Origin of the sequence: Mesorhizobium sp. M6A.T.Cr.TU.017.01.1.1, assembly GCF_004023115.1 — a bacterium.
GTDB lineage: Bacteria > Pseudomonadota > Alphaproteobacteria > Rhizobiales > Rhizobiaceae > Mesorhizobium > Mesorhizobium mediterraneum.
In genome coordinates, this window is record NZ_RZTA01000035.1 from 1 (window position 1) to 56,018 (window position 56,018).

General features: G+C 60.7%; 57 protein-coding genes. 29 read left to right on the forward strand and 28 right to left on the reverse strand.

The genetic code is table 11. The features are described 5' to 3' along the window. The coding region (locus EOB36_RS13670) for a substrate-binding domain-containing protein (protein WP_128285037.1) at window positions 1–899 on the reverse strand (899 nt) is incomplete at its 3' end. 210 nt (window positions 900–1,109) lie between these two features. Between EOB36_RS13670 and EOB36_RS13675 the strand changes: the two genes are divergently transcribed. The 7 genes from EOB36_RS13675 (at window position 1,110) to EOB36_RS13705 (ending at window position 8,689) form a co-directional block, all read left to right on the forward strand. Further along, window positions 1,110–2,099 (forward strand): autoinducer 2 ABC transporter substrate-binding protein, encoded by a 990-nt coding sequence (locus EOB36_RS13675; RefSeq protein WP_095486357.1) that lies wholly within the window; start codon window positions 1,110–1,112, stop codon window positions 2,097–2,099. 87 nt (window positions 2,100–2,186) lie between these two features. After that, window positions 2,187–3,701 (forward strand): sugar ABC transporter ATP-binding protein, encoded by a 1,515-nt coding sequence (locus tag EOB36_RS13680; protein WP_095486358.1) that lies wholly within the window; start codon window positions 2,187–2,189, stop codon window positions 3,699–3,701. Then, entirely contained in the window at window positions 3,694–4,695 is a 1,002-nt protein-coding gene (locus tag EOB36_RS13685) for an ABC transporter permease (protein ID WP_095486359.1), read from the forward strand. Before EOB36_RS13680 ends, EOB36_RS13685 begins: the two co-directional genes overlap by 8 nt. Next, window positions 4,692–5,687 (forward strand): ABC transporter permease, encoded by a 996-nt coding sequence (locus EOB36_RS13690; RefSeq protein ID WP_095486360.1) that lies wholly within the window; start codon window positions 4,692–4,694, stop codon window positions 5,685–5,687. The genes EOB36_RS13685 and EOB36_RS13690 overlap by 4 nt, the downstream gene beginning before the upstream one ends. A 5-nt stretch (window positions 5,688–5,692) precedes the next feature. Continuing rightward, on the forward strand, window positions 5,693–6,541 hold the full coding sequence (locus EOB36_RS13695; protein WP_127203999.1) for a sugar phosphate isomerase/epimerase family protein: 849 nt from the start codon (window positions 5,693–5,695) through the stop codon (window positions 6,539–6,541). A 4-nt stretch (window positions 6,542–6,545) separates the two neighbouring features. Continuing rightward, window positions 6,546–8,000, forward strand: a complete 1,455-nt coding sequence (locus EOB36_RS13700; protein ID WP_128285038.1) for an FGGY family carbohydrate kinase — start codon at window positions 6,546–6,548, stop codon at window positions 7,998–8,000. After that, a complete protein-coding gene (locus EOB36_RS13705; protein WP_128285039.1) occupies window positions 7,997–8,689 on the forward strand; it encodes a class II aldolase/adducin family protein in 693 nt (230 codons plus the stop codon). The genes EOB36_RS13700 and EOB36_RS13705 overlap by 4 nt, the downstream gene beginning before the upstream one ends. Before the next feature lie 161 nt (window positions 8,690–8,850). Here the strand turns inward: EOB36_RS13705 and EOB36_RS13710 are convergent, their stop codons facing one another. Continuing rightward, the gene (locus EOB36_RS13710) at window positions 8,851–9,324 is read right to left on the reverse strand and encodes a phosphatidylglycerophosphatase A (RefSeq protein WP_164897519.1); all 474 of its coding nucleotides are present in this window, start codon (window positions 9,322–9,324) and stop codon (window positions 8,851–8,853) included. A gap of 348 nt (window positions 9,325–9,672) precedes the next feature. Here EOB36_RS13710 and EOB36_RS13715 point away from each other — a divergent pair, with 348 nt between their 5' ends. Beyond that, window positions 9,673–10,299: a CDP-alcohol phosphatidyltransferase family protein gene (locus EOB36_RS13715; RefSeq protein WP_126103056.1), complete on the forward strand. Its 627-nt coding sequence runs from the start codon at window positions 9,673–9,675 to the stop codon at window positions 10,297–10,299. 235 nt (window positions 10,300–10,534) lie between these two features. On the opposite strand, the gene EOB36_RS13720 is transcribed toward EOB36_RS13715, so the two are convergent. Both EOB36_RS13720 and EOB36_RS13725 read right to left on the reverse strand, forming a co-directional pair. Continuing rightward, complete coding sequence (locus tag EOB36_RS13720; RefSeq protein WP_127288903.1) at window positions 10,535–11,209, reverse strand: protein-L-isoaspartate(D-aspartate) O-methyltransferase; 675 nt, start codon at window positions 11,207–11,209, stop codon at window positions 10,535–10,537. Between the two features lie 381 nt (window positions 11,210–11,590). Then, window positions 11,591–12,604, reverse strand: coding sequence for an alpha/beta hydrolase (locus EOB36_RS13725; RefSeq protein ID WP_128285040.1), 1,014 nt, complete (start codon window positions 12,602–12,604; stop codon window positions 11,591–11,593). A gap of 214 nt (window positions 12,605–12,818) precedes the next feature. Here EOB36_RS13725 and EOB36_RS13730 point away from each other — a divergent pair, with 214 nt between their 5' ends. From EOB36_RS13730 to EOB36_RS13760, 7 genes are all read left to right on the forward strand, one after another. Further along, a complete protein-coding gene (locus EOB36_RS13730) occupies window positions 12,819–13,112 on the forward strand; it encodes a hypothetical protein (RefSeq protein WP_128285041.1) in 294 nt (97 codons plus the stop codon). Window positions 13,113–13,371: 259 nt separating this feature from the next. Then, window positions 13,372–14,721 (forward strand): SGNH/GDSL hydrolase family protein, encoded by a 1,350-nt coding sequence (locus EOB36_RS13735; protein WP_245467790.1) that lies wholly within the window; start codon window positions 13,372–13,374, stop codon window positions 14,719–14,721. Window positions 14,722–14,963: 242 nt separating this feature from the next. Continuing rightward, complete coding sequence (locus tag EOB36_RS13740) at window positions 14,964–16,355, forward strand: family 16 glycosylhydrolase (protein ID WP_128285042.1); 1,392 nt, start codon at window positions 14,964–14,966, stop codon at window positions 16,353–16,355. 105 nt (window positions 16,356–16,460) lie between these two features. After that, on the forward strand, window positions 16,461–18,206 hold the full coding sequence (locus EOB36_RS13745; protein ID WP_128285043.1) for a type I secretion system permease/ATPase: 1,746 nt from the start codon (window positions 16,461–16,463) through the stop codon (window positions 18,204–18,206). Then, window positions 18,206–19,516 (forward strand): HlyD family type I secretion periplasmic adaptor subunit, encoded by a 1,311-nt coding sequence (locus EOB36_RS13750; protein WP_128285044.1) that lies wholly within the window; start codon window positions 18,206–18,208, stop codon window positions 19,514–19,516. Before EOB36_RS13745 ends, EOB36_RS13750 begins: the two co-directional genes overlap by 1 nt. An 86-nt stretch (window positions 19,517–19,602) precedes the next feature. After that, a complete protein-coding gene (locus EOB36_RS13755) occupies window positions 19,603–19,899 on the forward strand; it encodes a hypothetical protein (RefSeq protein WP_128285045.1) in 297 nt (98 codons plus the stop codon). A gap of 92 nt (window positions 19,900–19,991) precedes the next feature. Continuing rightward, entirely contained in the window at window positions 19,992–22,538 is a 2,547-nt protein-coding gene (locus EOB36_RS13760) for an NAD-dependent epimerase/dehydratase family protein (protein WP_128285046.1), read from the forward strand. A gap of 64 nt (window positions 22,539–22,602) precedes the next feature. Here the strand turns inward: EOB36_RS13760 and EOB36_RS13765 are convergent, their stop codons facing one another. After that, complete coding sequence (locus EOB36_RS13765; RefSeq protein WP_245467792.1) at window positions 22,603–22,905, reverse strand: hypothetical protein; 303 nt, start codon at window positions 22,903–22,905, stop codon at window positions 22,603–22,605. A 288-nt stretch (window positions 22,906–23,193) separates the two neighbouring features. Between EOB36_RS13765 and EOB36_RS13770 the strand changes: the two genes are divergently transcribed. Continuing rightward, on the forward strand, window positions 23,194–23,505 hold the full coding sequence (locus tag EOB36_RS13770) for a hypothetical protein (RefSeq protein WP_128285048.1): 312 nt from the start codon (window positions 23,194–23,196) through the stop codon (window positions 23,503–23,505). Between the two features lie 10 nt (window positions 23,506–23,515). Here EOB36_RS13770 and EOB36_RS13775 read toward each other — a convergent pair whose 3' ends face one another. Continuing rightward, window positions 23,516–23,770 (reverse strand): DUF982 domain-containing protein, encoded by a 255-nt coding sequence (locus tag EOB36_RS13775; protein WP_128285049.1) that lies wholly within the window; start codon window positions 23,768–23,770, stop codon window positions 23,516–23,518. Window positions 23,771–24,021: 251 nt separating this feature from the next. Between EOB36_RS13775 and EOB36_RS13780 the strand changes: the two genes are divergently transcribed. Together EOB36_RS13780 and EOB36_RS13785 are read left to right on the forward strand one after the other, a co-directional pair. Beyond that, window positions 24,022–24,465 (forward strand): hypothetical protein, encoded by a 444-nt coding sequence (locus EOB36_RS13780; RefSeq protein WP_128285050.1) that lies wholly within the window; start codon window positions 24,022–24,024, stop codon window positions 24,463–24,465. 69 nt (window positions 24,466–24,534) lie between these two features. After that, entirely contained in the window at window positions 24,535–25,059 is a 525-nt protein-coding gene (locus tag EOB36_RS13785; protein ID WP_128285051.1) for a metallophosphoesterase, read from the forward strand. Window positions 25,060–25,087: 28 nt separating this feature from the next. Here the strand turns inward: EOB36_RS13785 and EOB36_RS13790 are convergent, their stop codons facing one another. After that, window positions 25,088–26,113: an MBL fold metallo-hydrolase gene (locus EOB36_RS13790; protein ID WP_206637166.1), complete on the reverse strand. Its 1,026-nt coding sequence runs from the start codon at window positions 26,111–26,113 to the stop codon at window positions 25,088–25,090. Between the two features lie 254 nt (window positions 26,114–26,367). On the opposite strand from EOB36_RS13790, the gene EOB36_RS13795 reads away from it, so the two are divergent. The 6 genes from EOB36_RS13795 to EOB36_RS13820 all read left to right on the forward strand — a co-directional run bounded on the left by EOB36_RS13795 (window position 26,368) and on the right by EOB36_RS13820 (window position 30,308). Then, window positions 26,368–27,522 (forward strand): DUF3182 family protein, encoded by a 1,155-nt coding sequence (locus EOB36_RS13795; protein ID WP_281035487.1) that lies wholly within the window; start codon window positions 26,368–26,370, stop codon window positions 27,520–27,522. A gap of 98 nt (window positions 27,523–27,620) precedes the next feature. Beyond that, on the forward strand, window positions 27,621–27,992 hold the full coding sequence (locus EOB36_RS13800) for an STAS/SEC14 domain-containing protein (protein ID WP_164897521.1): 372 nt from the start codon (window positions 27,621–27,623) through the stop codon (window positions 27,990–27,992). Between the two features lie 40 nt (window positions 27,993–28,032). Further along, window positions 28,033–28,254, forward strand: coding sequence for a hypothetical protein (locus EOB36_RS13805; protein ID WP_095486377.1), 222 nt, complete (start codon window positions 28,033–28,035; stop codon window positions 28,252–28,254). A gap of 315 nt (window positions 28,255–28,569) precedes the next feature. Then, window positions 28,570–28,788 (forward strand): hypothetical protein, encoded by a 219-nt coding sequence (locus EOB36_RS13810; RefSeq protein ID WP_095486378.1) that lies wholly within the window; start codon window positions 28,570–28,572, stop codon window positions 28,786–28,788. 195 nt (window positions 28,789–28,983) lie between these two features. Continuing rightward, window positions 28,984–29,511: a ferritin-like domain-containing protein gene (locus EOB36_RS13815; protein ID WP_095486379.1), complete on the forward strand. Its 528-nt coding sequence runs from the start codon at window positions 28,984–28,986 to the stop codon at window positions 29,509–29,511. 206 nt (window positions 29,512–29,717) lie between these two features. Beyond that, window positions 29,718–30,308, forward strand: a complete 591-nt coding sequence (locus EOB36_RS13820; RefSeq protein ID WP_128285064.1) for a LysE family translocator — start codon at window positions 29,718–29,720, stop codon at window positions 30,306–30,308. Between the two features lie 84 nt (window positions 30,309–30,392). Here the strand turns inward: EOB36_RS13820 and EOB36_RS13825 are convergent, their stop codons facing one another. Continuing rightward, window positions 30,393–30,707: a hypothetical protein gene (locus tag EOB36_RS13825; RefSeq protein ID WP_095486380.1), complete on the reverse strand. Its 315-nt coding sequence runs from the start codon at window positions 30,705–30,707 to the stop codon at window positions 30,393–30,395. 327 nt (window positions 30,708–31,034) lie between these two features. On the opposite strand from EOB36_RS13825, the gene EOB36_RS13830 reads away from it, so the two are divergent. The 4 genes from EOB36_RS13830 (at window position 31,035) to EOB36_RS13845 (ending at window position 34,185) form a co-directional block, all read left to right on the forward strand. Next, complete coding sequence (locus EOB36_RS13830) at window positions 31,035–32,333, forward strand: Nramp family divalent metal transporter (RefSeq protein WP_128285055.1); 1,299 nt, start codon at window positions 31,035–31,037, stop codon at window positions 32,331–32,333. A 159-nt stretch (window positions 32,334–32,492) separates the two neighbouring features. Then, window positions 32,493–33,101 carry a gamma carbonic anhydrase family protein gene (locus EOB36_RS13835; RefSeq protein ID WP_128285056.1) on the forward strand — a complete coding sequence of 203 codons (609 nt, stop codon included), beginning with the start codon at window positions 32,493–32,495 and terminating at the stop codon, window positions 33,099–33,101. 283 nt (window positions 33,102–33,384) lie between these two features. Beyond that, window positions 33,385–33,660 carry a hypothetical protein gene (locus EOB36_RS34670; protein ID WP_206437525.1) on the forward strand — a complete coding sequence of 92 codons (276 nt, stop codon included), beginning with the start codon at window positions 33,385–33,387 and terminating at the stop codon, window positions 33,658–33,660. A gap of 27 nt (window positions 33,661–33,687) precedes the next feature. After that, a complete protein-coding gene (locus EOB36_RS13845) occupies window positions 33,688–34,185 on the forward strand; it encodes a hypothetical protein (RefSeq protein WP_128285057.1) in 498 nt (165 codons plus the stop codon). 88 nt (window positions 34,186–34,273) lie between these two features. Here EOB36_RS13845 and EOB36_RS13850 read toward each other — a convergent pair whose 3' ends face one another. Beyond that, window positions 34,274–36,385, reverse strand: a complete 2,112-nt coding sequence (locus EOB36_RS13850; RefSeq protein WP_128285058.1) for a catalase — start codon at window positions 36,383–36,385, stop codon at window positions 34,274–34,276. A gap of 352 nt (window positions 36,386–36,737) precedes the next feature. Between EOB36_RS13850 and EOB36_RS13855 the strand changes: the two genes are divergently transcribed. Beyond that, window positions 36,738–37,301 carry a sigma-70 family RNA polymerase sigma factor gene (locus tag EOB36_RS13855; protein WP_126103038.1) on the forward strand — a complete coding sequence of 188 codons (564 nt, stop codon included), beginning with the start codon at window positions 36,738–36,740 and terminating at the stop codon, window positions 37,299–37,301. A 682-nt stretch (window positions 37,302–37,983) separates the two neighbouring features. Here the strand turns inward: EOB36_RS13855 and EOB36_RS13865 are convergent. The 19 genes from EOB36_RS13865 to EOB36_RS13955 all read right to left on the reverse strand — a co-directional run. Continuing rightward, on the reverse strand, window positions 37,984–38,940 hold the full coding sequence (locus EOB36_RS13865; RefSeq protein ID WP_126103036.1) for a class I SAM-dependent methyltransferase: 957 nt from the start codon (window positions 38,938–38,940) through the stop codon (window positions 37,984–37,986). Continuing rightward, the gene (locus EOB36_RS13870; protein ID WP_126103035.1) at window positions 38,937–39,926 is read right to left on the reverse strand and encodes a GNAT family N-acetyltransferase; all 990 of its coding nucleotides are present in this window, start codon (window positions 39,924–39,926) and stop codon (window positions 38,937–38,939) included. Before EOB36_RS13870 ends, EOB36_RS13865 begins: the two co-directional genes overlap by 4 nt. A 9-nt stretch (window positions 39,927–39,935) precedes the next feature. After that, the gene (locus EOB36_RS13875) at window positions 39,936–41,000 is read right to left on the reverse strand and encodes a glycosyltransferase family 4 protein (protein WP_126103034.1); all 1,065 of its coding nucleotides are present in this window, start codon (window positions 40,998–41,000) and stop codon (window positions 39,936–39,938) included. Further along, the gene (locus tag EOB36_RS13880) at window positions 40,997–41,851 is read right to left on the reverse strand and encodes a PIG-L family deacetylase (RefSeq protein ID WP_164897522.1); all 855 of its coding nucleotides are present in this window, start codon (window positions 41,849–41,851) and stop codon (window positions 40,997–40,999) included. The genes EOB36_RS13875 and EOB36_RS13880 overlap by 4 nt, the downstream gene beginning before the upstream one ends. A 7-nt stretch (window positions 41,852–41,858) precedes the next feature. Next, on the reverse strand, window positions 41,859–42,791 hold the full coding sequence (locus EOB36_RS13885; RefSeq protein WP_126103032.1) for a beta-xylosidase: 933 nt from the start codon (window positions 42,789–42,791) through the stop codon (window positions 41,859–41,861). Next, complete coding sequence (locus EOB36_RS13890) at window positions 42,784–43,545, reverse strand: TIGR04290 family methyltransferase (RefSeq protein WP_095486389.1); 762 nt, start codon at window positions 43,543–43,545, stop codon at window positions 42,784–42,786. Before EOB36_RS13890 ends, EOB36_RS13885 begins: the two co-directional genes overlap by 8 nt. A 2-nt stretch (window positions 43,546–43,547) precedes the next feature. Then, entirely contained in the window at window positions 43,548–44,354 is an 807-nt protein-coding gene (locus tag EOB36_RS13895; RefSeq protein WP_126103031.1) for a sugar phosphate nucleotidyltransferase, read from the reverse strand. Beyond that, window positions 44,354–45,451, reverse strand: coding sequence for a glycosyltransferase (locus EOB36_RS13900; protein ID WP_128285060.1), 1,098 nt, complete (start codon window positions 45,449–45,451; stop codon window positions 44,354–44,356). Before EOB36_RS13900 ends, EOB36_RS13895 begins: the two co-directional genes overlap by 1 nt. 13 nt (window positions 45,452–45,464) lie before the next feature. After that, window positions 45,465–46,061, reverse strand: coding sequence for a histidine phosphatase family protein (locus EOB36_RS13905; protein WP_126103029.1), 597 nt, complete (start codon window positions 46,059–46,061; stop codon window positions 45,465–45,467). Then, on the reverse strand, window positions 46,058–47,161 hold the full coding sequence (locus EOB36_RS13910) for an inositol-3-phosphate synthase (RefSeq protein ID WP_126107195.1): 1,104 nt from the start codon (window positions 47,159–47,161) through the stop codon (window positions 46,058–46,060). Before EOB36_RS13910 ends, EOB36_RS13905 begins: the two co-directional genes overlap by 4 nt. A 160-nt stretch (window positions 47,162–47,321) precedes the next feature. After that, window positions 47,322–47,540, reverse strand: a complete 219-nt coding sequence (locus EOB36_RS13915) for a hypothetical protein (RefSeq protein WP_164759012.1) — start codon at window positions 47,538–47,540, stop codon at window positions 47,322–47,324. A 100-nt stretch (window positions 47,541–47,640) separates the two neighbouring features. Then, window positions 47,641–48,687 carry a UDP-glucuronic acid decarboxylase family protein gene (locus EOB36_RS13920; protein ID WP_095486606.1) on the reverse strand — a complete coding sequence of 349 codons (1,047 nt, stop codon included), beginning with the start codon at window positions 48,685–48,687 and terminating at the stop codon, window positions 47,641–47,643. 23 nt (window positions 48,688–48,710) lie between these two features. Continuing rightward, complete coding sequence (locus EOB36_RS13925; RefSeq protein ID WP_126103028.1) at window positions 48,711–49,820, reverse strand: glycosyltransferase; 1,110 nt, start codon at window positions 49,818–49,820, stop codon at window positions 48,711–48,713. Next, a complete protein-coding gene (locus EOB36_RS13930) occupies window positions 49,817–50,911 on the reverse strand; it encodes a glycosyltransferase (protein WP_128285061.1) in 1,095 nt (364 codons plus the stop codon). The genes EOB36_RS13925 and EOB36_RS13930 overlap by 4 nt, the downstream gene beginning before the upstream one ends. Continuing rightward, window positions 50,908–52,038 carry a glycosyltransferase gene (locus tag EOB36_RS13935; RefSeq protein WP_128285065.1) on the reverse strand — a complete coding sequence of 377 codons (1,131 nt, stop codon included), beginning with the start codon at window positions 52,036–52,038 and terminating at the stop codon, window positions 50,908–50,910. Before EOB36_RS13935 ends, EOB36_RS13930 begins: the two co-directional genes overlap by 4 nt. A 2-nt stretch (window positions 52,039–52,040) precedes the next feature. Then, window positions 52,041–53,102 carry a glycosyltransferase family 4 protein gene (locus EOB36_RS13940; protein WP_164547009.1) on the reverse strand — a complete coding sequence of 354 codons (1,062 nt, stop codon included), beginning with the start codon at window positions 53,100–53,102 and terminating at the stop codon, window positions 52,041–52,043. Window positions 53,103–53,125: 23 nt separating this feature from the next. Continuing rightward, window positions 53,126–54,418 carry a TIGR04295 family B12-binding domain-containing radical SAM protein gene (locus EOB36_RS13945; protein ID WP_095486396.1) on the reverse strand — a complete coding sequence of 431 codons (1,293 nt, stop codon included), beginning with the start codon at window positions 54,416–54,418 and terminating at the stop codon, window positions 53,126–53,128. Beyond that, window positions 54,415–55,482, reverse strand: a complete 1,068-nt coding sequence (locus EOB36_RS13950) for an NAD-dependent epimerase/dehydratase family protein (protein ID WP_095486397.1) — start codon at window positions 55,480–55,482, stop codon at window positions 54,415–54,417. The genes EOB36_RS13945 and EOB36_RS13950 overlap by 4 nt, the downstream gene beginning before the upstream one ends. Continuing rightward, on the reverse strand, window positions 55,479–56,018 hold a 540-nt coding region (locus EOB36_RS13955), incomplete at its 5' end, for an NAD-dependent epimerase/dehydratase family protein (RefSeq protein WP_128285062.1). The genes EOB36_RS13950 and EOB36_RS13955, both read right to left, overlap by 4 nt.

Genomic DNA, 56,018 nt, shown 5'->3' on the forward strand with positions numbered 1-56,018 from the left:
ACAGGGAAGGGCAGGAATGAGCCGAATGGGTCATAGTCGTAGCAACCGACGACGAGCTCGCTAAACATTTCCGCTGGCCGGCCCGCCATGAAACGCAGCAGACCTTCCATATTAATCGACGAATTGATGAATAGCGCGCGCGGCAGCTTGCCATGGCGTTGGTAAAACGTCTCGAAGGCGCGCAAAGTTATATCAGGCGAATACCCGGAGGACTGCACACCGTCTTCAGGGTCGGCGCCCAGCAGTGCCTTCTTGGTCGCATGGAATGCGGCGATGCGTTCGCGGCTGGCGTGGTCGTTGCGGCCGCCAAACAGAAACAGCTCGTCCGGCCGTAGGGGAGCGTCATTGCCGAAGTGGCGGATGATTGCTTCCGTCAGCATCCGCGCGCCCTCATAATTGTCGCTGATCACCGAGTGCGCCTTCGCTCCCGGCAGGTCGATGTTGATATGCTTCAGCCCCGCCGGTTCGCAGACCTCATGCACGCCGTCCGGATCGGTGGCGCCGACGATGAAGAGTTGGTCGATTGAATAAGAGATCAGCGTCTCCGCGGTCCGCCGTTCCTCTTCCGGGTCGCGACTGGCGCTGACCACCACCGGGCATTGACCGCGGCTACGCACATGCCCCTCAAACGTCTGCGCCATGGAGGAGAAGTAGCGATTGTCGTGGACGGGCAGCATAAGGCCGACCAGGCCCGATCGCGAGCGTCGCAAACCCCGCGCCTGCAGATTGGTGGTGTACTGGTGGCGTTCGGCGAGGCCGAGAATTGTTTCCGCCGTACTTTCCTTGATACGGCGCTTGCGCCAAGTGCCGTTCAGCACGGCACTCACGGTCGACGGCGAACTACCCGATAGCACGGACAGATCATAGATCGTCGCCTTCTTCTTGACCCGCTGATCCATCTGGCGCCTCCGGCGCGTCTTTTTAGAGCAACATCCCGCTTGACGAGAGCTTCTCGATGCACAATAGTTTCTGCACCATCGATTGTGCAAGCGAAAACCGCTGCATGATCGATGGGGGAGTGTCCCGTCTTTTCGGGGAGGTTTCTAACGGCCGCCGTCGTTCGACGGCTCGAGTGTGTTTCCACTAGGAACGTTATGGGAGGAGTACAGATGAAAAAGCTCATGATCGCGGCGCTTGCCGCGACCCTTATGCTTGGCGGTTCATTCGCTGCGATGGCACAGCAGGCCGGCAAGGTCGGCGTCGTCGTCAAGATCGGCGGCATTCCGTGGTTCAACGCAATGGAGGCGGGTATCAAGGAACGCGGCCAGAAGCTCGGGATCGACGCATTCATGGTCGGCCCGACCAGCGCTGATCCGGCACTGCAAGTTCGCGCAATCGAGGATCTGATCGCTCAGGGCGTCAAAGTCATCGGCGTCGTGCCGAATGATGCAAAAGTGCTTGAACCAGTGCTGCAGAAGGCCAAGGACGCCGGCATCATCGTCATCACGCATGAATCGCCTGGCCAGAAGGGCGCCGACTGGGACTTCGAACTCGCGTCTGCCACCGGCTTCGGCGAAGCTCATGCCAAGCTCCTGGCGGAGAAGATGGGCGGCAAGGGTGAGTATGCAGTGTTCGTCGGCTCGCTGACGGTGCCGCTGCACAATGCCTGGGCCGATGCGGCAATCGAGTATCTGAAGAAGAACAATCCCGACATGAAACTTGTCGGCGAACGTTATGGCGTCGCCGAGGATGTGGACAAGAGCCGCAGCACTGCACTTGACTTGATCTCCGCCAATCCCGGCTTGAAGGGCTTTCTCGCCTTCGGCAGCCAAGGACCGATAGGCGCTGGCCGCGCAATCGAAGAGCGCCGGAAGGTGGGCGAAATATTCGTGCTCGGCCCCTTCTCGCCAGGCCAGGGCCAGAAGCTCATCAAAAGCGACGCGATCTCCGGCGGCTTCATGTGGAATCCGAAGCAGGCGGGCGAGGTTTTCGTCACGCTGGCCGACCATCTCATGAAGGGCAACGAGATCAAGGATGGTGATACGATCGAAGGGCTAGGGACAGTTAAGCCCGACTTCGAAAACCGTAACATCATCGTTGATCAGCTGGTCCCCATCAACAAGGATACTGTCGACGATCTCGCGGCGATGGGCCTGTAAAGCCTCCCGAGGCTATGGCAGCCGGGCTGGCCTCGAGCCGCCCGGCTGCAGGATTGCAAATGCGATTGGATCCAGGGTTTCAACTCGATGGCTGATCAGGCACTCGATGGCGCCGCATCACGGCCGCTGCTGTCGCTCCGCAACGTCAACATGACGTTCGGCGGCGTGAAGGCGCTGAAGAATGTCAGCTTTGAGGTGCTGCCGGGCGAGGTGCATTGCCTGGCCGGCGAGAACGGCTCCGGCAAGAGCACGCTGATCAAGGTCATTACAGGCGTGTACAGGCCCGAGGCGGGCGCCGTGATCGACTATGACGGCCAGAGCTACTCCCACATGTCGCCGGTAACGGCGCAGGCGGGCGGGATTCAGGTCATCTGGCAGGACCTCGCCCTGTTTCCCGAGATGACTGTCGCCGAGAACATCGCGTTCCAGACGGTCATCGCCCGCTGGCCGCGGCTGGTGAATTATGCCGAGATGCGCCGTGTCGCGACCAATGCCTTGCAACGTCTTGGTGTTACCCTCGATGTCGATCTCGCACTTCACCATTTTCCCATCGCACAGCGGCAGATCGTAGCAATCGCACGCGCCCTCGTCGGCCAGGCGAAGCTCGTCTTCATGGACGAGCCGACGGCGTCGCTCACTCAATCCGAAACCGACTATCTGCTGGATATCGTGCGCAATCTGTCGGCGTCGGGCGTCGCCGTTGTGTTCGTCAGCCATCGCTTGGCGGAGGTTCTTGAAATCTCCAGCCGCGTGACCGTGCTGCGCGACGGCGCGCTCGTTGGCGTCTATCCAACCAAAGGCCTGACCCAATCGCGCATCACCGAGCTGATGACAGGCAAGACCTTCGGCTATTCCGCCCTGCATCGGGATTTGGGCACGAGCCCGGTCATGCTTGAGGTTAAGGGGCTGTCGCGGCCCGGTGAATTCCAGGATGTATCCTTGACGGTTCGGCGCGGCGAGACACTCGGCATCACCGGGCTTCTCGGGGCAGGGCGCACCGAGCTCGCGCTGACGCTGTTTGGCATGCGCAAGCCGAAGTCGGGCTCTGTCGTCCTGGATGGCAACCCCGTTCGCTTCGGTTCCAACCGTGACGCGATCGCCGCCGGCGTCGCCTATCTTTCGGAAGACCGGCTGTCGCTCGGTCTCATTCAGCCCCAGGCAATCGCCGATAACATGGTGGTCGCGTCGCTAGACAAGATCCTTTCGCGCGGTTTCATTTCGAGCGATCGCAAGCGATCTCTGGTCAATCGCTGGATAAGGGATCTCGGCGTCAAGATCGGAAAGCAGGACGACGCGATCTCGACCCTGTCTGGGGGAAATCAGCAACGTGTCGCCATCGCAAAATGGCTGGCGACCGATCCGAAACTGCTTATCCTCGACGCACCGACAGTCGGCGTCGATGTCGGCGCGCGCGCCGGCATTTTCGACATCGTTTCCAAGCTGGCGGACAGCGGCCTGGCTATTATCCTGATCTCGGATGAGGTCCCTGAAGTCTATTTCAACGCGGACCGTGTGCTGCACATGGCTCAGGGGCGCATTGTCGGCGAATATGCACCGTGCGCTACGACCCTCCAGGCGATCGAGGAGGCGGTCTATGCGTAGGTTTGTCCGCTCCCACGCAACGGAACTGGCTCTGCTCGCCGTGATCGCAGTCATCTGCGTCTTCCTCTCGTTTGCGACAGACCGGTTCTTCACCCTCGGCAACGCGTTTGACCTTCTCAACACCAGCTCGGTTAACATCATCTTCGCTGTCGGCCTGCTCGTTGTGCTGATTGCCGGCGGCATTGACATCTCCTTCGCGGTTGCTGCCTCCGTTGTGCAATATCTGACGGCGACTGTCCTCGGTTGGGTCGGCGGCGGGAATTGGATTGTCGGCCTCATCATCGCTGGCGCTTTGGGCGTCGCGTTGGGCTGCATCAATGCCTTCTTGATCCACGGGTTCAGGATCATCTCGATCGTCGCCACGATTTCGACCTTCAACATTTTCTTCGGCTTGCTGATGTTCTTCACAGGTGGCGTGTCGATCTACAATCTGCCGGACTGGCTCACCACCCGCGTCGTGCTGTTCGAGCGAGAGATGGCTGACGGGACCTGGGCGGAGATCACCCTACCTGTGCTCATTATGGCCATATGCGTGTTCGCTACCTGGGCGTTGATCACGCGCACCACCACTGGTCGCCAGCTCTACGCATTTGGCGACAATCCGGAGGGCGCGCGCCGCTTCGGCATCAATATCGGTGCCATGCAATTTATCGCCTTCGGCTGGCTTGGCATGATGGCGGGCATCGCCGGTCTCGTCCAAGGGCATTACGCGCAGGAAGTCGTGCCGAACGCCCTTTATGGGCGCGAACTCGACGTCTTGGCAGCGGCAGTCCTTGGCGGTGCGCGGCTCGGCGGCGGCAAAGGCAGCGTGCTTGGCTGCATTCTGGGCGTTCTGTTGGTCTCGATCACCCAGAACGGACTCAATTTGATGGGTGTGTCGCCTTTCGCGTTCAAGATGATCGTCGGCGCCATCATTCTTGCCGCCATCACCCTGTCGAACACCAGCATCGAACGCCTGCTGCCGTTCCTGAAAAGCCGACGGGTGCCTTCATGACGGTTTTGATTGACCGCGCCCGCAATGCGCTTGGGCCCGAACTGGCAGGTCCGCTTGCCGCGTTCGCGGTGGTCATGGTCGTGTTCGGCATTGCCGCGCCGAACTTCCTTTCCCGCGCCACCTTTGGATCCGTCGCCTTCCAGCTGCCGGAGCTCGGCCTCCTCACACTCGCTATGCTGCTGCCGATCCTGACCGGCGGCCTGAACCTGGCCATCACCTTCACGGCCAACATGGCCGGCCTGACGCTGGCTTGGGTACTGCAAAGCCAGGGAGGCGTCGACGCGGGCATCGGCGCCTTTGTCCTTGGCTCGGTCCTTGCCGTCGCGGTCGGAGCACTGAGTGGGCTGATCATGGGGCTCGTCATCGCCTACACCAAGGCTCACCCGATCCTGGTCTCGCTGTCGATGATGATCTTCCTGCGCGGTCTCGGCGAATTCCTGACGCGGGGCGGCGACGTGTCCGGCATTCCCGGGTTCCTGGCGCGGATCGGCTATAGTTCGATTTTTGGCATTCCGGTGCCGTTGCTCATCTTCATCGCTAGCGTGCTGATCTGGCACATCCTGCTGACACGCATGAAGCTAGGCTTCAACACCTACATGATCGGCTCCAACATCGAAGCCACGCGCTATTCCGGTATCAATACGCGCAAGGTACAGGTTCTCGTCTACACACTGTCCGGCGCGATGTGCGCGGTCGCCGGTATCATCATGCTGGCGCGCTTCAATTCGGTGCGTGTCGGCCACGGCGAGTCTTACTTGCTGATCACCGTGCTTGCCTGCTTTCTTGGCGGGGTCAATCCGTTCGGCGGCTTCGGTCGGGTGATCCCGGTCTTCGTTGCGCTGGTCGTGCTCCAGCTTCTGTCCTCGGGGCTCAATCTGATGGGCGCAAACCAGCATCTTGCGACGGCGGTCTGGGGCATTTTGATGATCACGGTTATGATCCTGCGCTGGCTTGCCGGGCGTCTCAAATTCCTAAACACAAACAGAGGGTGAGTTAGATGCATGGTTTTGGGGTCCACACCTCGATGTGGACGATGAATTGGGACCGGGCCGGCGCGGAGAAGGCGATCGCGGCTTCCGTCAAATACGGGATGGACTTTATCGAGATCGCGCTTCTGAACGCGCCGGCGGTCGATGCCGCGCATACGCGCGCCTTGCTCGAACAGCACAATCTTCCTGCCGTTTGCTCGCTTGGCCTGCCGGAGCGCGCCTGGGCCTCGGTGCGGCCGGATGCTGCCATCGAACATCTCGAAGTGGCGATCGACAAGACCGCCGAGATGGGCGCGCTGGCGCTTTCCGGCGTGATTTTCGGCGGTATCGGCGAACGCACCGGCCTGCCACCGACCGAGAAGGAATACGACAATATTGCGCATGTGCTGACCGTCGCCGCCAAGCACGCCAAAAAGCGCGGCATAGAGCTCGGAATCGAGGCGGTGAACCGCTACGAGAACCATTTGATCAACACCGGCGCGCAGGCCGTCTGGATGGTCGAGAAGGTCGGGGCCGACAACATCTTTGTTCATCTCGACACCTACCACATGAACATCGAGGAGAAGGGGGCCGCCAATGGCATTCTGGCCGCACGCGACTATCTGAAGTACATCCACTTGTCTGAGAGCGATCGCGGCACACCAGGCACCGGCAACTGCCCCTGGGACGAGATCTACGCGACGCTGGCGGCGATCGGCTTCAAGGGCGGACTTGCCATGGAAAGCTTCATCAACATGCCGCCGGAAGTCTCCTACGGTCTCTCAGTCTGGCGGCCAGTCGCGAAGGACGAGGCCGAAGTGATGGGCAATGGCTTGCCGTTCCTGCGCAACAAGGCTCGCCAATACGGTCTGATCTGAAACGATGGGTGACGCGCAGAAGGTGGACGGCGCAAGGATCGCCGTCCTCGATGTCGGCAAGACCAATATAAAGCTCTCCGCGATGACATTCGACGGCATGCTCGCGGAGAGCCTCTGCGTCCGCAACGAAGTGCGGCCCGGTCCACCTTGGCGGCACCACGATCTCAATGGCATTAGCGACTGGCTGTTCGGCTCGCTCGCCAGTTTGTGCCGTCGTCATCCGTTGGAAAAAATGGTCGGCACCGGACATGGCTCCGCGGGGGTTCTGGTGAACGCAGATCCCGACGACACTTCCGCCCTGCCGATGATTGACTACGAGCAGGACCTGCCGCCTGCAATTCGCGATGGCTACGCGCCGCTTTCGGGCGATTTCTTCGATCGCGGCAGCTCGATGATGCTGAAGGCCGCCCACCAGGCGCGCCAGCTGTATTGGATGCAGCAGGTTGATCCGGAGCGCGTCGCTCAAGCTCGTTGGTATCTGGGCTTGCCCCAATATTGGGCCTGGCGGCTGTCAGGCGTGCCATCGGCCGAAACGACGGTTCTTTCGGCGCAATCACATCTATGGAACAACGTGCGCAAGGAGTGGTCGCCCATTGTGGCGGGGCAGGGCTGGAAGCGCCTCATGCCACCATTCCATCCGGCATGGGAGACGTTGGGGCCAATCCGGCAGGATCTAGCGCGCCGGCACGGCATATCGGAAAAGCTGTCTGTTCTGACCGGCGGCCACGACAGCAGCCTGAACCTCTACCGCTATCAGGCGGCAGGCATGCGCGATGTATGCGTGATCTCCACCGGAACCTGGATTGTCGGAATGTGCGCCGCGACACCTCTCGACCAACTGGATGAAAATCGCGGAATGGTGCTAAACAGCGACGTGACAGGACGCCCGGTTGGCGGTGTTTTGACCATGGGCGGACGAGAGTTCAGTCATGTGGCAGGGCAGGGCCAAGAAGGAAATGCGGCCGACGCCGCGCTGGTCAGTTCGTTGATTGGGCGCGGCACCTTCGCATTGCCGTCGTTCGGCGACGATGACGGACTGTTTCCCGGCAGCGCTGGGCGCGGCCGGTTTGAAGGGCCGCCTGCAGAAACCCCTGAGGAGCGCAAGGCGCTCGCGGTGCTCTATGCCGCGCTGCTGACAGCGGAATGTATCGATGCGCTGAAGGAAAACGGGTTGGTTGCATTGGATGGCACCTTCCTGCGGGACCCGCTCTACGCCATGCTGGTTGCCGCGCTGCGGCCAAACGCCGAAACGGTTTACAACCTCGACTCCTACGGCACCGCTTCGGGTGCGGCATTACTTGGCGAACATGAAGCTCGTGACACGCCGGCTCCGATCGCGCTCAGCCTGCCGGCCGCCTTTGCCGGCGATCGTGCGGCGCTCGCGGCCTATGCGCAGCGGTGGCGCGAACTGGCAAACAGACACATTCTTCCGAGACAAGACAGAAGGACTGACCGATGACTGATGACAGCGCTCTGCGCCGCGAGATGGTGGATGTTTGCCGCCGGATGAACTCCAGCGGTATCAACCAGGGCAATGCCGGCAACCTGTCGGTGCGCTCCAGCGACGGTTTCCTGATCACGCCCTCATCGCTACCCTACGAAACGATGACGCCCGAAGACATCGTCGAGATGGGCTTTGATGGCACCTATGTCGGCCGACGACCCTCCTCGGAGTGGCGCTTCCACCGTGACATCTTGAGGGAGCGGCAGGAGATCAACGTCGTGCTGCATTGCCACTCGCTCTATGCTACGACGCTGGCCTGCCATCATAAGACGATCCCGAGCTTCCACTATATGACAGGAGTGGCGGGCGGTACGACCATTCGCTGCGCGGGCTACGCAACCTTTGGCACGCAGGCCTTGTCCGACAATGCCTTGGTTGCACTCAAGGATCGCCGCGCCTGCCTGCTCGGCCAGCACGGTCAGATTTCGCTCGGCAAGACCATGGAAGCTGCGTTGTGGCTGGCGAACGAGGTCGAAACCCTGTCGCGCATGTATGTCCAGGCGCTTACCCTTGGCGAGCCGCCTGTCCTTTCCGACGAGGAGATGGCGCGGGTGATCGAGCAGATGAAGAAGATGAGCTATGGCCAAGCGCCGGATCCGGAGGGAACGAACGATCTGGCGCGGCCGCGCGATGCTGCGGTCTAGCACGGCTTTGGCAGATTTTTAGCGGAGAGATGCCTGAGCCGCGTGGGCAGCGGACTGGCGGCGGCTGTGCGAGGGCTGAGGGATCGCCTGCCGATCGTCTCGCTTTATCCCATTCGCCGCCTTGAGCTCGACTGTGGCAGGTGAAGACTGAAATGTCGCCCTTATGACAAACGTTGAATCAAATCGTTCAGCAAGAGCAGGGACGCCCCGGCGAACACAGCCGCAGCCGCGTCGTCCAGCATGATGCCGAGACCACCCCTTACCTTGTCATGCATGACGCGGATGGGCCAGGGTTTGACGACATCGAAAAACCGGAAAGCAAGGAAACCTGCTGCCCACCAGACCGGGTCGAGCGGCAGCATGGAAAGTGTTGCGGCGGTACCGAAGGTCTCGTCAATGACGACGATCTGCGGATCCTCCGTTCCGGTATGGGAGACGACATGCGACGACGCCCATACTCCCACGGCGAATACGGCCATGTAGGCAACCACGACCAGCCAAGGCGATGCAGGTATTAGCACCGCGGCAAGAACCACTCCAACTGCCGCGCCGCCCGTGCCCGGCCATAACGGAGATAATCCTGCGCCGGCCGAGGTCGCAAGCAGGTAAGCGAACTTAGGCAGAAATTTACGCATCCAGTTTCGGGCGCTTCCCCGTGAATTGTAAATAGGCATTATAATCACATCTTTCGGGTTACTGCCGCTAGACCGCCGGTCGATTTGCGACGGCGGACACAAGGGGCATTGCAGAAACTTCGAAACAACATCGGAGGTTATCGCAGCGACCGGAGCTTTCGCCGTCGGCTTGACAGTTCTCTGACTGCCTTAATCCATGGGCGCATTCGCCAAAGACTTGAGCCGGGGAAGAGCCTGATCCGGTTTCGACCGCGCTGACCACCTCGATCGGCGCCGACGGGCTGGAACGAACCCACAATTTGCCGGTTAAGCTTCGCGGAACGACATCATCAGAGGAGCCAAGTCATCATGATCGCCGGTCTCATGAAACGTCGCATCGACCCGCTATGGGAGCACGCCGCTTCCCCGCTGATCGGGATCGGCATGACCCCGAACCAGGTTACATCAGGCGGGCTGGTGCTCGTCGCCTTGTCGTGCGCCGCCTATGTGTACCACCAGTCAACCCTTGCCTTTGGCCTTTGCCTCGCGTTGGCGTTTACCTTCGACGCGCTGGACGGCGCGGTTGCCCGTCGGAGACATATGAGCACCAAGGCCGGTGGCTATTTCGACGCGATGGCCGACCGATATCAGGAACTTGCCGTGTTTGCGGCAATAGGCTGGGTCGCCGATCTGTGGGCGATCGCAATGATCGCGTTCGCCGGCGGAATCCTCACCAGCTACGCCAAGGCGCGGACGGCGATCGAAATTCCCATAGAAAATCAGGCGTGGCCGGATTTCTTCGAACGGATGGAACGTCTGGTGTTCATTTGCGTGCTATTGGTCGCCGACGGAATCGCGATCGCCATGGGCGCCACTTCGCCCTGGATTCTCACGGGCGGGTTCGCGTTTTACGCGCTGCTGGCAAACGCCACAGCGCTGCAACGGACCAATCGCGCATTTGCGATGCTCAAACGAGCGGACGCGAAGCAGCCGTGAGACGGTGAAATCCATAACGCAAGCATCGATAACGGCCGCCTCACCTGGGGGGACCCGTCCGGTCGACCTGCTCCCGCGCCCTGACCCAGAAAAGGTGGTCATGACAACGGTTTGGCCGTTGGAAAACGTGAGGCGCTGGCACGGGCGCAGTCGGGTTAAAAACGATCCACGCGCGACCTGCGTCCTCTGGCATAGCGAAATTGCTGACCCCTGTGGCCCGATATCCGCACCCTCGTTAGACCGTTTCGAGCCGGCTGAACCGAACTGGGATGAGTTTGCGGGTCTTCAGTTGCCCTACCGAACCCTTGTCGATGACCGTCAGCAACTGCCCTTGTTCGGGTCCCATAGGCATAACCAAGCGGCCCCCCGGCTTGAGCTGCTCAAGCAAAGCCGACGGCACCCGCCCAGCCGCCACGGTGACTAGGATCTTGTCGAACGGGGCGTGCTCGGGCCAGCCGCGAGACCCGTCTCCGACACGAATGCTGATATTGGATAGACCGAGGCCCTGCAGGAGAGCCTCGGCATGGCTCGCGAACTCCTCAATGATTTCGACGCTCCAAACGTGCCCGGCGAGTTCCGCGAGGATTGCGGTTTGGTAGCCCAGGCCAGTGCCGATCTCGAGCACCGCCTCGTGCGGTTGAAGAGCAAGGAGATCGGTCATGAGAGCGACGATGAACGGCTGCGAGACGGTTTTGTCGAAGCCGATCGGCAGTGGCATGTCCTGATAAGCATAAGCAGCGACTGAGCTTGGCACGAAGAGATGGCGCGGCACACGCTGCATCGCTGCCATCACCCGTTCATCGAGCGCCGCCTTGCCGAGTTCGTCGCTTGCAAGGTCGGTATGGATCGCAATCATCTCAACCATGTGTCGGCGTAAAACTGCGAGATGTTGTTCGTTCATTGGCTTCATGACGGTGGGGCTTTCCTCAACCAGCTTGCTGCCAAATAGGCTTATATCCTGTTCGTCACAGCAATGCCCGTCATGGTTTCCAGTTGCGGGTGGCCACCGCGACCGGAGGCAATTTTAGCGTTGCGTCTGGTATATACCGGCGGCAGCCCTGGAGATCCGGTGCCATGTCACCATAACGGTATGTCCTAGCTCGCGGTGATCGAACGACGAACGGCTGAATTGCCGCATGCGTGGGCAGCCGGCGATCTCGATCGGGACGTCGTCGTTGTAGTAGTGGACGCCGGTTTCACCGAGCGATGCTGCGACTGCTGCATGGCTTCGGGCAGCGGAATGCCACGACGGGCGTTCCCACAACGTCGAGCCAAAGCCCCGGGGATGCCGCTACTTTATCGCTTCCACGAGTGCTGAGTGGAACTCGCCGGGTGCCTCTATCTGTGGTGAATGTCCAAGCTCTGGGAACTCGACGAGCGTCGCGTTTGGAATGGCCGCGGCTGCAGCGCGTCCGAGTTTTGGATATTGGCCGAGCGTCTTCGCGACCTCCGCGCTGGCGCGATTGCTGCCCGGGGCGGTGCGATCCTTGCCTCCGATGATCAGCGTTGTCGGTACGGAGATATTGCCAAACTCATGGATGACAGGTTGGGTGAAGATCATGTCCGAGGTTTGGGCCTGATTCCACGCCACTATCTCCTTGCCCTCGCCAGCGTACATGCCAGCCAGCATGCTCACCCAACGGTCGTATTCCGGCTTCCAGTCGCCATTGTAATAGACGCGCTGCTGGTAGGCCTTGATGCTGGCGAAGCTGGTTTTCAGTTCGCTGGCGTATGCCGTGTCGAGGGTGGCATAGGGAACACCTTTCGCCTGCCAGTCCTCGAGACCGATCGGATTCACCAGCACCAGGCGCTCCACGGTTTGAGGAAACTGCAGAGCGTAGCGTGCTGCCAGCATGCCGCCCATGGAATGGCCGACAAGGATGACGTCGGATACATCGAGGGATTCGATGAGCTCAGCGGTGTTATTGGTCAGTTGCTGAAACGAGAATTGATATTTCTGCGGCTTGGTGGACTTGCAGAAGCCGACCTGATCCGGCGCAATGACGCGGTACCCCGCTGTCGTCAGCACGTCGATGGTCGCCTCCCAGGTGCCAGCGCAGAAATTCTTACCGTGCAATAGCACGACGGTCTTGCCGTTCGCCTTCCCGCGCGCCGGAACATCGAGATAAGCCATTTCGATGGGCTGGCGCTGCGACGTGAAGCTGTGGATCTTGACCGGATGGGCATAGCTGAAGCCCTCCAGTCGAGGGCCATAGACGGCACCGGAGGCGGTCGCGCCGGGGTCCTGGGCGAGAGCCGATGTCGTTATGGTGATGAAGATGGCGGCGCTGGCTCCAATGCGCATGAAAGTCCTCTCTGTAGTTTCGGCAGGAATTATGGCCATCAATACGAGCGGCTTGTGACAGGCCTCATCACCATGTCGGCACGGAGATAACGATCGGTTGATCGTGGCACGCACAAAAAGGACCGCCTCTCTGCTGTGCACGGTGCGACTTCACTGTTGGAGAATCCGGGGCTACACTATCGGCGCCGCCCATATACATCACGTCGGTAGCAAGATGGATCTGCAAGGCTTCAGAGATTCGATTGCGCAATCACAGCCGCCCGCCGGCTTGAGCCCCACCCTGCAGGCGCTGTGGTGGGATGCAAAGGGCGATTGGGATAAGGCGCACGAGTGCGCGCAGGCGCGCGACGATACCGCGGGTATGCGCGTGCATGCCTACCTCCATCGCAAGGAAGGCGATCAATCGAATGCGGAATATTGGTATCGTCGCTGCGGCGCCGCGCCGTCGACCTTGACGCTTGATGAGGAATGGCAAGAGTTAGCGCGTGCACTTTTGGGGCAAAGCTGACGCCTTCCGCACGCCAAGTCTGGTTCTGGGGGCTTCACTCGAACCGCAGCGATGACTTTGATATAGTGCCGCGGTCACGATCGAACGGCCTGCTCAGTCCGCCGCTCGCCGGAAACAGGCGGGCGGCATCCCTCTGCCACAGTCGGACATCTTGCTCCTGGCGCTGGTCCAAGATCGCAACGGAAGTTCAATTTCATTTCCTCTGAAGCCCGTCATAATTAGGCCGGCGGCGGCATTACCAGCATGTCTCGAGGAGGAGATGAAAATGCGGCTCAATAGGTGTTTCAATTTTGCAGGTAAGGTTTCATCGGTGCTTTCTCCCGCAGCAGGGAGGAAACGGCGTCTGCGTCAGACTATCCTGATATGTGCAGCTGTGGCGGCCGGTTCCGCGACGGTTGGTTTCGGGGCACAAAGCGCCGAAACGGGAGCCTGGATCACCACTTGGGCTGCCACACCTGCTCCGCGCTGGTTGGATGATCTTCCTGCGCCTTTTGGAGTGCCGGAGGTATTGGAGAATCAGACCGTCCGCCAAGTTGCCCGCATCAGCGTTGGCGGCAATTCCGTCCGGGTCGTCCTATCGAATGCTTTCGGCGCTAGGCCGCTGACTATCGGGGCCGGCAGCGTCGGAATAGCAGGCAAGAACGGCGACGTCGATCAGGCGACCTTGAAGCCCCTGACCTGGGGCGGCAAGAGTTCTGTGGTCGTTCCGCCGGGAGCCCCGATCCTCAGCGACCCCGTCGACCTCCAGGCAGAAGCGCTTTCCGAAATCTCGGTCAGCATCTTCCTGCCGAAGAAGACGGCGCTCTCGTCGGTGCATTGGGATGGTGTGCAAACCGCCTACATTTCCGGCCCGGGGAATTTCACAAACGACGCGGCGTTCAAGGCTGACAGCACACTCAAATCACGCCTTTTTCTGAGCGATATATGGGTTGACGCCGCGCCGGAATCCCAGGCGATCGTGTTTTTCGGGGATTCCATCACGGATGGGAATTGTTCGACCCCCGACGCCAATAACCGCTGGCCAGACCATATCGCCAAGCGATTGCAGGAAACCGCCCACAAGGTCGCGGTGATTAACGAAGCTTTTTCGGGCAATCGCGTGTTGACCGACGGTATGGGTGTCAATGCGCTGGCGCGTTTCGATTCTGATATCCTGAGCCATCCAAAAGTCTCGACCGTCGTCGTAATGATGGGCATCAACGATATCGGCTGGCCCGGCGAAAATGCAATCACGCCGGACGACAAGGAACCGACCGCCGAAGACATCATCACCGGATACAAACAGCTCACCGACCGCGCGCATGCCCACGGCATACGCATTGTAGGCGCAACGTTGACCCCCTTCGCCGACACCTTCAAAGGACTTCCCACCGAGGGTTACTACACACCCGAGAAGGAAAAGATACGCGTCGCTGTGAACGAATGGATACGCACCGGTGGCGGCTTCGATGGCGTGATCGACTTCGACAAGGTGATGGAAGACCCGGCCAAACCGGGGTATCTGCGCGACGACTACGACTGCGGCGATAATCTTCATCCCAACGACGCGGGATACAAGGCGATGGCAGACGCGGTCGATCTCGACGTCCTGTTGGGTTCAGCTAAATAGGTCACTGCTGACCTTGCCGCGCTGCTCAGGTATTGCGCGGCAAGGTCGGTTCCCCCGGATGTCGAGACCGAGAATTGCAACCTGGTGCTTGGGACTGGGATCCGGATTTCCCACACAGGTCCCACGACGTGTTAAGCGTTTGGTAACTCTCCTAAGTCGAAAGCCAAAAGGTATTGGCTCCTTTTGCCCGCGATAGGTGTTAGGGCTGACATCGGGGCGAGACAAAAGGAGAAAAGACCGGGATGGCCACGGTACTGAACGCCAAGGGCGTTCCACTTCCCTATAGCGGGTCCTCCGTAAAGTGGTATTCAGCGACGAATTCCGGCCCAACACTTTATGGCAGCACGTCCAACGACTCGATATATGGGGACGGCAGTGTCACCGTCACGATGTATGGCGGCAAGGGCGATGACATCTATTATCTGTATTCCTCGAAAAACAAAGCGGTCGAGCGGCCCGGCGAGGGTGTCGACACCATCTCGACCTGGATGAGCTATAAGCTCCCAGCGAATTTCGAGAACCTGACGGTCACGGGCGACAAACGCTATGCTTTCGGAAACGAGCTGAACAACATCATTACCGGCGGCTCCGGCCAACAGACGCTCGACGGCTTACAGGGCGATGACGTGCTCAAGGGCGGATCCGGGGCGGACATTTTCATCGTGACCCCCGGCAACGGCAGTGATCTGATCCTGGACTTTGGCGCTCAGGATACCGTCCGTGTCGGGAGCTACGGCTTCACCTCCTTCGAGGAGGTGCGCGCCAACATGGTCCAGTCGGGAGCGAACGTCCGACTCAATCTGTCCGACAACGAGTTTCTCGTCTTCGCCAACAAGACCATCGGCGAGTTTACCGCAAGTCAGTTCAAGATGGCCGTGGACAGGTCGGCTCTGGAACTCACCTTTTCGGACGAGTTCGACACGCTGGACCTGTGGAATGGCTCGAGCGGCACCTGGGACTCGAATTTCTGGTGGGGAGCCGCAAACGGCAGCTCGCTCACGAGCAACAAAGAGCTTCAATGGTATATCGATACCAACTACGCCCCGACGCGTTCCGTCAACCCGTTCAGCGTTGACGACGGTATTCTTACGATTACCGCCGCCAAGGCCCCTGCGGCGATCCGGCCCGAGATAAACAACTACCAATACACGTCAGGTTTGCTGACGACCTACGAATCCTTCGCGCAGACCTACGGCTATTTCGAAATTCGAGCCGACATGCCCGAAAAACAGGGTGTATGGCCGGCCTTCTGGCTTCTCCCGGCGGACGGCTCCTGGCCACCGGAACTGGACGTCGTGGAGATGGTCGGTCAGGATCCAAACAAGCTCATTCTGACAAGCCACTCGAACGAGACGGGGACTCAGACGACAGTGACCTCGACGGCTTATGCCTCGGATACCGAAGGGTTCCACACATACGGGGTGCTGTGGACAGAAGACGAACTCGTCTGGTATTTCGACGATGTCGAAGTTGCTCGTGCCGCAACGCCTGCCGACATGCACGAGCCGATGTATATGCTGGTCGATCTGGCGGTTGGCGGCATCGCGGGAACGCCTGCCGACGGGCTTGCGACGCCTGCAGAAATGCAGATCGACTACATCCATGCCTATGCGTTGAACGATTGGATTATCTAGGCGTAACACCTCACGGTGGGCTCGGCACGGACACGTTCGTCATCAGGCCTGATTTCGGGCGCGGTCATTGCCGCCTGAGACCGAACTGGGACTGATGTGAAGGCGATGTCGCATCCCCATCCATCCGAGCCGCCGCGAACGACCCTCGCAGCGGTTCTGGCTTCCTTCCGGCGGGCGTTGGCGGGAATTGCCTTGATGAGCGGCGTCGTCAATGTCTTGGCGCTGACCGGCTCGTTTTTCATGCTGCAGGTCTATGATCGCGTCATACCCGGCCGCAGCGTGCCGACGCTCGTCGGGCTTGCCGTGTTTGCCGGCACACTTTTCGTCTTTCAGGGCGTTCTCGAACTCATCCGGTCGCGTTTGCTGGTGCGCATCGGAATGGCGCTGGATGCGCGCTTGAGCGGACAGGTCTATGCCGCTCTCATGCGTTTGCCGTTGCGCACCAAGCTCGCAGGCGACGGCCTCCAATCGTTGCGCGATCTTGACCAAGTGCGATCGTTTATGTCGAGCGCCGGTCCGACCGCGCTTTTCGACCTGCCCTGGATGCCGCTCTACCTCGCAATTTGCTTCCTGTTCCATTTCTGGATCGGCATGACGGCGCTGGCCGGCGTGGTGATTCTCTTCAGCCTGACATTGCTTGCCGAAATTCGCACGAGAGAGCCCGCCAGAAAGGCAAACAGTCAAGCGGCAGCGCGCAATACGCTTGCCGAAGCGACACGTCGCAATGTCGAGGTTCTGCAGGCCATGGGCTTTGGATCACGCATCGCCGAGCGCTGGTCAGGGATCAATGCTGACTATCTCGACACCAATGCAACGGCGAGTGACCTTGCCGGGACACTCGGAACGATCTCGAAGATCCTGCGCATGATGCTGCAATCGGGTATCCTGGCCATAGGCGCTTATCTGGTCATCCATCAGGAAGCGACGGGCGGCATCATGATCGCCAGTTCGATCATGATGAGCCGGGCGCTTGCACCAATCGAACTGGCTATCGCGCACTGGAGGGGTTTCGTCACCGCCCGCCAGGCATGGACCCGGTTGACCCAGCTTTTGGTCCTGCTTCCCGAAACTGCGATAAGTGTCTCCCTGCCTGCACCGAGATCTGCTCTTTCGGTCGAAAATATCAGTGTCACACCGCCGGGAGAGCGCCGTATGGTCGTGCAAGACGCCACCTTTGCATTGGAAAGGGGCGTCGGCCTCGGCATTGTCGGGCCGAGCGCTTCTGGCAAGTCATCGCTCGTGCGCGCTATTGCCGGTATATGGCTCCCAGTTCGTGGAACCGTCAGGTTGGATGGCGCAACGCTCGACCAGTGGTCGCCGGAAGAGCTGGGCAACCATGTCGGCTATCTGCCGCAGGATGTGCAATTGTTCGACGGCACCATTGCCGAGAATATCGCGCGCTTCGAACCGCAAGCGCCCTCGGACAAGATACTGGCGGCTGCGCGCGCGGCTGGTGTCCATGATCTCGTCATCCACCTGCCGGAAGGCTACGAGACGCGGATCGGCGAAGCCGGGTCGGCACTTTCGGCTGGCCAGAGACAGCGGATTGCGCTTGCACGGGCTCTCTACGGTGACCCGTTTCTTGTTATTCTCGACGAGCCTAACTCCAACCTCGATGCGGAAGGCGAGGCCGCGTTGACGGAAGCAATTCAAAGTGTCCGCGCTCGAGGCGGCGTTGCCATCGTGGTCGCACACCGGCCGAGCGCGCTGGCAAGCCTGGATCAGGTTCTTGTGATGGCGAACGCCCGCATCGTGGCCTTTGGCCCGAAGAATGAGATCTTGAACAAGATAACTCGCCCAGCAGGCGTTCCCTTGAAGGTCGTTTCCGGGCTTGAAGAGACGGCATCCTGATGGCGCAACGCACGATATTCGCGGCGGATCGCACTATTCGACGCTATCTGCTTGGCGGTGTCGCAACCTGCATCCTGCTGGTCGGCGGGGCGGGGAGTTTGGCTGCGGTCACCACGCTCTCCGGAGCCGTTATCGCTTCGGGAAAATTGGTCGTCGATTCCAGCGTCAAGAAAGTCCAGCATCCAACTGGTGGCGTGGTCGGTCAAATCTTCGTCCGGGAAGGCGATGCCGTGCAATCGGGCAAGGTTTTGATCCGCCTCGATGAGACGATCACTCGGGCCAATTTGGCAATCGTTACCAAGAGCTTGGACGAATTCGAAGCGCGACTGGCTCGCCTTGAGGCCGAACGCGACGGCAAAGGAAGCATCACCTTTCCAGCTTCGCTTGTGTCACGGCAGGATGCCCCTGAGGTTGGTCAGGCGATGGCCGGCGAGCAATCACTGTTCAAATTTCGCCGACAGGCACGCGCCGGTCAGAAGGCTCAGTTGGAAGAGCGCATTGCACAGCTTGCCGAAGAAGTTTCCGGCCTGACCGAGCAAAGAGATGCCAAGAGCCAGGAAATCAAGTTGATCGGGTTTGAGCTCGAAGGCATGCGCGGACTTTGGCAACGCAAGCTGGTTTCAATTGATCGCATAACTGCGCTTGAACGCGATGCCGTGCGGCTTAAAGGTGAGCACGGGCAACTGACTGCGGCCATAGCGCAATCGAAGGGTCGTACGTCGGAGATCCGTTTGCAGATCATTCAGATCGACCAGGATTTGCGCAGCGAGGTGGCGACCGAACTGCGTGACGTCCAGGCAAGGATCTCTGAATTCGTCGAGCGCAAGGTCTCGGCTGAAGATCAGCTCAAGCGTATCGATGTTCGCAGTCCGCAGACCGGCGTCGTTCATCAACTCGGCGTGCACACGGTCGGTGGTGTGATTTCTCCGGGAGAACTCATCATGCTGATAGTCCCGGTGACCGACGACCTGACTGTCGAGGCGCACGTGGCACCCCAAGATATCGATCAATTGACGCCAGGGCAAAGCGCGACCTTGCGGCTGTCGGCATTCAATCAGCAAACAACACCGGAGCTGAACGGTGTCGTGGGCAAGATTTCCGCCGACCTGAATTTCGATGAGAAAACAGGCGCCGGCTTTTACACCGTGCACATTGTTTTGCCGCGCACAGAGCTTACCAGGCTCAAGGGCCTGACCTTGGCGCCTGGAATGCCCGTCGAGGTGTTCTTTTCGACCGGCAGCCGCACCATGCTGTCCTATCTCGTGAAACCTTTGGCGGACCAAGTCCAACGGGCATTCAGGGAAGAGTAGGCTGCGTCTCTGGGCGAGCCGACGAGCTAAATTCCGGAACAAGGGCGCGATTTTGCCGTTTCGCCTGAAACTGGAAGCGATCCCACATGTCCGAGTTGACGAATGAAGAGATCGAGGGGCGGCTGAATGCCCAGCGGGAGACTTTGTCGCTAGTCGTCGCGCTGCTTGCCGGCCTCGACGCCACTTCCGAGCGAATATGGGCAGAACTGGAGGCCCGTTTTCAATTCCAGAATAATCAGGAAGATCCCGGCGCCTTGCCAAGCGGTGCATTCGCCATTGAGAGCGCGATGATGCGGGAGTTCAAGCTGATCGCCGACGAAGCGCGGGCACGCAAGGCGGAATGGAACGACCCGGACAAGCCACCCATAAGAGGGGCTAGCTGAAAATCGCGAGCCCAGCGAGTGCGATGCTGCACCATGGCCAAAGCGCATCGTGTCATCGGGTCTTGTTTAAAACACGAAAACGGGCCTGACCTATGGCAAATCACGGCACGACCCTTCCGACGGTTCTTATTACCGGTAGCAGCGGCTTCCTCGGGCAGGCGATTGCGCGAGGCTTGATTGACCGCTACCGCATCATCGGCCTCGATGTAGCAATGCCGAAACATCCCCCCGCCAACATGGAAACGATCGAGATCGATCTCACCTCCGATGAGGGCGTGAGGAGGGCTGTGGAGGCGGCACGGGTGCGCAGCGGTGGCCGCATCGCCTCGGTCATCCATCTTGCTGCCTATTACGACACGACCGGCAAGGACAATCCGAAATATGACGCCGTCACCGTGCAGGGCACGCGCCGGCTCCTGAATGCGCTGACGGCGATCAAGACCGAGCAGTTCGTGTTTTCCAGCACGCTTCTCGTTCATGCGCCAAGTCCGGGGAAGGGCACGAAAATAGATGAAGACTCGCCGCTCGACCCGGCCTGGGCCTACCCCCAATCGAAAGCCGAAACCGAGGCGCTGATCTCGAGGGAGCGCGGCGAAATCAAAACGGTGATCCTGCGGTTCGCCGGCGTCTATGACGAAGACTGCCGGGCGGCCTTCGTTGCCCAGCAGATCGCTCGCATCTTCGAGCGCTTGCCGACCGCCTATTTGTTCGCCGGCGATATCACCGCCGGCCAGCCCTATCTGCATAAGGACGATCTCGTCGATGCGGTGGTGCGCACCGTCGACCGGCGCGCCGAACTTCCAGTCGAGACCGTGCTTCTGATCGGCGAAGAAGACACACCCTCATACGAGGAGATGCAGAAGCGCATCGGCCGGCTCATCCATGGCGAGGACTGGCGAACCTTGGCGCTGCCGAAGGAGCTGACGAAGCTGGGCGCCTGGTTGCAGACGGAGGTGCTCGATCAGGACACCGACATCAAGCCGTGGATGATCGAGAACTCGGACGATCACTACGAGATCGATATCTCGCGGGCCGAGGCTCTGCTGGGTTGGGCACCACGACACAGCCTGCTGGACACACTGCCGGAGATGATCCGGCGGCTGAAACAGGACCCAACGGATTGGTACGCGGCCAACAAGCTCAATCCGCCCGTTGTCGCGGCTTCGGATCCCGAGATCGAGCAGGCGGAAAGGCGCCTCAAGGGACCGCTCGAGCGAAGCAAGAAAGACGTCGAGGCGGCCACAAAACGGCATCGGTTCAGAACGCTCTGGGCGCCGATGACCAACGCTGCGCTCGGACTGTGGCTGGTCACGTCGCCGATGACGGTTGGCCTGTTCGATCCCGTCGCAGCCGCAATACCTCCCGCTCTGGGACATGCTATTGCGGAGCCCGAATTCCGCAACGCCGGTCTCGGTGTTAGCGAAATCGTTTCCGGCCTGCTCGTGACGGTCTTTGCGTTGCTGGGCATGCTCCAACGCTGGCGCTGGGTGCAGTGGATCACGGCGTCGCTCGGTCTTTGGGTGATGCTTGCGCCGTTGCTGTTCTGGACGACCAGCCCTGCCGCCTATGCTGTCGACACGCTTGTCGGCATGCTGATCGTCGCCTTCGCGGTGATGATCCCGCCGACCCCAGGTATCAGCCGTCGCGCGCTGGCGGCCGACGACGACCGCCCGCTGGGCTGGACCTATTCGCCATCCACCTTCACGCAGCGGATCCCCATCGTGGCGCTGGCCTTCGTCGGCCTATTCGTTTCGCGTTATCTCGCCGCCTACCAGATGGGCCACATAGATGGGCTATGGGATCCGTTCTTCGGCCCCGGCGGCGCACCGGTGCGCAACGGCAGCGAAGCGGTGGTGACGTCATGGGTCTCGCAAGGTTTTCCAATAGCCGATGCAGGGCTCGGCGCCTTCGCCTATTGCCTCGATATCCTCGCCGGCGCGATCGGCGACCGCCGGCGCTGGCGCACCATGCCGTGGATGGTGCTCCTCTTCGGCTTGCTGATCGTTCCGCTCGGCGTGGTCAGCGTCTCCTTCATCATCATCCAGCCACCGCTGATTGGTGCGCTGTGCACGCTCTGCATCCTCCAGGCCGCCGTCACGGTGGTGCTGATCCCCTACTCGGTCGATGAGGTGCTGGCGACCATCCAGTATCTCTGGGGCGCCACGAGGGCGGGCGAGCCGTTCTGGCGTACCTTCTGGAGGGGCGGACCTGCGCTGTCGGAGAACCAGACGCCTGACACCGACCTAGACCGTCCAGCTTCCGCGTTGCTGAAGGAATTTGTCACCGGCGGCGTGAACTTCCCGTGGACGCTGGTTGCGAGCACGCTGCTCGGCGCCTTGCTGATGACAACGCCATTGATCTTTGGCACGCAACCGCCGCTCTATTTCAGCGATCACGTCGTCGGCTGTCTCATTATCATGGTCGCAGTCACGGCCATGGCCGAAATTGTCCGGCCGCTGCGCTTCCTCAATGTAGTGCTTGGTGCATGGATCGCGGTGTCACCCTTCGTGTTTGCCGGCGGTGGAACCATCGCGATCGCGGCGGACGTTGTGATCGGTCTGGCGCTGATCGTGCTCAGCCTGCCGCGCGGCACACGCAGCGACCAACATTATGGCGGTTGGGATCGAGCGATTGTCTGAGCAACTCGACTTCAGCACCTGGCGATCTTGGCCGATATCGTCACGGGTCCAGTGACCAGGTCCGTCACGACGAGGCTTTGACTCCGAGCTTGCGGGCCTTGTCTTCGAAGTCATCCCTGATGTCCTCGATTGTCGGCAGATGCAGGCGCCGCAGCTGAGAGTGCACCTTCTTGGCGGCGTCGGAACTCAGGTCGCGTTTGAAATTGATGACGACCTGCTGAGCGGAGTCGTAATTGCGATAGCGCTCGATCTCGGCCTTGGTCGCCTGCTGCACGTGCTCCAGGGCCTTGCGATCGGCCTCGGATTTTCCATCCCGCTTCGCTCGCATGACCGGATTGAAGGCTTTGCTGATGACGAATTCGGCCAATTCTTGCTGGGCGTGAGCCATGATCATTTCTCCCTCGAAACTGCCTGTCCGGCCTTAACCAACACGGAAATTGAAAGTTTCCCTCAGCGACGGGTTTGTCGCGGCCGGCGCTACATTAACCGCAGGCTTGGAAGCGCTTGGTTCAGCCGATATCTGGTGGCTGTTAGTCCGCAGCAGGTTGGATGGAACCAAGCTGCAAATCTGCCGTTGGCCTCATCAACGAAACACGTGCAGAAGGCGAGACGCACTACGCAAGGTTTCGCGCAACCAAAATCGGGGAGCCGGAGTATGACCAACATGCCAGACGAAACAATTGGCGGAGATCGGATAGGCTCAAGCACAGACAATACCGAGCACGCCGGTGAGCGCAGTCCCGATGGTCATCAGGGCAGAAAGGACAAGCGACAAGATCAAGCCGCCGAGCCGGACAACAACCGTCCGCAAGAGGATCCGGCAGAGGGTTCGCGCGACACGGTGGAGCACGAACTGGATAGACAGGAACAATCGGAGGCACCTCGCGGCGAGGCGAAACGCGCGCGTGACGATCTGCAGGAGCAGATCAAGGAAAAGATCGAGTTGCCTCAACGAGGCTCTGCCTGACAGCGCCGCTCTAGATTTGTTCGCCGAGCAGGATCCTCGCATCCTTGGCCGCGGCGATGAATGCCTGGCGCGCGACTCTTGGCGGCTTTTCGCCGCGGATAACGGCAAGGCAGGCTTCGATTGCAGCGAGCCGCGTCTTGGAGGCTGGCGCCGGCCAGTCCCTCAGCAGCACTTCAGCCGCGTCGGAGACCGACAAAACAACCCTGTCGCGATCGATCCGCCCAGGTTGAACAACAATCGGCTTTCTGAAACGTCTCGTACGCACGACACTCTCCAAAGTGGCAATATGTTAGCCGCGTCTGATCTTCTTGGCCACCTCAAATGTTGATTGCTGTCGGACTTGCTGCTGCCCTGTCCATGCGAGGCTTTGCGACCTCACCACGCCGCGCAGTTTGGCGTAATACAAGGTCACCCCGCGAAGGTGATCTCCCAGCCATATTGTCGGCTGGATTTGGCTATCAGTTGCCAGCTTAGGAGCAGACCCGACGCTGTGCTTCAAGGGGGCCAGGCAGTGTTATGAAATCATTGACTGCAATTGGGGGCTGCTTGGCTCTGTTCGTGTCGGCATGTACCTCATCCGATGAACAACAACTGGGTATCTCGAGCCCGCCGGTGAAATTGGCGGAGCCGCGGGTCGTGATCGAGGCCGACCCTGCGCCTCCGTTCACATATTGGGCACCGGAAGGCTCCACGATACGCAACCATCCGCGAAATCCCGCGATTTGGGTCGCGCAAGTCGCCGGCCAGCCGCAGCGATACTATTACGGAGATCAGTGTCAGGCGTCCCGTTACCAGCATCTTCTGGGTCGACCGCTCACTGAAATGCCGGATCCGCCGAAGGAAGCTGTCTGGCGCACCCACTGCTCGACATGCGCCCGCACCTCCGATCTCGGCTGGGCCCGGATGAACATCAGCTACGATGAGGACACTCGGACAATTGTCGAGATTGCCTGCGGGTGACCGACGATCTCTAGCTTGCCCATCGTCGCACCGCGTTGGGGAAGACAGGCTTAAGCCACAGGCTGCTCGATGATCTATTTCACGGCCGACACACATTTCAGCGATCCCCGCATATTGCGTATCGATCGTCGCCCGTTCGGCTCGCTGGCAGAGCACGATCGAGCGCTGATTTCGCTCTGGAACGAAACCGTCAGCCCGGACGACGAGGTCTGGCATCTCGGCGATTTTGCGAAGGGGTCGGCCGAATTTGTTTCATCGCTCCTGTCGTCTCTTCATGGCCGGAAGCACTTGATTATCGGCAACAACGATAGCGCAGCGACCATCGGCGCCGCAGGTTGGACCAGCACTCAACACTACAAGGAATTGACGATAGACGGCAGGTTGCTGATCCTTTGCCACTATCCTTTTCGCACCTGGAATCAGATCGGCAAGAAATCGATCGATCTGCATGGCCATTCCCACGGCAAATTGACCCCGGTTACACGCCAGTACGACGCAGGCGTCGACAGCTGGGATTTTCGACCGGTCACCCTTCCCGTCATCCTTGCCCGCAGACGTCGGCGAACGGCCCGCAGCGGTATTCGACGCAAGTGATCAAAAACGCGGATCATCCTGCTGTTGGTTACATGTCGGTATTCATTCCTGGTTGAGAGGCGTTTCCGGCGGCTAGATTTGCCGCGAACTCCGCATGGAGTTCATCTTCGTGTCCGAGATAGCGGGGCGAAAAGTGCATCGGCACGGCATGCTCAACACCCGCAAGCCGCGCGATAATGCCGGCTTCGGCCGCCGTGAGGTGCCGCTTCGCGGCAGCCAACTCGCGATCTTCCTGCAGGAAGCCCGCCTCGATAAACAACTGGCTCGCGCCATGCGCAAGCGCAACGACACGCGCAAGATTCGCCTCGTTGAATGCGAGATCGGTCGCATAGACAATCCTCTGTCCGGGACCGGTTCTAAGGGCTCCGGCACCGAGGAGTTCGCCGACCGAGATATTCCGATCCGCGGTTGGGGCGAGCGTCGTTTCGGGATCAGCTCCGCGCCGGACCGCACGCTTGGCTTCGTTCAACCAAGGTCCGACAGGCAAATCAAGTGCTTCCAGCTGCGGTTTTTGCACATTGACCCGGATCTTTTCCTGAAACGCGAATGCAAGGCATGGAACGCCGTGGTCGAGCATTGCTGCTTCGACACGGAAGTCGGGATCATCGAGCAGGATATTTCCCTCGGCTGGGGCTGAAGCCGTGTCCTGCCGAGCGAAGCCCGATCGCGCCCGAAAGAGGCGGGAATGGCGAAGTCCGGCCGGCGTCCAGTCGCAGGCCGCTATCATGAAGTCGTGGGACTGTTCGTCGAGGAGATTCCACGTGTATGCGTTGAGCTTGGCTTGCACGGCCTCGGTCAACCCAGGCGGGCCGAAGAAATGCACTGTTCTATTCCGGTATAGAAATAACCGCAGGAGCCGATCGAAGCCGGCGAAGTGATCCATGTGCATGTGTGATACGAATACGTGGCTGACGCGCAGGATTTCGCGCGGCGAAAGTGGCGACAGATCACCAATGTCGAAGAGCATCGCCCGGTTGCCGAATCTGAAATCCAGAAGAAGCCCCGCATCCGAGAAGGGATCGTTGACCAGGCGCGGCTGAACCAGCAACGTCACCGAATTCACCCGATACTGTTTTCGAATTTCGCCATTAGGCGCTCACCTTCAGACACGACCTGAACCTGAAGTCTATCCTCTCTAATCGTGCGCGCCGGGTAGCGGTTCCCATGGATACCGTTACGCGGAAGATGGCGCGGGCCGGCCAAGCCGGACTGAACGTTTCTGCCATCTTCTGCGTTGTCTCGGTTCGGAGCGAAGGAGCAGACCGCAACGCGGGCAACCCGCGGTCACAACGAGGTAGCACCAGAACGATGACCGAGCACAGAGGCACGCAGCCGAGTGAGGCAAAGGGGACGGTGATCGCATTCTCAGCGCCGGGCTGCGAGCCTCTCTACGCACACGAACGGGAAGCCATGGCTGCCGTTGCCCGCACGATTGCGAGCCTCAAGGGATTTGCCTTCCAGCAGGGTCTAGTCAACAGCAGCGGCAACGGCGAGGGCTTGTATTTCGTGCCGGACGACAGCTTGCTTGCCACTGATGCGGCACGGCTTGGTATCGGCGGACCGCAAGACCTCTTTGGCGGCGTGGTGCCTTGGCGCTTCGCAATGACCAAGGCCATAACCCATGAACTGGTGGACGGCTTGGCCAAACGACCGAAAGAATGGTCGACCGGCTTCGGCAGAACTGTCAGCGCAGCAGTATTGCCTGGCTACACGGTATTTTCGCGGCACGATGCGCTGCGGGCGGCCGAACGTCTGCTGAGGCTCGGGGTCGCCCGGCTTAAGCCGCCGCTTTCCTCGCGAGGCCAAGACCAACACATTGTTCGGACGGTTGCTGACTTCGAGAGGCTGCTTGAGCGGTACCGCTCCTCCGACTTGGACGAGTGCGGTCTGGTGCTCGAAGCGGACCTCCGCGAAATCGTCACGCTGAGCGTCGGCAGAACGGAAATCGATGAGATCATTGTCGCCTATTACGGTACTCAAAGGACGACCATCGATAATGCGGGACAATCCGTTTATGGCGGATCCGATCTCATTGTAGTGCGCGGCGGATGGGAAGCTCTCGAAGACCTTCAGCTTCCTCACGCACTAGCTTTGGCAACGGTGCAGGCGAGGGCCTATGACGCGGCGATGGCTGACTATCCCGGATTTTTCGCCTCGCGGCGCAATTACGATATCGGCCAGGGCCTCGATTCGTCGGGTATCTGGCGATCCGGTGTGCTCGAAGCCAGCTGGCGCATTGGCGGCAGCAGTACTGCCGAGCTTGCGGCAATAAAAGTCATGAAGCAGGACCCGGACATCCAACTCGTCCGCGCGTCCGCAGTTAAGGAGTTCGGCCATATCAGTCGGCTACCGGCAAACGCGGACGTTCACTTTCAAGGAGAAGATCCCGATGAGGGCCCGATCACGCGCTATACTGTCATCACGCAAGCGATCCGGGAGCCCGCCAATTGCGCCGGCTCATGAGTGTCAAATTAGATCGAAAAACGCTTAAACCAGGGAACATCCATGGGCGGCTTGAGTTGTTCGGGATAACCCTGAAGCCAATTCGAAAGGAGGAAAAAGTGATCGAGGTTATTTCTGCTCCTGAGAACGTCGCCGCATTTCGCGTTGCCGGTACCGTGACCGCGCAGGACTACGACAAAGTCATCCCGGCCATCGAGGAGAAGCTGAGCGAACATGAGGAGATCGGCGTCCTGGCGGACCTTACGGATTTGGAGGACATGACGGGCGACGCTTTGCGCCGCGATCTGCAGTACGGCTTGAGCAAACTTGGCGAATTCCACCGCTTCCAGCGTGCCGCAGTGGTGTCCGAAAAACAGTGGATCAAGGCAGCTACGGAGATGACGGGCGCGCTTTTGCCGCAGATCGAGGCGAGGGTGTTCCCGAAGGACGAAAAGGCCCAGGCTCTGGAGTGGGTAGCAGGTGTCCAATAGCAGCATCTAGCTGATCTTCAGACCGCCTTAGGGAGTCGCCATGCCAACCACCTACAACAAGCGGCAGGATTCGGAAGGCCTGTGGGAAGTCTATGACGGCGAGAGCGAGGAAGCCGTCATAGTTGACGGCATGCCGCTTTCCGGGCTGGATGAAGTTGAAGCCAACGAAGCCATTAGAAGGCTCAAGCGGGGCGAACTGACGTCCGACAATATTCCCCCGACGGCTCAGTCCGGGTGGCCTCCGGCTAAAGACGGCATATAATGGGTTCAGGTGTCTTGATCCCTCCGTCGTCTTCGAACAGAGAGCGGACCGATTCAGTGTTGCAAAATCGCGAACCGCGTAAGCCGTTGTCCAGAACCGCACTGGCAGCAATCGCACTTATCTGCGCGCTAATTCTTGCTGCGTTTTTCATAGGCTTTGAATATTCGGCTCCTAATGCAGGCGCGCTCGTTATTCCCGGAGGATCGCAACAATCGCCGTAATGCCCCCATCGCTGTACGTTGCTTGCCGAGTTCGTCGGGCCAGCACGAGCGAGGTTGCAGGGACCACATTTCCAGTGCATTCTCGCCATCGTCCATGACCAAGCAGTATCTCAACCATCAGTTGGAGTGCCCTTATTGCCTGACAATAAGGCTGAGGATTCCGGCCGACGCCGGTCCTGACGACCGGATCTTTTGCGACGACTGTGGCGAGTTCCTGGGAACCTGGGACGATCTGCTTACCGATTTTGAGAGGCAGGGCGGGCAGGATGGGGTATTCCGTCTCGACAAGGGCCGCATCAGGCGGATCGATTGAGCCGCAAGCGAGGCAACCATCGCCTCGGCGGCCTCTGCTCACCAGCGTAACGCTTGCAGCGCCTGACCATGCGACGCGAGTCGCCGGAAAATTTCTGGCGATGCTGAATTGATGTGGAACTTGTTGCTGGCCGGTGGGGTTATCGGACGCCTTCACGTTTAGGAAGGCTAGCTCCAACCCCAGCGGGAGAAGACCATGGCCACTGCGAAGAAATCCACGAAAGCGACAACCAAGGGTCTTGAGGACCTGTTCCTCGACGGGCTCAAAGATCTTTACTATGCCGAAAAGAAGATACTAAGGGCCCTGCCGAAAATGGCGAAAGGTGCTGAGTCGGAAAAGGTGACTGCCGCCTTCGAAAAACATCGCATGGAAACGGAAGGTCACGTCGACCGCCTCGAGGAAGTGTTCGAGAAATTCGGCAAGGCAGCACGCGGCAAGACCTGCCCGGCGATCGACGGCATCATTGAAGAGGGCTCCGAGATCCTCGAAGACTATGAAGGTGCTCCTGCGCTCGACGCCGGACTGGTCGCAGCGGCGCAAGCCGTCGAGCATTACGAGATCGCCCGGTACGGCACTCTGATCGCCTGGGCAGAACAGATGGGAAAGGCCGACGTTGCCGCCCTTCTCAAAGCGACGCTCAAGGAAGAGGTCGCAACGGACGAAGCGCTGACGGGTCTAGGCGAGGGGGGTGTCAACCAACGCGCTCTTCAAGCGGCCGCATAATTGCTTGTGCCACCGGGTTGCGGAGCCCCGGCAGGGATCGCCAGGGCTCCGCTCCGAAGAGGCGGGTATCGGGCTTGCCATCCGGAATTCTTGAACCGGCCTGACTGACCGTCAGTTGCAGGAAAGGCACTGCGCAGTTGTCAGGCGGAGAGAGCAGGATCATGGATCCCGTGTTGTGGATAGCTTTCCTGGGGACCGTAATCTCGATGCAGGCCCCGCCCGGCCCCGACAGCATGCTTGTGACAGCACGCGGAATTGCTCACGGACGAAGTACGGCGTTTTTCACGGTGCTGGGCATGACCGTCGGAGCGGGGCTTGTTCAATTGCCTCTCCTCGCGTTAGGCGTGTCTTCATTGGTTGGGGCGTCGCCCCTCGCATTCAGTCTGCTCCGATGGTCCGGCGCCGCTTACCTGTGTTGGCTCGGAATAAGCCTATTGCTCTCGTCAGCCACGGAAGTTGCCATCGAAGAGCATAGAAATCTTGGTCCGCCAGCGGCTGCACGAGAAGGAATGATCGCCAACCTCATAAATCCCTGGCCAATGATGTTCATGGTTGCGTTCCTGCCGCAATTCGTTGACCCGGCTCGAGGATCGGTGACGCTGCAATTGCTGTTGCTGGGTGGGACACAGAAAATCACAGGTGTATTGGTGCTGGGCGCGTACGCGCTCGCGTCCGGTGCGGTTGGCGAGTGGATCCTGAAGCAGCCAAAGATACGGCTCTGGCAGCAGCGCATCGCCGGCTGTTTTATCATTGGCCTGGGCATTCGCATGGCCGTGAGTGGCGGAGCGACCCGTTAAACTAGCCGACCCCGCGGCTATCGTATCCCTCTTGCCTTCACAGTCGCTAACCAAAAGGCGGGCGATTGCCCGCCTTCCCATGGTTCAGTTCTTCGACTCGCCGCCGAGCTTTTTGACATTGCTGCAGAATTCAGGGTGGGTGTTGGCGGCGTTGGGGTTTGCCATCTCCTCATCGCAGACTTTTGTCATTGCCATGCGGTCCTCGTCCGTCAGCGCTTTCCACGCCGTCGTGAACGCGTCGTCCGACCGCAGAGTCTTCATGCTGGAGTCCGTGTAGAACGGCTCCATCTTTGCAGGGTCATCCAAGGCAGACGTGCCTGTGTCGGCGCCTGCCGCGAGAGAAACGCCGCTTACCAAAGAAAGCGCCATCGCGCCTAAACAGATCATCTTGTAGTTCATGGCAAGACCCTTTCCGTTGTTTAAAGGTCGCTAATGCAACCGCCTGCTGGCAAACGGCGTGTTTCAGAAAAGGTTCCTATCCCACCTGCTGGCAGGCCGCCCGATCGGCGCTTTCTACAATCAGCGAGGCGTCCTGTGCATCCGGCTCTGCCCGCCACCATTAATGCGGCATGCCTGCCGACGGAACAAAGCGCCTGCTTGACTGTTCGATTCCAAACACGAGAGCCGTCCGATGATCGCCTGCTGCAGCTTGTTGCCATAGAGGATGATTAATCCGATGGATGTCTCCATTGGCCTCCACGTCACGCCAGCGGCAGTGCGTGCCCAATGAGCGAACTGGCTCGCAAGGACCCCGGCCGAAAAAAGCCGCGACGGGAGGGTAGCGGCATCGGCCGGGCCCTTGGGCTCGGGCTGATCACCGGCGCGGCCGACGACGACTGCTCGGCCATCGGAACCTACGCCAGCGCCGGGGCCAGGTTCGGTCCCGACCTGCTCTGGACCGCGCCACTTACCCTGCCGATGATGTACACTGTCGTGTATCTCTCATCGAAGCTGGGCCAGGTCTCCGGACGCGGGCTCTTCCAGGTCATTTCCGACTTTTACCCGCGATGGCTCTTGTGGTCGGTGTTGGTGGGCGTGCTGATCGGCAACACCATCGAGGCTGCCGCGGATCTCGGGGCGATGTCTGCGGCTCTCAATCTGTTCGTCCCGCTGCCGGTTCCGTTGATCGTGGTTGGCGTCGCCGCCATTATTTTCGCTCTGCAGGTTTTCGGCTCCTACAAACTGATCCGAAACGCCTTCCGGTGGCTGGCGCTGACGCTGCTTGCCTATGTGGTTTCCGCCGTCCTCGCGAAACCGGACGCATTGTCTGTTCTGTACGGCACTCTGATCCCAAAAATCGAGTTCAGCCGTGAGTACCTGTCCATCCTCGTTGCCATCATCGGCACGACGCTCTCGGCATATCTCTATACCTGGCAGTCCAACCAGGAGGTCGAGGAAGAGATTGCAGAGGGCAGGACGACTCTCAAAGAGCGGAAGGGAGCGACGGAAGGCGAACTTCGCCGGTCTCGCCGCGACATCTTGATCGGTATGACGTTTTCCAATTTGATCATGTATTTCATCATTCTTTCGACGGGATCAACCCTCTATGAGGCAGGTCAGACCCAGATTGAGACAGCCGCCCAGGCAGCCGAAGCGCTGCGGCCGCTTGCCGGTGATGCGGCAGGAATTGTCTTCTCAGCCGGCGTGATCGGCGTCGGCTTTCTGGCCGTTCCAGTCATGACGACCGGCGCCGCCTTTGATCTTGCGCAGGCGATGGGTTGGAAGCACGGCATGAACGACAAACCTCGCCAGGCTCCCAAATTCTACATCGCGACCGGAGTGATCACACTGTTGGCGGTGGGGCTCAATTTCATCGGCTTCAACCCGATGAAAGCCCTGGTCTGGTCCGGTATTGTGCAGGGTTTTTCTACTCCGCCTCTGCTGCTGCTGATCCTCATCATGACCAACAACCGCAAGATCATGGGCGACAAGGTGAACAGCCCCGGCACAAACGTCCTTGGCGGCGTGACGACATTGGCGACCTTTGCTGCGTCAGTCGGGCTAGTGGCGACCTGGTTCATCTAGCGATACGCCGGCATCGCGCGATCTGTTGAAGAAGCGCTCGACCAAGTTTCGCAATCAGCAAACCCAACGGCTGAAGCAGATCGGCTGGGCGCAGCGGAACTCGCGCTGCTCTCGCCCGTTAGCTTTTTTCAGTCGACATCCTTCGCACAGGAGCCCGCCATGCTTATCGAGCACCAGAGCAAGCGGCCGAACATCGATCCAACCGCCTATGTGGCTCCGACAGCGGTGATCTGCGGAGACGTGGCGATCGGTCCACACACGCACGTCTCGTTCGGGGCGGTGATCGAGGCGCATGGCGCGCCGGTACGGATCGGCGCCCAGTGCGTCGTCCGCGAGAACCTCAACATCCGCAGCACGAGCCGGAACGCCGTCGAGATCGGCGATAATGTCCTGATCGGGCCGCTCTGTTCACTCAAGGGCTGTATCGTCGCGGACGAGTGCTTCCTGGCAACGGGCGTCAAAATCTATCAGGGCGCGGTCAGTGGGCGACGCACAGAGGTTCGCATCGACGGCGTGGTCCACGTGCGCAGCGTCCTGCCGCCGAACTCGCTCGTCCCGATCAAATGGGTGGCGGTCGGCGATCCCGCTGAGATGTTCCCGCCCGACAAGCACGAGAAGATCGACGCCGTCCTCGCCAAGATGAACTTTGCCGAAGAGGTCTACGGGCTGCAGCGACAGTCCGGCATCGGCGTCGACATGGACATGAAGAAGGTCACCCAGCGCGAGGCGAGCGGGCTCGCCGATCATCGCGACGACCGGGAGCTATAGCCAGGAGCAAGGATCACGACGGAGCTTCCGCCGTTCCTTCACCTCGGCTCCGCCGCCCTGCCAGCAACGGCAACAGCCCGGCCAGCGCCGATCCAGACGATCGAGGAAAGGAGTCTGAATATGCGCCCGCGACCCGTCAACGATTTCGCCTCTCCGGCGGCACGGAGTTGTCCTTTATCACGGCCGGTGACGCGTCGACGCCGGCGGTGCTGCTCCTGCACGGCTTTCCGGGCTCGGCAGGCTATTTTCGTGGGGTCCTCCCCAACTGTCGCAGGCCGCATACGTGATCGCCGCGGATCTACCTGGCTTCGGCGAAGGCGAAAGTGCAGGCGAGCGTGAGTGCCGCTACCCCCTAGATCTTTGTGATGTCGAAGTGATCGGCGTCCGTCTCGCCTACGAAGACCTGGGCGATGGCCCGGCGATATTGTTCATCGATGGCTTCGACGACGTGGCTCGACATTCGACCGCACGATGTGGCTCGCGCGATAGGCGGCGGTTTACTGACGAGAGCGATGCATCGGAGCCGGTGAATGGAACATCTGCCGACAATTGCCGTTGATATGCTCATCAGGCGAAAGGGCTGCATATGTCAAAACTTCAGGCGGCAACTCCAGAGGATTTGGAACGGCTCAAGCTCGAGGCGTCGGCCTATTTTGGCCCGAAAATGCTCAAAGAAGCATTATTGCGGCTTTGCCAGGCTTGCGGAAGCGATACCCTTGATCGGTTCGAGAAAACAATGATCGATCAGATCGAGGCAATGCAAGATGATGATAAAGCCAACTTCGAAACACTGAAGGAATTTGCTATCGAACAGCTTTATGCCTGTGTTCGAGAAGTCAAGTCTTCACCTGACATGAAACAGCCACTGGAGGAAGCAGAAACCCGACGGACATCTGGTCGGTCGCAAAAGCCGGAAACCCTGGAAGACCAGCTGCAGGCCGGCCTCGAGGATTCTTTCCCCGCAAGCGACCCGCCTGCTGTGGTGTCTACAGCGATCCCCGGCGGATCGAAGAAGCTGGTCGGGACTGACGAAGTCCTGAAAAAGCAGCGAGAGGAGGCGGCTAAGAACAACAGCCGCTCATAGACAGTCGGTCCTAGTGACGGATGCTTTTGCCCACTTGGTTCTACGGCTCCAGTCAAGCATGCGAACAGACGGCCAGCATGCACCGGCGTCAGAGCTTGACGGCCGCCTCCCGCGCCCACAGCCGCAACTTCCGGCAGGCTTGGACGAACTTCTCAGCCGTCTTGTTTGATTCCAGCCTTATCAGCCCTTCATCCGCATCCGCATCGACGCCTGCCTTGGCCAGCAGCGGCTCGGCTCCCGACGTGAAACCGATGAATTTGCAATGAGCGAACGCATCGGAAACGAAGTCCTTTGCGGCGGCTTCCTTGGCCAGCAGTTCGGCGCCCGGCTCCGAGAGCATAAGCACGACCGCGTCGAACAGGACCGACGGACCGCCGTCGATCATGTGTCTCGCTTCGATCTGCGTGCCATCGGCCGCATCTACGCCGCCGACCTTTGCGGCGACGACCTCCATCACCGCGCCTTCCTTTTCGACCGCGGTTCGGAGTTGCTCGAACAGCGCAGCATCCACGCCGTCGCTGACCAGCACGCCGACCTTACGGCCTCCGAAGCTCTCCGGCCCGTTATTGATGATGCTGAGCGCCGGCGAGGGCTCCAGGTCGTCTCGCGGCGGCACCGCAGCGTCCGCCGGACTTGGCATCTTTCGAATGCCAAGCTTGTCGGCAACGGTGGCCGCCAGCGCCTCGTCGATGTTCAGCAGATGGGAAACCGTTCGCTCGCGGATTGCCGGTGTCTGGACCTTGCTCAATTCGAATGTCAAAGCCATGACGATGTGGCGTTGTTCCGGAGGCGTCTGGCTGTTGAAGAACAGCCGCGCCTGGCTGTAGTGGTCGGCGAAGCTTTCCGCCCGCAGCCGCACTTTCTGGCCCTGCTCGGCATCGGCAAAGGAACGGTAGCCGCGCTGGGGATCCTCGCGCGGACCCATACCCCACGAATTTGGCTCATAATTTGCACGGCCTACCGGATTGCGCATAGCCATGTGTCCGTCCTGCTGAAAATGAGCAAACGGGCACTTCGGTGCGTTGATTGGAAGGTGGGTAAAATTCGGGCTGCCGAGCCGCTTCAGCTGGGTGTCGAGATAGGAAAAGTTGCGTCCCTGCAGCAGCGGGTCATTGGAAAAATCAATGCCGGGCGGCACGTTTTGCGTCATGAACGCCACTTGTTCGGTCTCGGCGAAGAAATTGTCGGGCATACGATCCAGGACCAATCGTCCCACCGGGATCGGCCTGAGGATTTCTTCGGGAATGATCTTCGTGGCGTCGAGGACATCGAAATCGAAGCTGTCCGCAAAGTCCTGATCGAAGAGCTGCACGGTAAGTTCCCATTCCGGGAAGTTGCCGGACTGGATCGCCTCCCACAGGTCGCGGCGATGAAAATCCGGATCGGCACCATTGATCTTGACTGCCTCGTTCCAGACCACCGACTGCATGCCGAGCTTTGGTTTCCAGATGAATTTGACGAAGGTGGATTCGTCGTCGGCGCTGACGAAGCGGAAGGTGTGGACGCCGAAGCCCTGCATGAAGCGGAAGGAGCGCGGGATCGCACGATCCGACATGATCCACATGATCATGTGCATCGATTCCGGCATCAGGCTGATGAAATCCCAGAAATTGTCATGCGCGGTCTGGGCCTGCGGGAAGTCGCGGTCCGGTTCCTGCTTGGCGGCATGGATCAGATCGGGAAACTTGATCGCGTCCTGGATGAAGAAAACCGGGATGTTGTTGCCGACCAGATCCCAATTGCCTTCCTTGGTGTAAAGCTTGACGGCGAAACCGCGCACGTCGCGGGCCAGGTCGAACGAGCCCTTGTTGCCGGCGACTGTCGAGAAGCGCACGAAAACCGGCGTCTTTTCGCCAGCACGCTGGAAAATGTCGGCGCGCGTGTATTTGGCTAGCGATTCATAGGTTTCGAAATAGCCGTGTGCGCCGTAGCCGCGAGCATGAACGACCCGTTCGGGAATCCGCTCGTGATCGAAATGGAAAATCTTGTCACGAAAGTGGGAATCCTCGATCAGCGACGGGCCACGCTCGCCGATCTTCAGAGTGTTCTGATCGTCGGAGACAGGCGTTCCGAGCGCAGTGGTGAGGACAGGCGTCTCGCCTTCCGCCAGTTGGTGAAGCTCACCGCCGTTTCCCCGCTCGACATTCTGGTTGCGACCGTTTGCGGGCCGTCTTTCTGAACGCTGCCGGGACTGCGCCATGACTGTTGCTCCTCGATGAATGAAGGCCGGAACCACCGGCTCAGGGCGTCGAACTTCCGGCGCGCCGCTTTGTTCCCGCAAAAGGACTGGCGCCTTTGCTTGCGGAACAATGGCGAATTGACGTCGCTGTCTGTCCAATGGAGCGACCTTGGCCGTGTTCCGGGCGGGCGGCACTCACCCGCAACAGGAGTTCAGCCGCGCAGTTACGCGATGTGCGTCCGCGCAATCCGAGATTTTCTAGCGACTCATTTCGATGTCCGGAACGATCCAAACCTTCATGCATTTAGCTAGGTCTTTGTTCATCAACTCGTTCTTGCTGGGAGCTGGACCATTGTCCTCCAGGGGCTATGCCTTGGCCAACCAGGAAACGGATGAAGTTTCCATCGTTGACCTGATACCTGCCTTGCGAGCCTTCGCCCGCACCTTCTGCCGTGTTCCTGACGACGCCGATGACCTGGTCCAGGAGACGTTGACCAAAGGGCTCGCCAACATCGATAAATTCGAGCCTGGGACACGCATGAAGTCATGGCTCTTCACCATCATGCGCAATACCCACTACACGCGTGCCAAGGCCGCCGACCGGGAAAAACCCGGCCTGCTTGACTGTGCCTCTTTGATCCCGATTTCGGAAGCTACACAGGAGTGGTCCGTTCAGAGCAAGGAAGTCTATGGCGCGGTCCAGAAGCTGCCGGAACATCAGCGCGAGGTCCTGATGCTGATCGGGGTTCTTGGCGTCAGCTATGAAGAAACTGCCGAAATATGCGGTTGCGCGGTGGGGACGGTAAAGAGCCGCCTTAACCGAGCGCGCGCCGGCGTCCTGGAATACCTCGGCGAATGTTCGCTGCAGACGTTGGTGGAAAGACGCAATCACCTGTCCGAGGTACAAGGAAACTTGGCAGTCGACAGGCGTCGATAGCTAGTCCTCTTTCTTTGCCTTGCATCGACGCTTGTCGACAAGCGCGTTCTGCAATTGAACCGCAAGGTTGGTCAACCGGTCGGGGACCTTCTCCTGCTCGATGGCAGTCAGCAGAGATGCGATTTTCCGGTCTATTGCCAGCCGGAGTCGCGGGCTGATCGTATCGTCGCTCGAGCGAGACATCGTGTTCTCTTAACGAATTGGTCCCTTCACCAGTGTGGTGTCAGCAATCAGAGTTTGCAAGGATTCACGCGCCGTTCTCACAGTCAGCGCTGACCCTTGCACAGCATTGTTTCGAAGCCGCTGGTATCGTCAGGAAAGCCTGTGCCTTCCCTCCAATCTCCCCGGGCAATATTCCCGGGCGCGCTCGACAAATTCGACTCTCGCGACCTCAGCTGGTCGCCGGTCATAATCGCGTCTGCGATTGCAACATTCGGCCTTAGGCGAGCCGATCTGCGGCATGATACTGATCGGAGTTGATCCGATTGCCATCGAACCTGCGTTGCTCGGTGTGCTGCTTCTAGGCTCTGGTGGACGCAACCGCTTTCCTCGGCCTAGTCCTTGAGCAACCCGGTCATCGCGCCGTCGCCGGATCCTTTGTTCTGGCGGCCGAGGTGATGTCCCTTGCCGCCGTATGCCACCTAGTCCTCCTTAGGATTGTGGGCACTCACAGGCGCCTTTTCTATGTGACGCCCGAACAGTTATTGAGCCGTAATGTTCCCTCGGATGCAGCAAGAAGAAAGGCATTGCCATCCCACAGCCGGAACGGCTTCTCGCTGTCGACAACGACCTGCATGCCATGGGCTCCGGCGAGGCGGTGAACATCGGCACGATCCAGCGCCGGCGTTCCGCGGTAGGAGTAGTTCAGAAGTGCTGCCATGCCCGACGTCTTCAGAACACGCGCGATTTCCTTGAAATACCGCTCCGCCAAGCCGGCCAGCACCAGATAGGGGAAGCTGTCGACAGCCAGCACGCAATCGAAACTTGCATTGCCGAAATCGGCAAGATCGAGACCGGAGGTCGGCCGCACTTCTACATTGCGCAGACTGGCACATCGCTGACGAGCGATCGAAATCATCTTTGAGGATATGTCGATGCCGACGATCCGGTGCGCCGCGCTGGAAAGCGCGCTTTCGAAACGCCCGATGCCACAACCAATGTCCAGTATGTCCCGGTGGGCGCCGGTGAAGCCTTGTGTTTCCAGCCACGCGACGATCTCGTCGGTAGTGGCGGTGAGCTTCTCCTCGTCTCCCAACGAAGACAGCTGAACGCTCGCCGCCAGGGAAATCGCCGCCGCCGCATCGAAGCCGGCGGCCAGCCGCCTGACGACAGCGGCATCCGTTTCCCATTCACTGCGTTCGTGGCGAACGGCCGCGCCTGTTTCGCGCAGCATGGCAAAGATGTCAGGCCTGCGACGAAGCAGCTCGGCGATCCGCTCCAGTCTGTCCCCGTTCCGCAGGTCGGCTGAACACATATCCAGCGCCACATCAGCGAGCTCCGCGGCATCGATCCCCGTCTCGAAGCGAAGCGCCAGCCTGGCAACGACGGCTTCGACGCAGGCGCCGTCGGCCATGCACTCCTCGATCACCATTCTTGCTGTCGACGCCTGTAAAGATGGTTTTCGTCCAGCTGTGCTCATTGAGCCATGCTCCGCGTCCAGACCTTTCGCGTCGTCCATTGGTCGACGGCACCCCAGCCATATTTGTAAGTCTCCTGGCCGCGCAGGAAATCGAACTCCCGCGCCCCTTCGCGGGCCGCCTCGGAAATCGCGTGACCGATCAGGATTGCGCCGGGACTTTCCTCGGCATAGGCCGGATCAAAACCGCCAAGGTAGGCGTACGCGCGGTGGCGATGGTGAAATCCATAGTAGGCGCCGACGACCGCGTCATCGATAGCGACAAGCCAGCATCGGACAAGACCCTGTGCGGCAAGCAGGGCAAGCGCCTGCCGGTGGAATTCTTCGGCAGCCGGATCGGCCAGCACGCCGTCACCATGCCCGGCCCAACGCGCGCCATGGAGGCGGATCAAGTGATCGAAGAATGCTTTGGGACTATCTTGCGCTGGCGTGAGGGAGACGCAGCCGCGCCTGCATGCGGCTCTATGCGCGCGGCGCAGCTGGCGTCTTCGCCGCGCAGGAACGCAGACCGCAAGCGCATCGTCACCAGCGATGGGGAGCACGGGACAAGCCGCATGATCGACGAGTTCACCCGCCTCCAGCGCAGGGTGTGTAATAGTGAGACCTGCAGCACCGGCCGGTAGGTCCGGTAAAATCCATTGCGACCAATTGATCGCGAGAGCCCGGTCGGCGATGACTGCGGCGACCGCCGCTTCGATGCCGGGGGAACACAGGACATCCAGATAGTCGCTCAACGAAATCCCGACCGGAAGCAGTCTCGGCCCGGAAGGTGTGTGTTCCAGGTAAAACGGCGCCAGTCCCACCAGATCGCCGCCACGCCAGACGGCGATCGTAGCCAGCTCTCCGGGCGCGAACGTGCGCCACCACGGCACGAGCCAGGCGGGGCATTGGAACGGCGTCGCCGTCCGGCTATGCGTCCAGAGCTCCCACCAACGCGGCGCCAGGGCCTCAAGGGCGGCCGGATCGTCGATGATCTCCGAGCGGAGCATGGAAGCCGCTCACTGCGCCGCCGCGAGGCGCCTGCGGCCGCCACCAAGCCCCGCCAGCGCATGGTAGGCGTCCATGTAAGACGAAATCATGCGGTCGAGCGAAAAGCGCCGCCGCGCCTCGGCCCGGCATGTCTCGGCATCCAGGCCGGATGATGCGACAATGGCCTCCGCCATCTCGTCGACGTCATTCACCAGAAAGCCCGTCTTGCCGTGTTCGACCACGTCCGGCAGCGCGCCGTTTGGAAAGGCGACGACCGGTGTGCCGCAGGCGAGGGCCTCCATCGCGACAAGCGAACTGGTTTCCGCGGCAAGGCTGGGAATGACCAGGCAACGGGCGGCGTTGAGAAAGCGCCGTTTGGAGGTGAAGCCGAGCGGACCGAGGAAGCGGCGGTGCTTGTCGAGGCGAGGCTGGACTTCGTCACGAAGGTACAGCGTATGCGTTTCATAGGGATAGACCTTGCCGCCGATGACCAGCGGCACGCCAGCCTGTTTGGCGGCGTCCAGCGCCAGATGGATGCCCTTTTCCGGGCAGATGCGGCTGAGCACTAACGCGAAGTTGCGCTTGGACTGCGGGCCGCTCAGCGCATCGATATCGACGCCGTTTGGAATGGGCGCAACCAGCCGGGCGCCTGGCGGTGCGGTTCTTTGTTGGGCCTCTGAGACGGCGTGAAGCCATAGATCGTTGCGCAGCGGGCGCAGAGCATCGGCCGGATACCAATCCAGCGGCAGGTGCAGGCTTACCAATGTCGGGCCATGGTCAGGCAGATAGGCATGAAAATCGATGCCGTGCAGATGGATCACGTCGATCGGCCAACGGGCACGTGCGGCTTCTATCGCGGTGCGATGGGAGCGCTGTGCCCTTTTTTTCGCCGCATCGTCGAGCACACCTGGTTCAGCCGGTGTCTCGATGAGGACGCCCGCCGCTTTGGAGCCCTGGCAACCGATCACGATAGAAATGTGCCCTGCGCGCGCGAGTGCCTGGTCGAGCATCGAGAGCACTTGCTCGGCACCGCCAACCGCATCCGGACCGACTGGCGCGAGAGGGTAGGCGACGTTCAGGACGGTGAGGGTCATGGCCGGTCGAGCCCAAGCTCCTTATGCGCAGCCGCCGCCGCGTGAAGCCAAACCGCCGGCTCGAAGCCGAGCGGCAGCGCCTCGTAATAGAGCTTGCCGTTGTTCGGCAGCGCCAGGAAATCATAAGCAGGCGCCACCCGGAAACGTTCGACGCGCGCCGTGAACGGCGCCAGCGTCCGTTGCTGGGTCCGATGGCAGGCCAGCATGCACTGCTTCCGTTCGAAAGCCGCTTCCGTAAGGTGCAGTTCGATGCACTCACTGCCGGGTCCGCTGTTGAAATCCTGAAGGACCGCGCCCTCAGGCCCGGCGCAATAGAATGCCATTTCGACGATGACCGGCGCCTGGCGTCCGTCGCGGCGCAGCAAATGGCAGGCCGCATGGACGGCAAAGGCGGTCGCGTCATGATCAGGGTGACCACCTTCATAAGGATGCGTGCAGACGAAGCTGACATCGCGATCGGCCAAAAGGCCGGTCAGCTCCCGTGCGAGCGAGCTAAGATTTCCGGCGGCTTGCTTGTCGGGATAACCGAGACTGATCAGGGCCGTCGACGGCAAACCCGCTGCCGCCACCGCCGTCTCCAACTCCCTATGGCGGGCCTTGGCGTAGTCCTGCCACGTCTCGAAACCGTATGCTCGCGCGTCATCAAGATCTCGCGGCGCACCGTCAGTGACATGAACGATGCGAGATCGGCGCAATCCGGCAAGATGCCCGCCGATGCCGATGGTCTCGTCGTCCGGATGCGCGACAACGATCATGATTTCAGCACCGTCCGATGAGTATGGTGCGGTACCTACTAGCAACAGGGCCGCGAATTCGGCAAGCGTTCCGGACCCGTCAGGTTGGTGTTGCATGACACACTCATGCTGCCGAAGCTCGCACGGACCTGACCGGCGAGACGGCCATGCCGGGAGCATAGCGACGGATCATCGTCGCACAAAACTCCGCGAACTCCTCCGGCACCAGCGGCGGACTGGTGTGATGCGGCATAACTCCGCGATGCTCTGGAGTGAAGCAGAAGGTGACGGTCACGTCGAAATCGGCCAGTGCTTCCATCTGCCGGTCGTACCAATCCAGCGCATTCGGCCTGAAACTGTCGGCCCAGGAAAGCCCGGTGCGCAGACTGGTGACGCCCAGCCGCTTCATCCAGGCGACGGCGTCGTCCAGCCGGGGATCTTCAAAATGGAACCACTGCGCCAGTCCCATGGCCGGGGCATAACGCAGGAATTCCTCGAGCGCTGGTTTGGGCGTACCGTCTTCGCGCAGCAGGCCCATGTAGAAGTGGCGATAGTAGGAGGAGCCTTCCGCTTCGCGGTGACGCGTCGTTGCCCCCCATTCGCGCGGAAGGTCGTAGAGGCTGTACCATTGTATGCGCGGCGCATTGCCGAGCAGCAGTTCGGCGGTCCGGCGCAAGCCCCAGCGCTGCACCTCCTCGGCACCGAAGCTCGACACACCGACTTCGCTGACCCATACGGGCAGATCGGTGACGGTCGAAATCTCGCCGATCTTCTGCGGCCATTCCTGAATCTGCCAAAGGTTCCAGTCGAGCGGGAAACCATGCACGCCGACGGCATCGACGTGATCGAGCACGCCATACTGCTTCATGAGCGCCATGAAATCGGCATCGATCGGCGAAATGCCGCCGAGGATCTTGGTCACGGCGGGGTTTTCAGCTGCGATCGCATCGGCGGCCAGTATTGCCATATTGGCGAAGCGGCTCCAGTCGGGGTCGAGTTCGGGGTCCCAATGGGACTTGTTGTTTGGCTCGTTCCAGATCATTGCAGCTTCAATCATGAAGTTGTCCTCTCGACGGGTAAACGGCGCCGCCGCCGGCCGGCTCACCGGCGGTGCGGCAGAAATAGACCTCCTGCTCCGGGTGCAGCACGATCTCGAAGCCGGCGCTGCGCAGCATCGCTTCGGTGCAGGCGCGATTGGGAATCCACCAGTTGGTCGGGTCGTCGGCATAGCGATGCTCGACGAAATGCAGCTTCGGAAACTCCGGTCGGTCGAACAGATCGTGGGTCCAGAAAGGATAATTCTCATCGAGTGCAGGCAGGTCGGCGCTGCCGCGCTGCATGGACTGGAAGATCATCAGGTCGCCGGCAACGTGCTCACGGATCAGATCGAGAGCGAGCAGGGGGTGGCGCAGGTGGTACAGCACGCCCATGAACAGGACGATGTCGAATTTCTCCCGCAGGACGCCCACCTCGTAGACCGACAGCTGCTGGAATTCGATGTCGCAGTCCGCGATCTCGGCGGCAAAGCGCGCCTGCGCCAGATAGGCTTCATCGAAATCGATGCCGAGGACACGGCGGGCGCCGCGGCGCTTCATCTCGATCGAGTAGAAGCCGGCGTTGCAGCCTATGTCGAGCACGGCCTTGCCGGACAGATCGGCAGGAATGGCGTCGGCGAACTTGCGCCATTTGATCAGCGGGTAGTTGCCGAGGAAATGGTCTGGGGCGGTTTCGACACCCGCCAACTCCATATTGTGGAACCACGGGCCTAGGGCATCGATGCGACGGCGGATTTCGGCGTTGGAATGCAGCATGGCTAGCCTCCTTCGCCTGGATGGCTTGGTATTTGCGACTCCCCTGGCAGCACGAATATGAGGTTTTTCGGGTCCTCCGACGTGGCGTCGTTGTTCTCAAGCAGCCGAAGTGCCGTGCGGTAGCCGTTGAACGTGCCGACGTCGACATAGGCTGTGCCTGCCTTGACGCCGTAAGCCTCGCCGCCGGCCGCCAAGTAGGCGTTGATTAGCGTGCCGACGTATTCATCATGGCGATCCCGCTCGCGCCAGAGCGTCGCAAGCTGATGAAAGATGCGGCCGGGCATCTTGAATGCACCCCAAATCCAATTCGATCCGGCGTCTTGTTGCTTGACCTGGATTTCCTTCACCCGGCTGTCGTTGTCGAGAATGACGGCATCGAAAAATTCCGGACGGTCGACGGGGAACAGCAGGAAAGACAGGCAATCGTTCCGCAGGGCGCAGAACCCGTCTTCGGGTAGCCAGATCGTATCGGGCAGGCCGATCAGGACTGTCTCGTCCGTCGCGACGAGCGGCGCAGCGCGGAAGATCGCATCGCAAAGACCGACAGGGGTGGGCTGCACGACAAACAGTGCTGCGGCATCGCCATAGCCGGCGGCATAATATTCGAGGATGTCCGATTTTCCCGATCCGATGACGAAGCAGATCTTGTCGACGCCGTTGCGCACCATGCGACGCACCAGATATTCGCTCACCGCGCAGGGACGCTCGGTTTGGCCGTCGATGCGGCTGCCGACCGGCAGGAGTTCCTTCGAGAAGCCGAGTGGCTGAATGCGGCTGCCGCGGCCGGCAGCAGGCACGATGCCCAACATCAGATTGCTTCCTTCAACGGCTCCCCCGCCGTCTGCAATGAATCTGACAGGAGGCGGTCCAGCTCCCTGGCGCGTTGCGCAGAGGTATGCTCGTCCAACACCCGCTCGCGCGCACGGCGCCGAATTGCGTCAATTTCGCTGTCCGACAAGCAGACTGCGGCAACCACGTCGTCGGTGGTGTCCGCCAGGAGGATCTCGCTGCCAGGTTGGAAAAAACTGCTCAGCCCGGGCCAGGTGTCGCTCACGATAGCTGCGCCGCAGGCTGCCGCCTCGAACAGCCTGCCCGAAGGACACCAGCCCCTCTTGGCCATTGCCTCGCGGGTCACGTTCAGCGTCAAACGCGATGAGCAGAAGAAGGCCGGATGATCCGCAGGCGGAAGGTGCCTGACAAAGAAGATGTTGTCGCTCCATGGGAATTCGTGCGGGTATTGGGCGCCGCCGATGACGAAGCGATGGTCCGGCAGGCGCGCTGCCGTGCGCACCAGCAGCTTTTCGACGCCGGCCTGGCGATCTGCGGCATAGGTTCCGAGATAGGACAGATCCCCGGCAAATTCGGCCCGGGGCTGTGCCGGGCGGTGTCGCTCGGGATCGACATGGCCGTAGAGAGGCAGGACACGGCGGGCACCCAGCAGCGTTTTGAGCGCATCGATTGCGGTCCCGCCAGTATAGCTTAAGACAAGCTCGAAATCGCGTAGGCCTTCGGGCCCGTAATACGTCGGCCGTTGACCTTGTTCGATCCGGGCGAGTGTGACCGGGGTGTCAAGATCGTAGAAAACCTTCAGTCCGTAACAGGCATCCTGCGCCAGGCGCGATGCCTCCACGGCGTCGGGGCAATAGGACGTGACGATGACGACGTCCGATTGCCCGATCGCCTGTTCCGCGACATGGCGAATGTCTTCCCAGTCCGGATAGATAACGACACTGCCGCCATCGAGATGGTCAAGGTCGCGCGCCCCGGCATAATAGGGAGTGTTGCGTTCGAAGAAGGTGACGGACCAACCCAGCCCACCCAGCGCCCGGATAAGCCCGCGCCACAGCGTCGCGTGTCCGTTTCCCCACGAGGAGGTGACGGTGAGACCGAAAATGACCATTCGCATCCGGTAGTCCTCGTCAGGCGGCTTCGTTTAATCGGATCAGCTTGGAGCCCCAGTCACCGGATACGATCGTGGTGATCGAAGCGGGGTCGATGTCGAAGCGAAAACAATCTCCCAGCGGCAAGCCGAGCACCTTGCAGACGGCGGCCTTGATCACGTCGGCATGGCTGACCAACGCCACGGACTGGTTCTGATAGCGTTTGCGAAGTTGCTGCATCAGCGAGAAGACACGTTGCTGGACGTCCAGCATGGTCTCGCCGCCCGGCGTCCTCGCCTGCTGACGCCGGCTGTTCCACACCCGCCAATCGGCGTCCTGGCTCAACTCTTCGAAGGTCTTTCCCGACCACGCACCGAAGTCGATCTCATCGAGTTCTTGGCAGATTGTGATCTTGTCGGGACTGCAGGCGATTGCGATCGGTTTGGCGGTTTCCAGCGTTCGTTCGCGCGGGCTGCAACAGATGGTGGCTAACGGCTCCGGCGCCATGTGGCTGGCCAGGCGCACGGCTTGTGCCTTGCCGGTTTCGCCAAGACAAACTCCGGCCATACGTCCTGCAAGATAGTCGCCGACATTGTCGTGCGCCGCATGGCGGATCAAGAAGAACGTCGTCGTCATTCCGCGGCATCGAGCATCGGCTCGTCCCTCCCTGCGATGAAAGAGAGCGTGCGCAGGCGTGCCTCGGCATCGGTGAATTGCTCGGGCGGCGACTTCATGAAATAGCTGCAGGGACCGGTCAGCGCCCCCGCGATGCCGCGGTCAAGCGCCAGCTTGGCGCAGCGCACAGCGTCGATCACGACTCCGGCCGAGTTGGGCGAATCCCACACTTCCAGCTTGAGCTCTGCATTGAGCGGCACGCCGCCGAACGTCGTGCCTTCGACGCGGATGTAGGCCCATTTTCGATCGGTGAGCCAAGGCACATGGTCGCTGGGGCCGACATGGATGTTGCCGGCCTCCAGGGGAACGTCGAGTTGGCTGGTTACCGATTGCGTCTTCGAGATTTTCTTCGATTCCAGCCGCTCCCGTTCCAGCATGTTGAGGAAATCGGTGTTGCCGCCGAAATTCAGCTGATAGGTGCGGTCGATGCGGACGCCGCGCTCGCGGAACAGATTGGCAAGCAACCGGTGCACGATTGTCGCGCCGACCTGGCTTTTGATGTCGTCGCCGATCAATGGCAGGCCACGCTGTTCGAAGAGTTGGCGCCATTCCGGCCGCGACGCAATAAAAACCGGTATGCAGTTGACGAAGGCGCAGCCGGCCTCGAGCGCGCACTCGGCATAAAAACGCGTAGCCTCTTCCGAGCCGACCGGCAGATATGAGACCAATACGTCAGCGCCGCTTTCCCGAAGCAGCGCGCTGATATTCGCGACCGGCTCTTCTGCCTCCTCGATCTCATCGCGCAGATACTTGCCGATGCCGTCGAGCGTTGGTCCGCGCTCGACGCGAACGCCGGTTGCTGCGACATCGGCAAAGCGGAAGGTATTATTGGGTGGATTGTATATGGCTTCCGCCACATCTCGCCCAACTTTGCCCTTAGCGACGTCGAAAGCACAGACCACTTCGATGTCATCGACGTGATAGCCGCCGAGATCGGCATGCATAAGGCCGGGTATCGGCTCATTACCTCTGGCGTCCCGATAATATGAGAGGCCCTGGACAAGGGAAGACGCGCAATTGCCGACGCCGGCTATTCCAATCCGTACCTTTTTCGATCCCACGAAACTGCCGCCATCGCTGTTGAAGGTAAGTTCCTCGCGCCGAACTGCCAGTTGCCAGGAATGTTCCTTGCGACCTGGAAAAATCACGAACGTCACGGCGAGATGACAACTGCGCGCTGTGTTTGAGGCTGAGCCGATCGATGCCTGGGCGCCGCAAGCCTCAGTCGAGCCTTCGCAGCATATCCGCTTCTTTTTCCAGGATGGTGACCACCTCCTCGCGTTCAAGATGCGTCATCATCAGGCTCACACAGCATTCAAGATAGGTGATTGAGGCACGTCTCAGAAAGGCAGCCGTTTCCCTTGCGGCCATTTGCTCGATGTCCTTGGCGGATCGTTTTCGATGCACGGGTCCGTTCTCCATGCCGGTATCATCGCCCAACGGCGAGCTCGGCTGGATGTTCCCCCAATGAGAAAAAATGAAGCCCGTGTTGGTCGCGGTATCACCACGACCATACCCGAGCGCACAGCCCTTCCTGACTTCAGGCGGGCAGGTTTTGCAGTCGGCCCGAAGCGGACCTCACGCTTGTTGCAATCGGGGAAATTCGATCCTCGCTCCGGCTGGCTTCAAGCTCCGTAAAGTAGCTGATCGTCTGCATCAGGCCTTGCCTGAGCGGCACCTTTGGCGACCAATTGAGAAGGGTTTCTGCTCGGGAAATGTCCGGTTGCCGCCGGCGAGGGTCGTCTTGCGGCAGTGGCAGGAATTTGAAGGCCGACTTGCTATGGGTCATATCTCTCACCAATCCGGCCAGTTGAAGGACGGTGAATTCCCCGGGATTGCCCAAATTGACCGGTTGGCGCGGATTCGAATCGATATTCATAAGGCGGACCAGACCGTCAACCAGATCGGAGACGTAGCAGAAGGATCTGGTCTGCAGCCCGTCGCCGAATATCGTCAGTGGTCTCCTCTCGAGGGCCTGCATCACCAGGTTCGAGACGATCCGGCCGTCGGCAGGATCCATCCGCGGACCATAGGTGTTGAAGATGCGGGCGACCCGGATATCGGCCATTTCGGTTCTCAAATAGTCGAAGCACAAGGTTTCTGCGGTTCGTTTGCCCTCATCATAACAGGCGCGCGGACCGGTGCAGTTCACGTGACCGACATAGTCTTCCCTTTGCGGGTGCTGTTCGGGATCGCCATACACTTCGCTTGTCGATGCCTGCAGAAAGCGCGCACTGTTTTGGGCGGCGAGCTCAAGCAGATTTAGCGTTCCGATCACGCAGGTTCGCGTGGTGTGAACCGGATCGGCTTGGTAGCGCGGCGGTGACGCGGCGCACGCAAGGTTGAAAATGCGGTCCACAGGCTCAGTAAGATCCAATGGTCGGCAGATATCCTGCTCGATCAAGCGGAAACGAGGACGGTCCACGATCGAGATGATGTTTTCCATCCGACCGGTAAGGAAATTGTCCACACAGATCACACGATACCCGGCCTGAAGCAGTGTTTCGCAAAGATGCGAACCGAGGAAACCCGCGCCGCCGGCGACAAGCGCCGTCCTGGTCCGTTGCGTCCTTCTTGATTGCCGCATCTCTATTTTCTCCTGTCTGCCAGTCATGCTGCACTTTCAATGTCCAGATCGAGGGCCGGACGTGCCGATCTTGGCCGCGCCAGCAGCGAAACGAATTCACGGGCTCTCGCGGCGCCGGTATGTGCTGCCAGGATCGTTTCGCGTGCCCGCTTGGCCATAGCCAGCCTGGCGCGGTCCGACTGCCTGGATAGGATGTCGATCACGTCTTCGGCTTGGCTGGCCGTGTTGATCGTGGCTGTCGGAAAGAAGCTATCCAGACCTGTCCAGCGATCGCTGATGATGGCCGTGCCACAGGCAGCCGCCTCGAAGAGACGTACGCTGGGAGACCATCCAGCCGCTATCATGGAGCTGCGCGTGACGTTCAACGTGTAGCGCTGGCGGCTGTAGAAGGCGGCGTGGTCCGCCGGCGGCAAGTGCTCGATGCGATCGACATTGCTCGGCCAGACGGTCTCGGACGGGAATTGCGAGCCGGCCACGACGAAGCGGCGGTCCGGCATGCGTCTTGCCGGTTCAAGCAGGAGTGCATCCAGGGTCGCCTGCCGGTCCGAGCTGTAGGTGCCGAGATAACCAAGGTCCCAGCAGATCGGATCGGCCGTTCGGCGATGCCGCTCCGGGTCGACGGAGCAGTAGAGCGGCTCGGCGCGCCGTGCACCGAAGTCCGCCGCCAAACGGGCGAGCGTTGGCCCGCCGGCGAATGAGAAATAGACGTCGAAATACGGAATCTGCCGTCGGCATATGTAGTCGCAATCATCCGCGGCGAGCTTTGCCAACGTGACTGGCGTGTCGATGTCGTAAAAGCAGAACTGGCCCGTGCACAGGGACGCAACGATGTCGACGACTGCGCGCCCCTCCGGGACGAAGGACCCAACCACCACGATATCGGCCTGCTGCAGGCAGCGAGCATAGGTGCGACGAAGATCGTTCGTCGTTTCGTAGTAGCGCAACGTGCAGAAGTCCGGGTCGCGCAGATCGCGATGGCTTGCGTACCACGGTACGTCGCGCTCGAGGAAGGTGACGCGATGGCCGAGCTCGTGCAGGCCCTTCAGCAACCCGCGAAAGGTCGTGGCGTGGCCGTTTCCCCATGAAGAGGACAAAGACAGGCCAAGAAAGACGATATCGAGCCGCTTGGTCATTCCGCTGCCTCCACGGTGGGGCGCTCGAAATGGCGCCTGAAGACAGCGTCGGCCACAGCTGCCCTTAACGCGTAGGTATGGTCGGCGAGAACACGCCGAAGCGCAGCTGCGCCGATCGCCTTTGCCCGCCGGGGTGTGAGGGTCCGCATGATTTCGGCGACATCGTCGCCGTCGCGCGCCACCAGGATCTCTTCGCCAGGGACCAGGAACAATTCGACGCCGAGCCAGGCGTCGGTGATGAGGCATGCGCCGGCACCCGCAGCCTCGAAGACGCGTGTGGCAGGTGAAAAACCATTGGCGGCCATGCTGTCGCGGCTGATGTTCAGCACCGCCTTGGATGTGACGTTGAACGCATTGTGATCGCGCGTGCCGACGTGGCCGAGCCATGCAACATTTGCCGGAAGCTGCTTGTCACCCCAACCCGATCCGCCGAGCAGGAAACGCTGATCGCGCGAACGGCTGGCCGGATCGAGGAAGAAGGCTTCGACGCGCGCTTCACGGTCCGGCAGGCGGTTGCCGAGAAAGGCGAGGTCGCAAGCGAACCGCGCATCCTTCGCGACAGGATGATGCGTTTCGGGATCGAGCGCATTGTAGATCGGCACGCACTCGGCCGCCCCCAGCGCACGATAGGCCCATACGACCGGATCTCCGCCGCCATAGGTGAGGACAAGGTCGATCTCCCGCAACGCGCGGTGCAGGGGATGGTCCGGCTCGTCGCGCAACTGGCCCAGAGTGGCCGGTGCGTCGACATCCCAGAACACTGTCAGCGCATCGGAGCGGGCATGGTCGAGCACCGCGCGCAGCAGCGCCTCGTCCTCGAAGCCTACCCCGCTCGCCTTGACGACGATGTCGGCTTCGCCGGCGCTTGCTGCCACCTGCATCAGCGCATGCGGGGTCGCCTCGTAGATGACGACATGGCACCAGTCCGGTGCCTCGATATCGCGGTTCTTCTGCCTGTCGTAGACGTCCGGTTCATAGAAGGTGATCTCGTAACCGAGCTGGGAAAGAGCCTTGAGCAATCCGCGATAATAGGTCGCCGCGCCGTTCCAATAGGACGACAGCAGGCTCGATCCATAAAATGCAATCTTCATACGACTGTCTCCTCTACGGCGATGGAATCGATGGCTTGGCGGCTGCCGCATTCGGCGAGTACGTCGAACAACTCGTCCGCCCGGTGCCGGCACGTGTGTCGCGTCCGGATGGTTTCGAGGCCGGATTTCACGAGGGAGGCGGCCAGGTCAGCACCGTCCAGCACGTCGCGAAGATGACGGCCCATCTCGGCTCCGTCGCGCGCGAAAAGGAAGTCGATACCTGGCCTGAAGAGTTGTTCGACGTCGGCCCAAGGCGCCGAAACGAGCGGGATGCCGCAGGCGAGCGCTTCGAACATGCGGATCGTCGGGATTCCGGGCAGGCTCTCCCGATAGGGACGCCGCGGAATATGGACGGTAACGCGATGCGCCGCGAATGCCTTGGGCACGTCGGCATTGGCAATCCAGCCTTCGTAACCCAGGCCGGCGGCGGCAAGATCGGCGAGCGCTTCGCGTGGATAGCGCACGCCATGGACAGTGCCGCTCAGGCCAAGTTGTTCCACCGGATCGATCAGGAATTCCTTGATTTCGGCACTGCGCTCGTCGTCGCCCCAGTTGCCGATCCAGATCACGTCGGATGTAGGGTCGATCTCCGGGTGCGGTTTGAACAGGCATGCATCCGCCGCTTCGTGCCAGGTGAAGGCACGTTTGCCCCAGCCGGCGCGAAGATAGCTTTCCCGCAACGCTTCGCCGAAGGCGAGCACGCCGTCATAATGCTCCAGCCGCAGAGCCGAGATCGCCTGCGTCGCCGAGACGGCGCGATGGTGGGTGTCATGGAACAGAAGCGTGAAGCCGCCTCCGTTGGCCTTGGCCCTGCCGATGCGCGCGACGAGCGCCGGGTCCGTCCATTCGTGCACGATCACCACATCGGCGTCGGCAATCCAGGTTTCATGATCGAAGGAGGCGTCGTAGGTTACCGGCATCAGCTCCGGAAAATCCTTCCTGAAGCGCTCGATCGCGAAGGGCCCTTTCTCTGCCAGCAGGTTCGAACGGCTCCAGCCGTCCGCCGGCTCCAGCGCGATCGCCTGGTGCCCGCGTGCAACGAGCTCCCGCATGATGCCGCGCAGGAAATGTGCGTTGCCGTGGTTCCAGTCGGAAACGACGGAATGGGTATAGAACACAAACCGCATCATCAGCGTTCCGCAACGGCCAGGGCGGCCCGATCGTAGATGTCGTGCATGGCGGCCGCTTGTCTTGCCGGTGAAAACTTGCGCGCCCGGCGTGCGGCGGCTTCGCCGAGCCGGCGCCTATACTGGGCGTCGTATGAGAGATAATCGATGCATCTGGCGAGATCGCGTGGATCGTGGGCGTCGTAGAACATGGCCACGCCGTCCCACAATTCGCGATAGGTTGGGATGTCGGCAAGCACCAGAGGTGTAGCCGATGTGGCTGCCTCCAGCGCGGCAAGGCCGAAGGGTTCGTAGACGGACGGCGACACGAAGATGCCGGCCCGCGCCATCAACAGACGCACCTCATCGTGGCAGACAGAGCCCAGAGGGATGACGCTGCTGAAATTGGCGCGTTGCCCATCGGCGCTCTGCAGCGGCCCGGCAGCGAAGACCGGCCATTTCGTCAGCGATGCCGCTTGATCCAGCGTAGCTGCGTTCTTTCCTTCATCCCACCAGCGCGCGGCGGCGAGAACCACCGCTTCCCGCCTCTCTGCTTTTGGACCCTGCCGCGTGCCATTGCTGACAACGCTCAGGCCGGCGATCGGCCCGTAGCAGGCTTCGAGCATGTTGGCATGGCTGCGGCTGGGGGCGATTACCGCATTTGCCCAATCGAAACCGCGTCTGTTGCGATCCTTCTGCCAGCCCCATTCGCCGTCCACAGTCTGTCCCCTGACGGCGTGGAGCCACGTCACAACGCATGAATGCGAGACCGCTACGACCGGGCACGGCACATCAAGTCCCACGGCCTGCGTCGGCGCATTGACATGGACGAGGTCGATTGCGTAATCACGAACAAGTGCGCGCAGTTCCTGCGGCAACATTTCCAGATCGTGCTCATTCCGGGTCATCCAGTCCGGCGGTGTCTTGAGCCACGCCAGGGCCGCGAAAGCCTGCGCCTCCTTCGCCTGCTCCTCGGACGGCTCCGGGCCTAATCCGGCGAGCACGATGCTGTCGCCGCCGTGGGCCAGCTCCCGCGCCAGATCAAGCGCGTAGCGCCAGACACCGCCGACAGCGTCGACGGTCATCAGGATTCGCCGCGAGCGCCGGATCAGTGACTGCAACATGTAGCCTCCAACTCGGCCAGTGCACGAGGACGCTTCTCCTGGATGTCGCTGAATGTCCGGAACGAGGCCAGGTAATGCTCATGGGCGCGCTCCCAGGCGAGATCGTCGGGCTCGCCCCAGATCTCGCGATAGCTGGGCGAACTGGGGTAGGGATAGAGCGGCACCGGTTCATTGGCCCACACACCGCGGTCGATGAGGTGCTTGCGCCAGTGATCGACCAGAGCGGGATCATCCTCGACCACGCCGATCAGATTGGCCTGGACGAACGGAACGTGACGTCGTGCGTTGACCAGCAGCGCAGCCAGTTCCTCGGTGCCCAGCCGGCAACGCTTCGCCAGCATGGCCCGGCCCTCCACGGTCAGGCTTTCGAGGCCGGCCTCGATCGAAACACAGCCGGCGGCACCCAGCAATTCGAGGAGCTCCGGCTTCCAAAGATCGATGCGGGTTTGCACGCCGAACTTGACGTTGCGGTCGACCAATGCCTCCAGCAGTGCCTTCTGCGGCAGGAAGATCTCGTCGATGAAGTAGATGTAGCCGACGCCCTGTCCGATCAGGCGGTCGATCTCCGCCATGACCGCATCGTGGTTCCTGCGGCGGTAGGCGTCGCGGAAATCGATCTTGGCGCAGAAGCTGCAATTGTAGGGGCAGCCGCGCGAGGCCTCGACCTCCGCTCCGAAACCCACCTGGTTGTCGTCGAACCGGTGATGGTGGTGCGAATGGGCGGCAATCCAGTCGGACGGCCATTTGAGAGCCGGATGACCGACAAAGGAACTGGCGTGGACGCCGCCATTGCCGACGAGTTTTCCCTCGTGGAGATGAGCGGTGTGGGGCACCGCGCTCCAATCGTCACGGCGGGCGAGTTCCGCGACGATTTCTTCGCATTCGCCGCGCACGACGACGTCGACACCGAGCTTGCGCAGCGTCGGCGCCGGCGTCGCCGAGCCGTGCGGTCCGACAGCGACGGTGCGGCCGCCGCGCCCCGCGAGGCAGTTGAGGAATTCGGCAGGCACGCGCAGCTCGGGCGGCGCGCAACGCCAGAACAGATAGGTCGGCGCCGTGCTGACGACGGTCATGGCCGGTGCGAAGGCGGCGACGCGATCGGCAAGTGCCGCGTTGTCCAGCTTCTGGATTTGCCCGTCCAGCATCAGCACCTTATGGCCGTCGGCCTCCAGCAGGGCTTTCGAGTAGCCCAGTTCCAGCGGCAGATGCGGCTGGCGGCAGCCGAAATAGATACTGTCCTCATATGTCCAGAACGGATTGACCAGGGCGACTTTCATGCCACGTACCTCGCTGCTTCAGGTTCGAGGCGATGATGCTGCAGCCAATCGGCGAGGTCACGGATACCGTCGCGCCACGAGACATGCGCTTTCCAGCCGAGCGTCGCTTCTATCTTGCGGGTATCGGCGACAAAGAAGGGCTGGTCGCCGGTACGTTCCCGGTCGTAGAGGATCGAAAGCTTGCGACCGGTCAGTTCGCCGATCTCCTTGAGCAGCATGCGCAGGCTGACGGCGTTGTTCGGTCCGCCGCCGAGATTGAATGCTTTGCCCCTGATGTCCTCGATCCGGGCAAGTGCCCCGCGATAGGCCGCAACCGCATCGGAGACATGAAGGATGTCGCGCACTTGCTTGCCGTTGCCGTAGATCGTGATCGGCTGGCCGGAAAGCGCGCTGAGCAGAAAATGCGCGACCCAGCCCTGGTCTTCCGTGCCGAACTGGCGCGGTCCATAGATGCAGCTCATGCGCAGGACCGCCGTAGGCAGGTCGTACGACCTGGCATAGTCGAGCACATATTGATCCGCCGCGCCTTTGGAGCAACCATAGGGCGTGCAGAAATCGAGGCCGCAGGTCTCGTCTATGCCGTTGGCTCGGATGCCGGCATCGCAGGGCACGCACCGGTCGTCTTCTTCGCGCACGGCGACGTCGGGCAGGCCGCCATAGACCTTGTTGGTGCTGGCGAAGATCACAGGGATGCGCTTGCCGCTCCGGCGGGCCGCTTCCAGGATGTTGAATGTCCCGCGAAGATTGATGTCGAAATCTTCGCTTGGCTGGACGAGGCTCGTGGTGACGGCGGTCTGGGCGGCTAGATGGAATATCGCCCTGGAATGCGCCACAAGCGGCGCCAGAACGTCCGCATTCCGGACATCGGCGGTTTCCACGGCAAGTTGATTCCCGTGCTTCTGGGCCAGCCAAGCCAGATTCTGCTCAACGCCTGGACGGCTGAGATTGTCGATGACCAGTACCGGCATTCCATCCGACAACAGGCTGTCGGCGAGGTTCGAACCGATGAAGCCACTGCCGCCGACGATGGTAACCGGCGCTTCGCGAAAACCATCGGGTCTCATGACACCAGTCCCCGCTCTTCGAGTTCCCGTCTCATGTCGGCGCCGCGGTCGATGGCGACCGTATTGCGCACCCACGCGACGAACTCATCGAGTGAATGCTCCAACAGCTGCCGCGGCTCAAATCCAAGCAATTCACGCGCCTTGGAGATGTCGGCGAAGCAGTTGCGGATATCGCCGGCACGCGCTTTGCCTAGGATTTCAGGCTGACGGTCCGGCACACCCATTGCGTCGGCGAGCAGCCGCGCGACCTCGCTGATGGCATAGGCACGCCCGCTGCCGATGTTGATGACGTGGCCGCGCGCCTGGCGTTGTTCCAATGCCAGGCGGAAGGCGTGGGCAATGTCGCGCACATGGACGAAATCCCGTTTCTGCTCGCCATCTTCGAAGATCATCGGCCTCTGGCCGTTGGCGAGCCGTGAGGCGAAGTTCGCCAAAACGCCGGTATACGGGTTTGAAAGCGCCTGTCCGGCGCCGAAGACGTTGAACAGGCGCAGCGCCACTGCGTCGACGCCATAGGCCTCGCCGAAGATCAGCAC

Excerpts from the sequence above, each read along its gene's own strand:
- EOB36_RS13700 (WP_128285038.1), top strand. The coding sequence starts at position 6,546 with ATGGGTGACGCGCAGAAGGTGGACGGCGCAAGGATCGCCGTCCTCGAT.
- EOB36_RS13865 (WP_126103036.1), bottom strand. The coding sequence starts at position 38,940 with ATGAGCACAGCTGGACGAAAACCATCTTTACAGGCGTCGACAGCAAGA.
- EOB36_RS13695 (WP_127203999.1), top strand. The coding sequence starts at position 5,693 with ATGCATGGTTTTGGGGTCCACACCTCGATGTGGACGATGAATTGGGAC.
- EOB36_RS13735 (WP_245467790.1), top strand. The coding sequence starts at position 13,372 with ATGAAAATGCGGCTCAATAGGTGTTTCAATTTTGCAGGTAAGGTTTCA.
- EOB36_RS13795 (WP_281035487.1), top strand. The coding sequence starts at position 26,368 with ATGACCGAGCACAGAGGCACGCAGCCGAGTGAGGCAAAGGGGACGGTG.
- EOB36_RS13725 (WP_128285040.1), bottom strand. The coding sequence starts at position 12,604 with ATGCGCATTGGAGCCAGCGCCGCCATCTTCATCACCATAACGACATCG.
- EOB36_RS13880 (WP_164897522.1), bottom strand. The coding sequence starts at position 41,851 with ATGCAACACCAACCTGACGGGTCCGGAACGCTTGCCGAATTCGCGGCC.
- EOB36_RS13930 (WP_128285061.1), bottom strand. The coding sequence starts at position 50,911 with ATGAAGATTGCATTTTATGGATCGAGCCTGCTGTCGTCCTATTGGAAC.
- EOB36_RS13740 (WP_128285042.1), top strand. The coding sequence starts at position 14,964 with ATGGCCACGGTACTGAACGCCAAGGGCGTTCCACTTCCCTATAGCGGG.
- EOB36_RS13750 (WP_128285044.1), top strand. The coding sequence starts at position 18,206 with ATGGCGCAACGCACGATATTCGCGGCGGATCGCACTATTCGACGCTAT.
- EOB36_RS13935 (WP_128285065.1), bottom strand. The coding sequence starts at position 52,038 with ATGCGGTTTGTGTTCTATACCCATTCCGTCGTTTCCGACTGGAACCAC.
- EOB36_RS13900 (WP_128285060.1), bottom strand. The coding sequence starts at position 45,451 with ATGCGAATGGTCATTTTCGGTCTCACCGTCACCTCCTCGTGGGGAAAC.
- EOB36_RS13810 (WP_095486378.1), top strand. The coding sequence starts at position 28,570 with ATGACCAAGCAGTATCTCAACCATCAGTTGGAGTGCCCTTATTGCCTG.
- EOB36_RS13870 (WP_126103035.1), bottom strand. The coding sequence starts at position 39,926 with ATGCTCCGCTCGGAGATCATCGACGATCCGGCCGCCCTTGAGGCCCTG.
- EOB36_RS13760 (WP_128285046.1), top strand. The coding sequence starts at position 19,992 with ATGGCAAATCACGGCACGACCCTTCCGACGGTTCTTATTACCGGTAGC.
- EOB36_RS13850 (WP_128285058.1), bottom strand. The coding sequence starts at position 36,385 with ATGGCGCAGTCCCGGCAGCGTTCAGAAAGACGGCCCGCAAACGGTCGC.
- EOB36_RS13875 (WP_126103034.1), bottom strand. The coding sequence starts at position 41,000 with ATGACCCTCACCGTCCTGAACGTCGCCTACCCTCTCGCGCCAGTCGGT.
- EOB36_RS13945 (WP_095486396.1), bottom strand. The coding sequence starts at position 54,418 with ATGAAAGTCGCCCTGGTCAATCCGTTCTGGACATATGAGGACAGTATC.
- EOB36_RS13770 (WP_128285048.1), top strand. The coding sequence starts at position 23,194 with ATGACCAACATGCCAGACGAAACAATTGGCGGAGATCGGATAGGCTCA.
- EOB36_RS13820 (WP_128285064.1), top strand. The coding sequence starts at position 29,718 with ATGCAGGCCCCGCCCGGCCCCGACAGCATGCTTGTGACAGCACGCGGA.
- EOB36_RS13835 (WP_128285056.1), top strand. The coding sequence starts at position 32,493 with ATGCTTATCGAGCACCAGAGCAAGCGGCCGAACATCGATCCAACCGCC.
- EOB36_RS13745 (WP_128285043.1), top strand. The coding sequence starts at position 16,461 with ATGTCGCATCCCCATCCATCCGAGCCGCCGCGAACGACCCTCGCAGCG.
- EOB36_RS13845 (WP_128285057.1), top strand. The coding sequence starts at position 33,688 with ATGTCAAAACTTCAGGCGGCAACTCCAGAGGATTTGGAACGGCTCAAG.
- EOB36_RS13925 (WP_126103028.1), bottom strand. The coding sequence starts at position 49,820 with ATGACCAAGCGGCTCGATATCGTCTTTCTTGGCCTGTCTTTGTCCTCT.
- EOB36_RS13675 (WP_095486357.1), top strand. The coding sequence starts at position 1,110 with ATGAAAAAGCTCATGATCGCGGCGCTTGCCGCGACCCTTATGCTTGGC.
- EOB36_RS13905 (WP_126103029.1), bottom strand. The coding sequence starts at position 46,061 with ATGACGACGACGTTCTTCTTGATCCGCCATGCGGCGCACGACAATGTC.
- EOB36_RS13730 (WP_128285041.1), top strand. The coding sequence starts at position 12,819 with ATGGATCTGCAAGGCTTCAGAGATTCGATTGCGCAATCACAGCCGCCC.
- EOB36_RS13815 (WP_095486379.1), top strand. The coding sequence starts at position 28,984 with ATGGCCACTGCGAAGAAATCCACGAAAGCGACAACCAAGGGTCTTGAG.
- EOB36_RS13685 (WP_095486359.1), top strand. The coding sequence starts at position 3,694 with ATGCGTAGGTTTGTCCGCTCCCACGCAACGGAACTGGCTCTGCTCGCC.
- EOB36_RS13890 (WP_095486389.1), bottom strand. The coding sequence starts at position 43,545 with ATGCTGCATTCCAACGCCGAAATCCGCCGTCGCATCGATGCCCTAGGC.
- EOB36_RS13715 (WP_126103056.1), top strand. The coding sequence starts at position 9,673 with ATGATCGCCGGTCTCATGAAACGTCGCATCGACCCGCTATGGGAGCAC.
- EOB36_RS13805 (WP_095486377.1), top strand. The coding sequence starts at position 28,033 with ATGCCAACCACCTACAACAAGCGGCAGGATTCGGAAGGCCTGTGGGAA.
- EOB36_RS13950 (WP_095486397.1), bottom strand. The coding sequence starts at position 55,482 with ATGAGACCCGATGGTTTTCGCGAAGCGCCGGTTACCATCGTCGGCGGC.
- EOB36_RS13895 (WP_126103031.1), bottom strand. The coding sequence starts at position 44,354 with ATGTTGGGCATCGTGCCTGCTGCCGGCCGCGGCAGCCGCATTCAGCCA.
- EOB36_RS13680 (WP_095486358.1), top strand. The coding sequence starts at position 2,187 with ATGGCTGATCAGGCACTCGATGGCGCCGCATCACGGCCGCTGCTGTCG.
- EOB36_RS13755 (WP_128285045.1), top strand. The coding sequence starts at position 19,603 with ATGTCCGAGTTGACGAATGAAGAGATCGAGGGGCGGCTGAATGCCCAG.
- EOB36_RS13710 (WP_164897519.1), bottom strand. The coding sequence starts at position 9,324 with ATGCGTAAATTTCTGCCTAAGTTCGCTTACCTGCTTGCGACCTCGGCC.
- EOB36_RS13885 (WP_126103032.1), bottom strand. The coding sequence starts at position 42,791 with ATGATTGAAGCTGCAATGATCTGGAACGAGCCAAACAACAAGTCCCAT.
- EOB36_RS13920 (WP_095486606.1), bottom strand. The coding sequence starts at position 48,687 with ATGCGGCAATCAAGAAGGACGCAACGGACCAGGACGGCGCTTGTCGCC.
- EOB36_RS13690 (WP_095486360.1), top strand. The coding sequence starts at position 4,692 with ATGACGGTTTTGATTGACCGCGCCCGCAATGCGCTTGGGCCCGAACTG.
- EOB36_RS13940 (WP_164547009.1), bottom strand. The coding sequence starts at position 53,102 with ATGACCGTCGACGCTGTCGGCGGTGTCTGGCGCTACGCGCTTGATCTG.
- EOB36_RS13785 (WP_128285051.1), top strand. The coding sequence starts at position 24,535 with ATGATCTATTTCACGGCCGACACACATTTCAGCGATCCCCGCATATTG.
- EOB36_RS13830 (WP_128285055.1), top strand. The coding sequence starts at position 31,035 with ATGAGCGAACTGGCTCGCAAGGACCCCGGCCGAAAAAAGCCGCGACGG.
- EOB36_RS13825 (WP_095486380.1), bottom strand. The coding sequence starts at position 30,707 with ATGAACTACAAGATGATCTGTTTAGGCGCGATGGCGCTTTCTTTGGTA.
- EOB36_RS13780 (WP_128285050.1), top strand. The coding sequence starts at position 24,022 with ATGAAATCATTGACTGCAATTGGGGGCTGCTTGGCTCTGTTCGTGTCG.
- EOB36_RS13705 (WP_128285039.1), top strand. The coding sequence starts at position 7,997 with ATGACTGATGACAGCGCTCTGCGCCGCGAGATGGTGGATGTTTGCCGC.
- EOB36_RS13720 (WP_127288903.1), bottom strand. The coding sequence starts at position 11,209 with ATGAAGCCAATGAACGAACAACATCTCGCAGTTTTACGCCGACACATG.